49 protein-coding genes, 2 tRNA genes and 1 riboswitch (1 of these 52 running past the window's edge) are annotated in these 57,671 nt (G+C 61.1%); of the genes, 35 read left to right on the top strand and 16 right to left on the bottom strand.

Translation table 11 applies throughout. From position 1 onward, the window contains the following. On the bottom strand, nt 1-215 hold the 5' end (the start) of the coding sequence (locus U1A24_RS12695) for a hypothetical protein (protein WP_322322336.1). 799 nt of this gene lie to the left of the window's left edge; only the first 215 of its 1,014 coding nucleotides appear in the window; it begins with the start codon at nt 213-215; its stop codon lies off the left edge, out of view. 124 nt (nt 216-339) lie between these two features. On the opposite strand from U1A24_RS12695, the gene U1A24_RS12690 reads away from it, so the two are divergent. After that, the gene (locus U1A24_RS12690) at nt 340-1,353 is read left to right on the top strand and encodes an AraC family transcriptional regulator (protein ID WP_322322335.1); all 1,014 of its coding nucleotides are present in this window, start codon (nt 340-342) and stop codon (nt 1,351-1,353) included. Here U1A24_RS12690 and mtaB read toward each other — a convergent pair. Beyond that, on the bottom strand, nt 1,350-2,618 hold the full coding sequence (gene mtaB / locus U1A24_RS12685; protein WP_322322334.1) for a tRNA (N(6)-L-threonylcarbamoyladenosine(37)-C(2))-methylthiotransferase MtaB: 1,269 nt from the start codon (nt 2,616-2,618) through the stop codon (nt 1,350-1,352). The two genes, U1A24_RS12690 and mtaB, sit on opposite strands and share 4 nt — an antisense overlap. Continuing rightward, a complete protein-coding gene (gene dapF / locus U1A24_RS12680; RefSeq protein ID WP_322322333.1) occupies nt 2,615-3,463 on the bottom strand; it encodes a diaminopimelate epimerase in 849 nt (282 codons plus the stop codon). Before dapF ends, mtaB begins: the two co-directional genes overlap by 4 nt. A gap of 96 nt (nt 3,464-3,559) precedes the next feature. Here dapF and U1A24_RS12675 point away from each other — a divergent pair. The 3 genes from U1A24_RS12675 (at nt 3,560) to U1A24_RS12665 (ending at nt 6,413) form a co-directional block, all read left to right on the top strand. Further along, nucleotides 3,560-3,635 (top strand) — tRNA-Lys (locus tag U1A24_RS12675). 174 nt (nt 3,636-3,809) lie between these two features. Further along, nucleotides 3,810-4,010, top strand: a riboswitch (cobalamin riboswitch). Between the two features lie 69 nt (nt 4,011-4,079). Beyond that, nucleotides 4,080-5,318: an aromatic ring-hydroxylating dioxygenase subunit alpha gene (locus tag U1A24_RS12670; protein WP_322322332.1), complete on the top strand. Its 1,239-nt coding sequence runs from the start codon at nt 4,080-4,082 to the stop codon at nt 5,316-5,318. 3 nt (nt 5,319-5,321) lie between these two features. Beyond that, nucleotides 5,322-6,413: a hybrid-cluster NAD(P)-dependent oxidoreductase gene (locus U1A24_RS12665; RefSeq protein ID WP_322322331.1), complete on the top strand. Its 1,092-nt coding sequence runs from the start codon at nt 5,322-5,324 to the stop codon at nt 6,411-6,413. Nucleotides 6,414-6,634: 221 nt separating this feature from the next. Here U1A24_RS12665 and U1A24_RS12660 read toward each other — a convergent pair whose 3' ends face one another. From U1A24_RS12660 to urtA, 8 genes are all read right to left on the bottom strand, one after another. After that, a complete protein-coding gene (locus U1A24_RS12660; RefSeq protein WP_322322330.1) occupies nt 6,635-7,030 on the bottom strand; it encodes a phage holin family protein in 396 nt (131 codons plus the stop codon). Then, entirely contained in the window at nt 7,031-7,345 is a 315-nt protein-coding gene (locus U1A24_RS12655; protein WP_322322329.1) for a glycine zipper domain-containing protein, read from the bottom strand. 10 nt (nt 7,346-7,355) lie between these two features. Beyond that, nucleotides 7,356-9,257, bottom strand: coding sequence for an AI-2E family transporter (locus U1A24_RS12650; RefSeq protein ID WP_322322328.1), 1,902 nt, complete (start codon nt 9,255-9,257; stop codon nt 7,356-7,358). 102 nt (nt 9,258-9,359) lie between these two features. Then, on the bottom strand, nt 9,360-10,058 hold the full coding sequence (urtE, locus tag U1A24_RS12645) for an urea ABC transporter ATP-binding subunit UrtE (protein WP_322322327.1): 699 nt from the start codon (nt 10,056-10,058) through the stop codon (nt 9,360-9,362). Then, nucleotides 10,055-10,798 carry an urea ABC transporter ATP-binding protein UrtD gene (gene urtD / locus U1A24_RS12640; protein ID WP_322322326.1) on the bottom strand — a complete coding sequence of 248 codons (744 nt, stop codon included), beginning with the start codon at nt 10,796-10,798 and terminating at the stop codon, nt 10,055-10,057. Before urtD ends, urtE begins: the two co-directional genes overlap by 4 nt. Then, nucleotides 10,795-12,018 carry an urea ABC transporter permease subunit UrtC gene (gene urtC, locus U1A24_RS12635; protein ID WP_322322325.1) on the bottom strand — a complete coding sequence of 408 codons (1,224 nt, stop codon included), beginning with the start codon at nt 12,016-12,018 and terminating at the stop codon, nt 10,795-10,797. Before urtC ends, urtD begins: the two co-directional genes overlap by 4 nt. 286 nt (nt 12,019-12,304) lie before the next feature. Continuing rightward, nucleotides 12,305-14,236 carry an urea ABC transporter permease subunit UrtB gene (gene urtB / locus U1A24_RS12630; RefSeq protein WP_322322324.1) on the bottom strand — a complete coding sequence of 644 codons (1,932 nt, stop codon included), beginning with the start codon at nt 14,234-14,236 and terminating at the stop codon, nt 12,305-12,307. Between the two features lie 53 nt (nt 14,237-14,289). Then, nucleotides 14,290-15,576 carry an urea ABC transporter substrate-binding protein gene (gene urtA, locus U1A24_RS12625; RefSeq protein WP_322322323.1) on the bottom strand — a complete coding sequence of 429 codons (1,287 nt, stop codon included), beginning with the start codon at nt 15,574-15,576 and terminating at the stop codon, nt 14,290-14,292. A 406-nt stretch (nt 15,577-15,982) separates the two neighbouring features. Between urtA and U1A24_RS12620 the strand changes: the two genes are divergently transcribed. From U1A24_RS12620 to U1A24_RS12550, 15 genes are all read left to right on the top strand, one after another. Next, the gene (locus U1A24_RS12620) at nt 15,983-17,098 is read left to right on the top strand and encodes a serine hydrolase domain-containing protein (RefSeq protein ID WP_322322322.1); all 1,116 of its coding nucleotides are present in this window, start codon (nt 15,983-15,985) and stop codon (nt 17,096-17,098) included. A gap of 10 nt (nt 17,099-17,108) precedes the next feature. Beyond that, nucleotides 17,109-18,182 (top strand): P1 family peptidase, encoded by a 1,074-nt coding sequence (locus U1A24_RS12615; protein WP_322322321.1) that lies wholly within the window; start codon nt 17,109-17,111, stop codon nt 18,180-18,182. Next, the gene (locus U1A24_RS12610; protein ID WP_322322320.1) at nt 18,182-18,850 is read left to right on the top strand and encodes an HAD family hydrolase; all 669 of its coding nucleotides are present in this window, start codon (nt 18,182-18,184) and stop codon (nt 18,848-18,850) included. Before U1A24_RS12615 ends, U1A24_RS12610 begins: the two co-directional genes overlap by 1 nt. Next, entirely contained in the window at nt 18,847-19,803 is a 957-nt protein-coding gene (locus U1A24_RS12605; RefSeq protein WP_322322319.1) for a sugar-binding transcriptional regulator, read from the top strand. The genes U1A24_RS12610 and U1A24_RS12605 overlap by 4 nt, the downstream gene beginning before the upstream one ends. A 105-nt stretch (nt 19,804-19,908) precedes the next feature. Next, entirely contained in the window at nt 19,909-21,219 is a 1,311-nt protein-coding gene (locus U1A24_RS12600) for a sugar ABC transporter substrate-binding protein (RefSeq protein ID WP_322322318.1), read from the top strand. A gap of 81 nt (nt 21,220-21,300) precedes the next feature. After that, nucleotides 21,301-22,170 (top strand): sugar ABC transporter permease, encoded by an 870-nt coding sequence (locus U1A24_RS12595; RefSeq protein ID WP_322322317.1) that lies wholly within the window; start codon nt 21,301-21,303, stop codon nt 22,168-22,170. 1 nt (nt 22,171) lies between these two features. Then, nucleotides 22,172-23,002 carry a carbohydrate ABC transporter permease gene (locus tag U1A24_RS12590; protein WP_322322316.1) on the top strand — a complete coding sequence of 277 codons (831 nt, stop codon included), beginning with the start codon at nt 22,172-22,174 and terminating at the stop codon, nt 23,000-23,002. A gap of 7 nt (nt 23,003-23,009) precedes the next feature. After that, on the top strand, nt 23,010-24,008 hold the full coding sequence (locus U1A24_RS12585) for an ABC transporter ATP-binding protein (protein WP_322322315.1): 999 nt from the start codon (nt 23,010-23,012) through the stop codon (nt 24,006-24,008). Further along, nucleotides 24,005-24,775: an L-iditol 2-dehydrogenase gene (locus U1A24_RS12580; protein WP_322322314.1), complete on the top strand. Its 771-nt coding sequence runs from the start codon at nt 24,005-24,007 to the stop codon at nt 24,773-24,775. Before U1A24_RS12585 ends, U1A24_RS12580 begins: the two co-directional genes overlap by 4 nt. Before the next feature lie 2 nt (nt 24,776-24,777). Then, nucleotides 24,778-26,217 (top strand): mannitol dehydrogenase family protein, encoded by a 1,440-nt coding sequence (locus U1A24_RS12575; protein ID WP_322322313.1) that lies wholly within the window; start codon nt 24,778-24,780, stop codon nt 26,215-26,217. 118 nt (nt 26,218-26,335) lie between these two features. Continuing rightward, a complete protein-coding gene (locus U1A24_RS12570; RefSeq protein WP_322322312.1) occupies nt 26,336-27,364 on the top strand; it encodes an LLM class flavin-dependent oxidoreductase in 1,029 nt (342 codons plus the stop codon). Between the two features lie 166 nt (nt 27,365-27,530). Continuing rightward, entirely contained in the window at nt 27,531-28,838 is a 1,308-nt protein-coding gene (locus tag U1A24_RS12565; protein ID WP_322322311.1) for an AMP-binding protein, read from the top strand. 193 nt (nt 28,839-29,031) lie between these two features. Continuing rightward, nucleotides 29,032-29,643 carry an NYN domain-containing protein gene (locus tag U1A24_RS12560; protein ID WP_322322310.1) on the top strand — a complete coding sequence of 204 codons (612 nt, stop codon included), beginning with the start codon at nt 29,032-29,034 and terminating at the stop codon, nt 29,641-29,643. 246 nt (nt 29,644-29,889) lie between these two features. Next, entirely contained in the window at nt 29,890-30,804 is a 915-nt protein-coding gene (accD, locus tag U1A24_RS12555) for an acetyl-CoA carboxylase, carboxyltransferase subunit beta (RefSeq protein ID WP_322322309.1), read from the top strand. A 23-nt stretch (nt 30,805-30,827) separates the two neighbouring features. Further along, nucleotides 30,828-32,066 (top strand): folylpolyglutamate synthase/dihydrofolate synthase family protein, encoded by a 1,239-nt coding sequence (locus tag U1A24_RS12550; protein WP_322322353.1) that lies wholly within the window; start codon nt 30,828-30,830, stop codon nt 32,064-32,066. On the opposite strand, the gene U1A24_RS12545 is transcribed toward U1A24_RS12550, so the two are convergent. Both U1A24_RS12545 and U1A24_RS12540 read right to left on the bottom strand, forming a co-directional pair. Then, nucleotides 32,063-32,686: a TetR/AcrR family transcriptional regulator gene (locus tag U1A24_RS12545; protein WP_322322308.1), complete on the bottom strand. Its 624-nt coding sequence runs from the start codon at nt 32,684-32,686 to the stop codon at nt 32,063-32,065. The two genes, U1A24_RS12550 and U1A24_RS12545, sit on opposite strands and share 4 nt — an antisense overlap. Before the next feature lie 55 nt (nt 32,687-32,741). Beyond that, nucleotides 32,742-32,891 (bottom strand): hypothetical protein, encoded by a 150-nt coding sequence (locus U1A24_RS12540; protein ID WP_322322307.1) that lies wholly within the window; start codon nt 32,889-32,891, stop codon nt 32,742-32,744. Nucleotides 32,892-33,061: 170 nt separating this feature from the next. Between U1A24_RS12540 and mbfA the strand changes: the two genes are divergently transcribed. From mbfA to U1A24_RS12490, 10 genes are all read left to right on the top strand, one after another. Then, the gene (gene mbfA, locus U1A24_RS12535) at nt 33,062-34,039 is read left to right on the top strand and encodes an iron exporter MbfA (RefSeq protein WP_322322306.1); all 978 of its coding nucleotides are present in this window, start codon (nt 33,062-33,064) and stop codon (nt 34,037-34,039) included. 129 nt (nt 34,040-34,168) lie between these two features. After that, entirely contained in the window at nt 34,169-35,095 is a 927-nt protein-coding gene (locus U1A24_RS12530; RefSeq protein ID WP_322322305.1) for an AEC family transporter, read from the top strand. 39 nt (nt 35,096-35,134) lie between these two features. Beyond that, a complete protein-coding gene (gene fghA / locus U1A24_RS12525) occupies nt 35,135-35,965 on the top strand; it encodes an S-formylglutathione hydrolase (RefSeq protein ID WP_322322304.1) in 831 nt (276 codons plus the stop codon). Next, nucleotides 35,958-36,437, top strand: a complete 480-nt coding sequence (locus U1A24_RS12520) for a CAP domain-containing protein (RefSeq protein ID WP_322322303.1) — start codon at nt 35,958-35,960, stop codon at nt 36,435-36,437. Before fghA ends, U1A24_RS12520 begins: the two co-directional genes overlap by 8 nt. Continuing rightward, nucleotides 36,434-36,892: a YaiI/YqxD family protein gene (locus tag U1A24_RS12515; protein ID WP_322322302.1), complete on the top strand. Its 459-nt coding sequence runs from the start codon at nt 36,434-36,436 to the stop codon at nt 36,890-36,892. Before U1A24_RS12520 ends, U1A24_RS12515 begins: the two co-directional genes overlap by 4 nt. A 48-nt stretch (nt 36,893-36,940) precedes the next feature. Further along, complete coding sequence (locus U1A24_RS12510) at nt 36,941-37,906, top strand: DMT family transporter (protein ID WP_322322301.1); 966 nt, start codon at nt 36,941-36,943, stop codon at nt 37,904-37,906. Then, nucleotides 37,878-38,504 carry an HAD family hydrolase gene (locus U1A24_RS12505; protein WP_416173490.1) on the top strand — a complete coding sequence of 209 codons (627 nt, stop codon included), beginning with the start codon at nt 37,878-37,880 and terminating at the stop codon, nt 38,502-38,504. Before U1A24_RS12510 ends, U1A24_RS12505 begins: the two co-directional genes overlap by 29 nt. Then, a complete protein-coding gene (locus U1A24_RS12500) occupies nt 38,501-39,418 on the top strand; it encodes an ornithine cyclodeaminase (protein ID WP_322322300.1) in 918 nt (305 codons plus the stop codon). The genes U1A24_RS12505 and U1A24_RS12500 overlap by 4 nt, the downstream gene beginning before the upstream one ends. A gap of 203 nt (nt 39,419-39,621) precedes the next feature. Beyond that, nucleotides 39,622-40,290: a DUF6538 domain-containing protein gene (locus U1A24_RS12495; protein WP_322322299.1), complete on the top strand. Its 669-nt coding sequence runs from the start codon at nt 39,622-39,624 to the stop codon at nt 40,288-40,290. Beyond that, complete coding sequence (locus U1A24_RS12490; protein ID WP_322322298.1) at nt 40,281-41,444, top strand: site-specific integrase; 1,164 nt, start codon at nt 40,281-40,283, stop codon at nt 41,442-41,444. Before U1A24_RS12495 ends, U1A24_RS12490 begins: the two co-directional genes overlap by 10 nt. Before the next feature lie 82 nt (nt 41,445-41,526). On the opposite strand, the gene U1A24_RS12485 is transcribed toward U1A24_RS12490, so the two are convergent. Then, a complete protein-coding gene (locus U1A24_RS12485) occupies nt 41,527-42,630 on the bottom strand; it encodes a Fic family protein (RefSeq protein WP_322322297.1) in 1,104 nt (367 codons plus the stop codon). A gap of 81 nt (nt 42,631-42,711) precedes the next feature. Here U1A24_RS12485 and U1A24_RS12480 point away from each other — a divergent pair, with 81 nt between their 5' ends. The 6 genes from U1A24_RS12480 (at nt 42,712) to U1A24_RS12455 (ending at nt 56,053) form a co-directional block, all read left to right on the top strand. Next, the gene (locus tag U1A24_RS12480) at nt 42,712-43,356 is read left to right on the top strand and encodes a hypothetical protein (RefSeq protein ID WP_322322296.1); all 645 of its coding nucleotides are present in this window, start codon (nt 42,712-42,714) and stop codon (nt 43,354-43,356) included. A gap of 479 nt (nt 43,357-43,835) precedes the next feature. Beyond that, on the top strand, nt 43,836-44,291 hold the full coding sequence (locus tag U1A24_RS12475) for a hypothetical protein (protein ID WP_322322295.1): 456 nt from the start codon (nt 43,836-43,838) through the stop codon (nt 44,289-44,291). 104 nt (nt 44,292-44,395) lie between these two features. Then, nucleotides 44,396-45,268: a DUF3102 domain-containing protein gene (locus U1A24_RS12470; protein ID WP_322322294.1), complete on the top strand. Its 873-nt coding sequence runs from the start codon at nt 44,396-44,398 to the stop codon at nt 45,266-45,268. 201 nt (nt 45,269-45,469) lie between these two features. After that, entirely contained in the window at nt 45,470-46,741 is a 1,272-nt protein-coding gene (locus tag U1A24_RS12465; protein ID WP_322322293.1) for a DNA repair exonuclease, read from the top strand. Further along, the gene (locus U1A24_RS12460; protein ID WP_322322292.1) at nt 46,741-50,130 is read left to right on the top strand and encodes an AAA family ATPase; all 3,390 of its coding nucleotides are present in this window, start codon (nt 46,741-46,743) and stop codon (nt 50,128-50,130) included. The genes U1A24_RS12465 and U1A24_RS12460 overlap by 1 nt, the downstream gene beginning before the upstream one ends. Nucleotides 50,131-50,152: 22 nt before the next feature. Then, nucleotides 50,153-56,053: a DUF3320 domain-containing protein gene (locus U1A24_RS12455; RefSeq protein WP_322322291.1), complete on the top strand. Its 5,901-nt coding sequence runs from the start codon at nt 50,153-50,155 to the stop codon at nt 56,051-56,053. A 329-nt stretch (nt 56,054-56,382) separates the two neighbouring features. Here U1A24_RS12455 and U1A24_RS12450 read toward each other — a convergent pair. Together U1A24_RS12450 and U1A24_RS12445 are read right to left on the bottom strand one after the other, a co-directional pair. After that, nucleotides 56,383-56,459: transfer RNA gene (locus U1A24_RS12450), tRNA-Pro, on the bottom strand. A 69-nt stretch (nt 56,460-56,528) separates the two neighbouring features. Continuing rightward, nucleotides 56,529-57,536 carry a DMT family transporter gene (locus tag U1A24_RS12445; RefSeq protein ID WP_322322290.1) on the bottom strand — a complete coding sequence of 336 codons (1,008 nt, stop codon included), beginning with the start codon at nt 57,534-57,536 and terminating at the stop codon, nt 56,529-56,531. Nucleotides 57,537-57,671: the final 135 nt, after the last annotated feature.

The following is a 57,671-nucleotide window of genomic DNA, read 5'->3' as shown; positions in this document are numbered from 1 at the left end:
GGGGCCATGAAGGCGGCGGTGGGATCGAAAAGCGGGCCATCGCCGATTTTGGTGCGATAGGTCGGACCTGCGGCGGGATACCAGATAAAGCCTGCAACCGGACGGGCGCGGTGTGCGGCGGTCAGATCAAAGCGATCATAGCCGGGAAGGGTTTCGGCCTGTGCGGTGCTGACAAGGCAAAGCAGCAGGGCGGTCAGGGTGGCGAGACGTTTCATGTGAACCTCTTGAGGATGAATGTCAGAGGAATTTGCGGCCTTGTGCAGCGGCTGGCGTCCTGTTTTCCGAAAACAGGTCGCCTTGATCCGAATTCTGTCCCAAAAGCAGGGCGGAGGTTTTGCCATGCTGATGTTGCCTGTTCCGGCCTTTGTCGCCTTGATTCTGTCCTACCTTGCGCTGCGCACATGGCTGTTGGGCGGACGGCGGTTGTTGGCGGCGTTTCTGGCCGCCTGCGCGGTGCAGTCTTTGGGCGTGGCGCTGGCGCAGTGCTATGGCATCACCGCGTTACAAACGGTGCTGCCGATCACGGCGGCCTGTCTGCCCCCGCTGGCATGGATCAGTTTTCGCGCATCGCTGTTTCGCGCGGTGGTCTGGCGTGAGGCTTTGCCGCATCTGGCAGCACCGCTGTTCTGCTTGTTTTGCCGGATCTTCGCGCCGCAGACTTTGGATATCGTCGTCGCAGCGATGTTTGCGGGCTATGGTGCTGCGATTCTGGCAAGTCTGCGGCAGGCGAAAGATCTGCCCTTGGCGCGGATAGCGGCGGGCGGCGTGCCTGCCACGATCTGGCGGGCGCTGGGGTGGTTGCTGATCGTATCAGCCTGTGCCGATGTGTTGATTGCGCTGGCCTTTGCGGCGGGCCAGCCGCTGTGGGCGCATCGCGTGATCAGCCTGTTCGCGTCCGGTTCCATCCTGTGTCTGGGGGTGTTGGGCAGTTTGCCGGATGCGGCGGGTGCGGCAGAGCCAGCTTTGCCTGCGGCGCCTGATGCGGATGCGCTTGTCGAGGATCAGGACATTGTGCTGAGGCTTGATGGGCTGTTGCAACGCGACAAGGCCTATCTTGATCCCGATCTGAGCATTCTGCGGCTGGCCCGGCGCTTGCATCTGCCGGAAAAGCGCATCTCGGCTGCGGTCAATCGGGCGACGGGGGGCAATGTGTCGCGCTACATCAACGCGTGGCGTATCGAACATGCGTGTCGTTTGCTGCGCGAGGGACAAAGCGTGACAGAGGCCATGCTGGGCAGCGGCTTTAACACCAAGTCGAATTTCAACCGCGAGTTTGCGCGGGTGACGCAGCTTAGCCCCAGCCTATGGCTGAAACAGAACGGGTCTGTGGCTGGCGCTTCGGCGCAGATTTAGGCCAGCAGGCGCGCGCCTTGGATGCCGCGAATGGTGGCGGTGAGGATCTGGCCTTCGGGGTGGTCGGCGCTGAAGCTGACTTCGGTGAATTGTTCGGTGCGGCCCATGCGGGGGGATTCGGTCAGGATGCGGTGGGATTGGCCAATTTGTGCGGTCAGGTGGTGGGTTAATGCGGCGTCTCCGGCGGCGCGGAGGCGGGCGGCGCGGGATTTGATCTCGGGGCCTTGCAGTTGCGGCATCCGCGCCGCCGGAGTGCCTTTGCGCGGGCTGAAGGGGAAGACGTGCAGGAAGGTCAGGTTGCAGTCTGTCACCAGTTTCAGGCTGTTTTCGAACATGGCTTCGGTTTCCGTGGGGAAGCCTGCGATGATGTCGGCACCGAAGATCATGTCGGGACGAAGTTTTTTGGCGTCTTCGCAGAAGCGGATCGCGTCGTCGCGCAGGTGGCGGCGTTTCATGCGTTTCAGGATCATGTCGTCACCTGCTTGAAGTGAAAGGTGCAGGTGGGGCATCAGGCGCGGCTCGGTGGCGATGGCGCCCATCAAGGCGTCGTCGGCTTCGATGCTGTCGATGGAACTGATCCGCAGGCGGGGCAGGTCTGGCACAAGGCGCAGGATGCGCATCACCAGATCGCCCAAGCGCGGGGTGGCGGGGAGGTCTGCGCCCCATGAGGTGAGATCGACCCCGGTGAGGACGACTTCGTTGAAGCCCTTGTCCACAAGGCGTTTGATCTGTTCGACGACCACGCCAGCGGGGACAGAGCGGGAATTGCCGCGGCCGTACGGGATGATGCAGAAGGTGCAGCGGTGATCGCAGCCGTTTTGCACTTGGACATAGGCGCGGTGGCGGCCAAAGCCGTCGATCAGGTGGCCTGCGGTTTCGCGGACCGACATGATGTCATCGACCTGCACCTTTTCGGTGATGCCGATCAGGTCGGGGGCTTTGAGGCTTTGCCACGTTGACGCCTGCATTTTCTCGGTATTGCCGATCACCTTGGTGACTTCGGCCATCGCGGCGAAGGTTTCGGGCTCGGTTTGCGCGGCGCATCCGGTGACGATGATCTGTGCGCCGGGGTTTTCACGGGCAAGTTTGCGGATTTCCTGTTTGGCTTTGCGCACGGCCTCGGCTGTGACGGCGCAGGTGTTGACCACGACTGCGCCTTGGATGCCTGCGGCGGCGGCGAGTTCTTTCATCGCCTCGGTTTCATAGGCATTCAGGCGACAGCCTAATGTGGCGAAGATGGGGGGTGTCGAAATCGGGGCGTTCATAGTGCGGCCAAAAAGGCGGGGGTGAGCGTGCCGTTGAAGATATGCGCGGTGGGGCCGGTGAGCCAAACGCCATCGTCGCGCCAATCGACGTGCAGGGTGCCGCCGTCGGCCTCTACCGTCACAGAGCGCCCGGTCAGGCCGCGCAAATGAGCGGCGACCACGACCGCACAGGTGCCGGACCCGCAGGCGAGGGTGACGCCTGCGCCACGCTCCCACACCCGCATCCGCAGATGGTCGGGGGCGAGGAGGTGGGCGAATTCGACATTGGTGCGCTGGGGGAACAGCGGGTGGTGTTCGGTGCCGGGGCCTTCAACGGTCAGGTTGACCGCTTCGGCATTGGGGACAAAAAACACGCAATGCGGGTTGCCCATGCCCACGGCGGCGGGGTTGCCGGGCAGGGGGAGGTTTAGGGTGTCGACTGCGTGGGAGAGCGGGATTTCGGACCAGTCCAGTTGTGGCGCGCCCATGTTGACCGAGATGCGGCCATTGGGGAGGCGCAGGGCGTGGAGTTGGCCGCGCTCGGTGATCAGGGTCAGCGCGTCACGGTCCAGTGCGTTCATCATGTATTCAGAGACGCAGCGGGTGGCGTTGCCGCAGGCGCCCGCACGGCTGCCGTCGCTGTTCCAGAAATCCAGTGCGAAATCGGCGGTTTGCGAATCGCGAATCTCTGCCAGTTGATCAAAGCCGGTGCCGCGATGGCGGTCGCCCAAAGCCTGCGCCAGTTTGGCCGTGACAACAGCCTCGCGGCCCCGCGAGTCGATGATGACAAAGTCGTTTCCAGCGCCATGCATCTTCATGAACGCAATGGCGGTTGGGTTTTTCGGGCTGTTCGCGGCGTTTTCCATCGCCTGCATATACGCCGCAGCGCAGCTTTTTGCCAGAGCCTGACGTTTTGTCTCTTGACCCCATCCGGCCCGCACCCTAATCAGCGCGGCAGTTGTGGGCCGGTAGCTCAGTTGGTAGAGCAGCTGACTTTTAATCAGCGGGTCACAGGTTCGAGTCCCGTCCGGCTCACCACCACAACTTAAGGCCCGACCGGAAACGGTTGGGCCTTTGTCATTTCCGGGTTTTGATCCTCTGCGGGGTGCCTGCGAATCGGGCGCTTGGGCTTGCGATCTGCGGTGAAAACATGCGGCGTCTTTGGCGTATCGGCAGGGGTCGCAAATAAGCTATCGCGACACGCGGGGCCGTGATTTATGAGCCTTGTAAGGTGCCACTCGCAAGGGTGGAGAATTGGGAAGCCGGTGCGATACCGGCGCTGCCCCCGCAACGGTGAAGAAACCTAAGGTGTGACAGGAGGCCACTGGAGCGCATGCTTTGGGAAGGTGTCACGCGGGGGGCGCAGGCCTCGGTTTCGCAGCCCGGAAACCAGCCTTGCACGGAATATGAAGCCCGGCCGGAGTACCTCCGGTCCGCCAATGCAACTGTCCGCGCGGGAGGCGTGGACCTACGAGGTGCCAGATGTTGAATCCCGCTGAAATCCACGCTGAATTGGCCGCACGCCGCAAGGATTACGCGCTGAGCCATGCGCTTTACTGCGATGAGGGCGTGTATAACGCCGATCTCGCGCAGATCTTTTACCGCGAGTGGCTGTTTGCCACCCCTGCCGCTGGCTTGCCGAAGGCCGGGGCGTTTGTGACGTTGCAGGTGGGTGCCTATCCGGTGGTGATCACGCGGGGCAATGACGGGATGATCCGGGCGTTCCACAACGTCTGTCGCCATCGTGGCCAGCGCTTGTGCGCTAAGGAAAGCGGGTCGGGGCCGAAGCTGGTCTGCCCATATCACCAGTGGACCTATGATCTGGACGGCAAGCTGCAATATGCCCGCGACATGCAGGAGGGGTTTGACCCTGCGGCGCATGGCTTGAAGAAGGTGCATTGCGTCGACTTGGGCGGGATGGTGTTTATCTGTTTGGCCCAAGTGCCGCCGCCGATTGCAGAATTGGCAAAGACGGCGATGACTTATCTCGCGCCTTCGGGGTTGAAGGATACCAAGGTGGCGTTTTCCTCGACCATCGTCGAGAACGGCAACTGGAAGCTGGTGATCGAGAACAACCGCGAGTGCTATCACTGTGGCGGCTCGCATCCGTCGTTGTGCCGGACGTTCTCGGACAATCCGAAGATCGGCGCGATGAATGGGCCGAATGAGGCCAGTGATGAGATTCTGGCGCATTGGACGCGGTGTGAGGCGGCGGGGCTGCCGTCGCGCTTTACCCATGACAAGGCGATGCAGTGGCGGTTGGCACGGGTGCCGTTGTTGAACAACGCCGAGAGCTACACGATGGACACCAAGGCGGCGGTGGCGAAGCGGATCGGCACGATGCCGTTCAACGATGCGGGTAGCTTGCTGTTTTACCACTATCCGAACACCTGGAACCACTTCCTTGGCGATCATGCGATCACGTTCCGGGTGCTGCCGATCTCTGCCACCGAGACTCAGGTGACGACGACCTGGCTGGTGCATAAGGATGCGGTTGAGGGGGTGGATTATGACCTGCAAAACCTGACCGATGTTTGGATGCATACCAATGATGAGGATCGTCAGGTGGTGGAGGAGAACCAGAAGGGCATTCTGTCGCCTGCGTATGAGCCGGGTCCGTATTCGACGATTCAGGAAGAAGGCGTGATCCAGTTTGTCGATTGGTATTGCAAAACCATGACCGAACGCACGGCCCCGAAGCCCGCGATGGCGGCGGAGTAGAACATGGCGAAGAAAAGCCTGAACTGGGATGCAGCCCCCTGGAATGACAGCCAGATGCTGGAATGCGCGATGGTGGTGCCGGAGAATGACGACACCGCCAGTTTCACCTTTCGCGCGCCGAATGGCGCTTGGTTTGACTACCAGCCGGGGCAGTTCATCACGTTGGACCTGCCGGTAGACCCGAAAAAGGGCGCGAAGGGCAATGTGCAGCGCACCTATACGATTTCGTCTTCGCCCTCACGGCCTCTGTCGATTTCGATCACGGTGAAGGCGCAGAGCACCTCGATTGGCACGCGCTGGATGCTGGATCATCTGAAGCCGGGGATGCAGATCAAGGCGTTCGGGCCGGCGGGGATTTTCAGCTTTCACCGCCATCCGGCGCAGAAATATCTGTTCATCTCGGCCGGGTCGGGGATCACGCCGATGATGTCGATGACGACCTGGGCGTGGGATTCCGGGCAGATGCCGGACATCGTGTTCGTGCATGCCGCCAAGCGCCCGTCTGAGATCATCTTCCGCGAGCGGTTGGAGCAGTTTGCCAACCGGGTGCCGGGGTTGCAGTTGCGCTTTACCGTTGAGGAGTCTGACCCGTTCCGGGCTTGGCCGGGGTTCCGCGGGCGGCTTTCGCAGATCATGCTGGGGTTGATGGCCCCGGATTATCTGGACCGTGAGGTGTTCTGCTGCGGGCCAGAGCCGTTCATGCAGGCGGTGCGCGAGATGTTGCAAAGCATCGGCTATGACATGGCGCATTATCATCAGGAGAGCTTTGGGCTGGCGGTGTCTACCGAGGCGGAGGCCCCGGTGCTGGATGATGTGTCGCCGGTGGATGGCGCAGTGGCGGAGATCACCTTTGCCGATAGCGGTGTGGTGGCGGCATGTGGCGAGACCGATACGGTTTTGGCGGTGGCGAAGCGGTCGGGGCTGAACATCCCGTCGGGCTGCACCTTTGGACTGTGCGGCACCTGCAAGGTCAAGAAGCTGTCGGGTGAAGTGCATATGGTGCACAACGGCGGGATCTCGGATGAGGACATTGCCGACGGGTATATTCTGGCCTGCTGTTCCAACCCGATGGGGAAGATTTCGGTGGCGGTTTAAGATTGGGTTCTGCCCGATTTGTTCGAAAACAAATCGGGCCGCGCCTGCCTGCCCCCGGCAGGCGCGTTTCCGCGCCAGCCCAGTCAGGCGCGCCCCGATTTCCCTAAGTCAGTTTGTTGCACGACACCCCTTGCTCAACGGCGTTCCGCCTTGTGAGCAACGAACCGGAAAACTCTGCCCCGCAGAGTTTTCTTTCGGTTCGGGTTCCTATGCCAGACGCGCTATTCCTTCGGCTTGCCGCCCAAAAACATCCCCAGCAGCGCCGCACCCAAAGCGGGCCCCAGCAGCGTGAACAGGCTGGCCTCGGCGTTATGGGTTTTCAACTCGGTCAGCAGAGCTTGGGCTGCCGGTGATTGCAGCGGGCTGGCGGTACGGAGTTTGGCACGGGCCAGCAGGGCGAAGATCAGCGCCAGCACAAGACCTGCACCACCGATCAGCAGGGCAGCACCAATTGGGCCAAGCAGATGCGCCAGCCAGATCCACAGCGCGGCGGCAAAGCCGATCAGCGCGATGATGGCAAATACCACGGCGGCGGCGAACAGCGCCGAGGCCTGCGCCAGACGCCGCACCGCATGGGCCAGCGCAAGGCGCGCGGCAAGGCTGAGCAGGGCCAGCATCTAGCGCCGCCCCCACAGCAGGCCCAGCAACAGGCCGATGCCGCCCGCCAGCGCCAGCGCCTGCCAGGGATTGCGGCGGGCATGTTCGGTCAGTTCCGCCAGCTTTGCCTCGGCGGTTTCGCCGACATCGGCCAGCCGTGCGGCTCCGTCTTGGCGTAGCGCCTCGGCCTTTTGCGCCAGACCGGCGCGCAGGGTTTCGGCGCTGGTTTGGCTGAGATCGCTGAGCGTGGAGGCGAAATGGGCGATATCGGCGCGCAGGGCGGCGATCTGCGCCTCTAGCCGTGCAAGATCTTGATCAGTATCAGCTTTTGACATGGCATCCTCTTCAGGCTGTGGCCTTGGTGCGTCTGCGGGCGACCACGCGGGCGGCAGGTTTGGTGGTTTCGGCTAAGGGTTTAGCGGGGCTGCGCTGCCAGACGGCATCCATCGCGGCCTCGAGACTGGTGACGGCGAAATCGGCACCGATCTCTTCCGCCTCGGCTAGTTTTGCTGGGGATACCGCATGCAGGTGGCGCAGACCTGCAGCGCTGTCGGCCAGATCGCCGGGCATCTGCAGGATTACCACGCCGACGCGCAGATGCGGTGCCGCACGTTTGATCCGGCGCACATGCAGCAGTGAGGCGCGGGCAGGGCGGGGATCAAGATAGCACAGCAGCAGGCAATCGGTGTCGGCGGTCTCCAGCGCGGCAAGCCGCGAGGGGGCCAGATCAAGATGCGGCGAGAACCGCGCCGCAGCGCCTTCGGTTTGCAGCACCTGCGCCAGAACGGCGGCGGCAACATCATCCAGCGACGAGCGCCCGCCGACCACGCCCACACGCAGGCCGAGACCGGGGAGAGCGTCTTCGGTGGGGGCATCACGTTCGGCCTGCATCTCGGCCTCAAGGTCTTTGACAACGGCATGGGCGACGGTGGCGAGACGGTTCTGCTGGTCAGGCGTCAGCACGCCACGCTCGCTGTCATCTTGCGCCAGCAGCAGCGCGGGGATCATCGTGGTTTGGTGGTAGTCGACAACGTCTACCTCCTCCAGCGCCTCGGTTGCGCCGAAGGTCGCCTCTATCGCATCGCCCGCCAGCATCCGCTGGTAGAGTTTGGAATGGGCGGCCAGCACGGGTTCATCTCCAAACAGGATGTCGAACAACGCGAATTGCGGGATATGGCGGCCGAGGACCACAAGGCAGACGGTGAGCGGGGTAGAGAGGATCAGACCGAGAGGCCCCCAGAGGAAGGTCCAGAAGATCGCCGCGACGATGATGGCCAGCGGGCTGACGCCGGTGCGCGAGCCGTAGAGCCAAGGCTCGATGATGTTAGAGGTGATCAGCTCTATCGTGATGAACAGCGCCCCGGTCCACAGCACGGCGGACCAATCGGGTGCCACGGCGAAGGCCAGAAACAGCGGGAAGGCGGCGGCAAGGGCCGAGCCGATATAGGGCACGAAGCGCAACACGAGGGTCAACAAGCCCCACAGCACGGGGTTTGGCACGCCGATGAAATACAGCCCGACGCCGATCGGGACAGCGTAGATCGTGTTGACCAGCAACTGCACCAGAAGGTAGTTGGCGACGCGACCGCCGGCCTCCTCCAGCACTTGGGTGGTGCGATACAGGTCATTGGTGCCCACAAGGCGAATGAAGCGGTCGCGCAGGTCTTCGCGCTCCAGCAGCATGAAGATCACCACGACGATGACAAGGCCGATTGTGGCGATTGGGCTGACCAGCGGCAACACCAGATTTTCAAGGAAGGCCAAGGCATTGGAGGATTGCACCACCTCTACCGGCATTGGTTTGTCTGCGCCGGATGGCAGCGCCGCGCCAATTTCCGTGCTGATGGCGGTGATCATATCGAACAGGCGCGAGGCAAGGCCATTCTCGCCGCCCGTGTCTTTCAAGCCCTCGACTTTATGGATGATGTTGGACTGAAAGATCGGCAGATTTTGCGCGAGTTGCGCCAGTTGGCTGGCGACGACGAAAGAGAATACGGCGATCAGGCTGAAGGCCAAGGCGACAACGATCAGCACAGACCAGAGCAGAGGCAGGCCACGGCGGCGCAGTGCGGTGACGAGGGGTGACAGCGCGAAGGTGATCAGCATGGCGATGGCCAGCGGCACAAACACGTCTTGGGCGACGAACAGCACTGCGGCGACACCGACAACGGCGGTCAGCTGGCCAACAGTGATGCGTGTGGCACCGCCGATATGGGTAGGAAGTGGCGTCAGATCAGCCCCAGACATAAGTGCCCCTTTGGAACAGAATTGGCCAAGCCCAAAGGGGAGGCTGGCGGGCATGATGTCAAGCCTGTTGGCAAAACGCTGGGGGTTGAGATTGGTTCCCGGTCAGACCGAGACTTCGGCGCGCAGATCTTCGCGACTGAAATCGGCACGGGCACCGGATTTGGCAACGGCGCCGCGACGCAGGACATAGAAGTGGTCGGCGAGGTTGTAGGCGAAGTCGAAGTACTGCTCGACAAGGATGATCGCCATGTCGCCTTTGCCTTTCAGGTATTCGATGACGCGGCCGATTTGCTGGATGATGTTGGGCTGGATGCCCTCGGTCGGCTCGTCCAGCAGCAGCACTTTCGGGCGCATGATCATGGCGCGGGCGATGGCGAGTTGTTGTTGCTGGCCGCCGGAGAGGTCGCCGCCTCTGCGGGCGGTCATATCGCGGAGGACGGGGAACAGGTCGTAGATTTCCTGCGGGATTTTGTGGTCGGGTTTGGGGAGGAGAGCGAAGGCGGTTTCCAGGTTTTCTTTGACGGTGAGCAGCGGGAAGATCATCCGGCCTTGCGGCACAACGGCGAGGCCACGTTGGGCCATTTCTTGTGGGCGGAGTTTGCCTAAGGTTTCGCCGTCGAGTTCGACCGTTCCGGCAGAACGCATATGGGTGCCTGCGAGGGCTTTGAGGAATGAGGTTTTGCCGACGCCATTGGTGCCCATAATGCAGGTGACTTCACCGGCTTTGGCTGTGAAATCAATACCGTGCAGGATTTTTGATCCACCGTAATGCAGGGTCAGGCCTTGGGTTTTGATCATCATCCGCGCCCTAAATAAACGTCAATCACGTCTTTGTTTTTCGTCACATGGTCCAAGCTGCCTTCGGCCAGAACCGCGCCTTCGTGCAGCACTGTCACCCGGCAGTTCAGCCGACGCACGAATTCCATATCGTGTTCGACCACGACGACGGCGCGGGTTTTGGCGATGTCGATCAGCAGTTCGGTGGTCTTTTCACGCTCTGCCAGCGTCATGCCAGCGGCGGGTTCGTCGACCAGCAACAGGCGGGGCTCTTGCGCCAGCAGCATGGCGATTTCCAGCCATTGCTTTTGACCGTGGCTGAGTTCGCCTGCTTTGCGGGGTAGGTGATCGGCGAGACCGACTTGCTGCGCGAGAGCCTCGATGCGGGCATGGTCGGTGGGTTTGCTGCGCCAGCCCAACACCCGCCACGGGCTGCGGGCGGCTTTCAGGGCGAGGGTGAGGTTTTCGGTGACGGTTTGGTCTTCGAACACCGTCGGGCGCTGGAATTTGCGGCCCACGCCTGCGCGGGCGATTTTGGCTTCGGACAGTTTCAGCAGCGAGGCGGATTTCTCGCCAAAGGTGACGGTGCCAGAATCGGGTTTGGTTTTGCCGGTGACGATATCCATGAAGGTGGATTTGCCCGCACCATTGGGGCCGATGATGGCGCGGAGCTCGGCGGGGCCAATCGAGAATGTCAGGTTGTTGATGGCGCGGAAGCCATCGAAGCTGACGGTGACGCCGGAGACTTCGAGAAGTTGGCTCATTCCAGCGCCTCTTTCTCTTGCAGCGAGCCGTCATCGGGGCCAAGCGGCGCGCCTTTGCGGTCGGGTGCGTGCAGGCCTGTGAAGTAGTCGAACAAGCCGCCGATGCCTTTGGGGGCGAACAAGGTGACGCAGACGAAGGCGGCGCCGAGCAGGACTTGCCACCAATCGACCCAGTTGATTGTGGCGAAGCCAAGCGGGATTGAGGGCGCGCGGCCTCCGGTGAACCAGCTGGACAGCAGCGAGACCACGGCGGCACCGATGACCGCGCCGTAAAGACGGCCACGGCCCCCGATGGCGACCCAGACCGCGAGGTAGATCGAAGCGATGGGGGCGAGTTCGGCGGGGTTGATGATGCCAGCTTGCGGGTAATAGAGCGCACCTGCGAGGGCGACGATGACGGCGGTGAGGGTGAAGACGAACAGCTTGTAGCCTTCAACTGAATAGCCGAGGAAGCGCACGCGGGCCTCGTCATCGCGGATGGCGCGGATGACGGAGCCGAATTTGCCGGAGACGATCCAGCTTAGGGTGAAGTAGGCGAGGCCTAGGGCGGCGGCGGAGGCCCAGAAGAACCACAGGCTGATGCTGTCTTGGCTGACCGCGTCAAGGCCGGGGAGGTTTTGCAGGCCGGAAAGGCCGTTGTTGCCGCGTAGGCCGCTGTCGTTCTGAAACAGGTAAAGCGCGAGGGCGAGGGTCATCGCTTGGGTCAGGATCGAGAGGTAAACTCCGGTGACGCGGCTGCGGAAGGCGAGCCAGCCGAAGATCAGCGCCAAGAGGCCGGGCAGGGCTACGACGAGGATCAGTTGCAGCGGCAGGCTGTGGGCGAAGCTCCAGATCGTGGGCAGATCGGAGGCTCCGACGACGCCGAAGATTTGGCTGGCGATGCCTTGCTGGATTTCCTCGGGCGTGGCGGGCAGGCCGGAGTTCATCAGCGAGGCTATGACGATTTCCTCGGTGCGGGCATACATCAGCCACATGCCGATCATGTAGCCGCCGAGGGCGAAAAACGCCATGTGGCCGAGGGACAGGATGCCCGCGTAGCCCCAGATCAGATCCATCGCGAGGGCGGCGAGGCAGAGGCAGAGGGTTTTGCCGAGGGTTTTCACGAAGGAGGTCGACATCAGGCCGTAGTGGGCGGCGAGGGTGACGCAGATGGTGAATAGGGCCAGGCAGGTGATGAAGATCAAGAGCGACGGGGTGCGGGTGAGGAAAGAGCGGGTCATTGTTGCGCCCCTTCGTAGGCGATGTGCGGGATGGCAACAGGTTGGCGGGTGCCATTGCACCTGCCACGCGGTGAGGTTTGTGCGGGAACCCCGGTGGCCAAAGCCACCGGACAGCGCCTGACCTGCCCATGGCAGGCGCTTCTCGCCCGCCAGGTCAGGCGCTGTCCTCTGGCGGCTATTGCGGAAATGGTTTGCACCAAGGTTTCTGCGTGGTCGGGGCGAACTCTCCACCGGAGAGTTCGCTTTTCCCGGCCAGTCGCATCGAGGAAGATGTTGAATGGCATGATCAATCTCCTGCCGCGCGGCCTTTGAGGGCGATGATGCCTCTGGGGCGGAATTGGATGAACAGGATGATGAACAGGATCATGTAGGTTTGGGCGGCGAGGGTGTTCGACGGGTTGAGGAACTCGATCATTTTCTGGATGCCGCCGATCATGGTGGCCCCGGCCAGCGCCCCCCAGATGTTGCCGACGCCGCCGACAACCACGGTCATGAAGCTCTGCACGATATAGTCGGTGCCGAGTTCGGAGGTGACTTTGGCGAACAGGCCGATGGCGACGCCTGCGATGCCTGCGATGCCGGAACCGAGGCCGAAGGTCAGCATGTTGATGCGGTCGGGGTTGATGCCCATGCTTGCCGCCATAGTGGGGTTTTGGGTGACAGCGCGGACTTCGAGGCCCAGGCGGGTGCGTTTCATCAGCCAGAGGAAGAAGGTGAGAAACAGCAGGGCAAGGACGAAGATGGCGATGCGGATGTAGCTGATCGAGACCACGTCATTGAAGCTGAGCGCGCCGTCGAGCCATGCCGGGGAGGTCAGCGGGCGGGCTTGGGTGCCGAAGACGTTTTTCAGGATTTGTTGCAGGGCGATCGAGATGCCGAAAGTTGCCAGAAGCGTTTCGAGCGGGCGTTTGTAGAGGTGGCGGATGATCAGGCGCTCCATCGCGACGCCTGCGGCGAAGGTGACGGCGAAGGCCAGCGGCAGGGCGATCAGGATCGAGGCGGTGTAGTTGGGGACATAAAGCTGCACGACATAGCCAGTGTAGGCGCCCATGGTGATGAACTCGCCGTGGGCCATGTTGATCACGCCCATGACGCCGAAGGTGATGGCGAGGCCGATGGCGGCGAGGAAGTAGATTGACGCCAGCGAGAGGCCGTCAAGGGCAAGGTCGGCGGCCTGCATGGCGGCGACTTTGTGGCCGATGGATTTGAGGGCGGCGGCGGCTGCTGTTGTGACGGCGGGGTCTGCTTCCGTGTAGATATCGTAGAAATGATGGGCTTTGAGGGCGGCGGTCGCCTCGTCATCGGTGGCGGCTTGTGGGACGGTGCCTGCAGATTCGAGCGCTGTGTAGGCGCGGTCGCGGGCGGCTTGGGTGTTGAGGTCGGCGAGGGGGACGCCGCCGACTTCGCCGTTGACGAGGTTGGCGATCAGGGCGGTGCGGGCGGCTTCTATGGTGAGGCGGGCGGAGGCGAGGTTGGCGGCGACAAGCAGGTCGTAAGCTTCGGTCTCGGTGATGTCGCGGCCGGGTTTTAACTCGCGGGCGATGTTGCTGGTGGGCGGTTCGGCTGCGGCGAGTTTGGTGGTGGCGAGAAGGGGGTTCAAAGCGCCGCGCAGATCAAGGCCGAGGTCTGCGCCGAAGCTGTCGATGGCTTTGATGCGGGCGTTCGAGTCCGGGTCAAAGCGCAGGGTGAGCAGGCGTTCGAGGCGCTGTTTCTGGGCTTTCAGCGTGGTGTCTGGTTCATTGGTGATGGCGGCGCGCAGTGGGGCGAGGGCCTCGGGCTTTGGATCTTTGGCGATGGAATCCAAGGCTGCGGCGCGTTTGACCGCATCAGGGTCAGACAGGGTGAATTGCACCAAGGCGGTGGCGATCATGCCGCGTACGCCTGCGTTGGGTTTCAGCTCGGTGATGTCGGATTTGGCGGCTTGGCCTGCGGCGGCGCCGGTCAGGTCGCGCAGGGCGTAGCCGTCGGCATTTGGGGTGATCAGGAAGAAGACGCCGTCGGATTTGCGGATGCCGAGGCCTTTTTCAGCCCATGCCGCAAGGATCGCGCTGGCTGCCGGGTCACCGCTGGCCCCCAAAGCGTCAATCACCGGGGCGATGGTCTGGCGCGAGGCTTTCTCGACCAAAGCCGTGTTGGCGGTAAGGATTTCAGCGGCGGTTTCGGCGCGCAAGGGGGCGGCGCAAATCAGCGCCAGAACGCAGGCCAGCAGGTAGCGCATGGGGAATTTCCGGTGGGGAGGGGGGGGAGGGGCCAGTGGCCCCTCCGCATTCGTCAGTAGTTCGACTTCAACTGCACGCAGGTTTTGGTTTCTTTGTTATACATGCCGCATTTCAGGTCTTTCCAATCGGCTTCCAGCACTGCGGATTCCGGCAGGAAATCGGTCCAGGCGTCGCCCGGAACCGGTTCGGTCTGAGAGATGATGTCGAATTGACCGTCGGCGCGAATCTCGCCGATCAGCACGGGTTTGGTCAGGTGGTGGTTCGGCAGCATCTCGGCCACGGTCCCGGTCAGGTTTGGGAATTTCTGGCCGATCATCGCATCCGACACCGCGTCAACGGCGGTGGTGCCTGCGGCGGTGACCGCATTCACCCACATGTTGAAGCCGATGTAATGCGCTTCCATCGGGTCGTTGGTCGGGCGTTTTTCGTCTTTGATATAGGCGTGCCACTGCTCGATAAAGGCTTTGTTTTCTGGGGTATCGGCGGACATGAAGTAGTTCCATGCGGCCAAGTGACCGACGAGGTTCGAGGTATCGAGGCCCGCGAGTTCTTCTTCACCCACCGAGAAGGCGCAGACGGGGAGTTTGTCAGCCGTCACGCCAGCGGCGGCGAGTTCTTTGTAAAAGCCGATGTTGGCATCGCCGTTGATGGTGGAAATCACCCCGACTTTTTTGCCATCAGCGCCCAAAGCCACCACGTCGCCGACGATCTTCGACCAATCAGAATGGCCGAACGGGGTGTAGTTGACGAAGATATCCTCTTTGGCGATGCCTTTCGAGATCAGGTAAGCCTCAAGAATATTGTTGGTGGTGCGCGGGTAAACGTAGTCGGTGCCGAGCAGGGCGAATTTTTTGACGCCGAGTTCTTCAAGATAGTAATCCACCGCCGGGATCGCCTGTTGGTTTGGCGCAGCCCCGGTGTAGAACACGTTTTTCGAGGATTCCTCGCCTTCATATTGCACCGGGTAGAACAGCAGGCCGTTCAACTCTTCGATCACTGGCAGCACGGATTTGCGCGACACCGAGGTCCAGCAGCCGAACATCACGTCAACCTTGGACACCGTCAGCAGTTCGCGGGCTTTTTCGGCGAACAGCGGCCAATCCGAGGCCGGGTCGACCACGACGGCCTCCAACTGTTTGCCCAGCAGGCCGCCCTTAGCGTTTTGCGCCTCGATCAGCATCAGCATGGTGTCTTTCAGCGTGGTTTCCGAAATTGCCATCGTGCCCGACAGCGAGTGCAGCACGCCGATCTTGATGGTTTCTCCGGCAGCGAAGGCAATGCGCGGCAGGGCAAGCGAGGCGATGCCGGAAGCCAGTAGCGCGCGTCTGGTGAGTTTCATGTTACGTCCCCTGTTGGGCCCGCTCTGGCGCTTCCATTCAAGGGAAGAACGTCCATGATGAGAGGGCAGCTTTTGTTGCAAACGCGCGGTGGCGAGGCCGTCCAAAACCAATCGCTGCCGCACACCCTTTGCTTGAGCAGACCCAAGCTTTTGCAGAAAAGGCCGGGGGGGACGATGCGGCAACGGTCTTGCGCGGGAAGCCGCCGACAAAAGCGGATTGACTGGGCAGATGCCTGTTTTGCGGGCGTCGCGCGATGCTGCAGCGCAGAAAATGAGCAAGGTTATGTGGAATCGGCAGCAATCGCCGACGCAAAGCCGAAGGAAACCGACATTTGAGGTCGCGGGGCGGAATGGACGGCGGCTGCGGGCCGCCTATGCTGCGAGAAAATGGGCAGAGGGGACGGCGATGACGGTTCACGGGTTTACCACGGCAGAATTTGCGCCGTTGCGGGCAGCGTTCGAGGATTGCTTTGCGCTGGGGCAGCATGGTGGCTCGGTCGCGGTGGTGCATCGGGGGGCTTTGGTCGTCGAATTGTGGGGCGGGTCTGCGGATGCCGCGGCTACGCGGGCTTGGCAGCAGGATACGTTGGTGAATGTGTGGTCCTGCACCAAGGGCATTGCTGCAGTGGCGATGGCGATGTTGGTGGATCGGGGCCTTGTCGATTACGATCAGCCGATGGCGCGGTATTGGCCGGAGTTTGCGGCGGGCGGCAAGGGCGACATTACCCTGGGCGAGGCTTTGTCGCATCAGGGCGGCTTGGATGGTCTGTCGGTGCCGATGGATCTGGCGGGGCTGTATGCGGGGGCGCCCTATGCGCAGGCTCTGGCCGCGATGGCGCCGTTGTGGCCGCCGCGCAGTCGGTCGGTCTATCATGCAATTTCGCTGGGCGCTCTGGTGGCGGAGCCGTTGCGGCGGGTTTCGGGGCAGGGGTTTGGCAGATTTTTAGCGACGGAGATTGCAGCGCCGTTGGGGGCGGATATGTTTGTCGGTTTGCCTGAAGCCGAGGAGGCGCGGGTGGCTGAGGTGATCGAGGGGCGCGGGGTGATGGACGGCATTCGCGAGGTGCTGGGCTCTGCGCATCCAAACGCTTGGGAAAACCCGACGATCCGGCCAGTGGAGCCCAATACGCGGGCTTGGCGGGCGGCAGAGATTCCCGGGGCGAATGGGCAGGCGACGGCGAAGGCTTTGGCGCTGATCTATGGCGATTTGGTCTCGGGAGCATCGCGGCTGTTGTCGCCCGCTGCGTTGGCCGAGGCAACCAAGGTGCGCTTTCAGGGCGTCGATGCGGCGCATGGTGGCGAGGCGGCCTATGGCGCGGGCTTTGGGCTGATGCAGCAGGGCGCGCGGGCGGGGAGTTTTGGCCATTCGGGCTGGGGCGGCTGCTTTGGCTTTGCCGATCCGGGGGCGGGGTTTGGCATGGGCTACACCACCAACCACATGCTGGGCTTTGACGATGATATCGACCCGCGCCGCAAGCTGCTTGTCGAATGCGTTTACAGCGTGCTTGATGGGCTGAAGTAAGAGGTTCCTGATGAGCAAACCCCGCGCCCGCGCCCTTGGCCTGCCGTTTCCCGGAACCACTGGTCCGCTGAATGCCATCACCGATGTGGCAGGGGTCACAGTGGGCTTTACCACGTTGACCGATCCGGCGCGCCATGTGCGCACCGGGGTGACGGCGATCCGCCCCAGGGCTGACAAGGGCATTCCGGTGCCGGTTTGGGCCGGGCACTACGCGTTGAACGGCAATGGCGAGATGACGGGCACGCATTGGATCGACGATGCGGGCTATATGATTGGCCCGGTCTGTATCACCAACACGCATGGGGTGGGGGCGGTGCATCACGGGGTGACGCGCTGGATGATCGAGCATTACGCCGAGTTCTTTCAGGCCGATCATGGCTGGGCGATGCCGGTGGTGGCCGAGACCTATGACGGGGTGCTCAACGATATCAACGCGTTGCATGTCACCGCCGATGATGCCGTGGCGGCTTTGCTTGCAGCGCGCGGCGGTCCTGTCGGGGAGGGCTCGTGCGGCGGCGGCAATGGCATGATCGCCTATCAATTCAAGGCGGGGACGGGGACGTCGTCGCGGGTGTTTGAGATCGGCGGGCAGAGCTACACGATGGGGTGTCTGGTGCAGGCCAATCACGGGCGCAGGCTGGATTTTCAGGTGTTGGGAAAGCCTGTCGGCCAGTTGATGCCGGAGGGGGTGTTTGACCGGGGCTTGCCGCAAAAAGAGCTGGGGTCGATCATCGTGGTGCTGATCACCGACGCGCCTTTGTCGGGGTTGTCGCTGCGGCAGGTGGCGAAGCGCGCGGCGTTGGGGATTGGCCGGGGGGGCACGCCGGGGGGCAATTCGTCGGGCGATATTTTTCTGGCCTTGTCGGTGGCCAATCCGGGGCCGATGCCGCAGCGGGCGGGGGCGGTGCTGACGAAAACCGAGATCAATGGCGAGGCGATTGATCCTCTGTATCTGGCGGCGGTGCAATCGGTCGAAGAGGCGGTGGTGAATGCCATTGTGGCGGGCGAGGATGTGGCGACGTTCAAGCCCGCAGGCCATGTTGTGCCGGGCATCGACACCCGGCGGCTGGCCGCGTTGTTCTGATGTTTGATCTGGTGATCTTTGATTGCGACGGGGTGCTGATCGACAGCGAGATCATCTCGGCGCAGATGCTGATTGATGCACTGGCCGAACGTGGAGTGCAGATTGATCTGGCCTATGTCGCGCGGCATTTCCTTGGGCGGTCGTATCCCACGGTGATGAACACGATCCGTGAGGAATTCAATCTGACGCTGCCGCCGGATTTTGAGGAACAGTATCGCGCCCGCCTGTTGCAGCGGTTTGAACAGGAGCTGAAAATCATGCCGGGGGTGGCAGAGGTGATCGCGCAGATGGGCGTGCCCTATTGCATCGCCACCTCATCCAGCCCGATGCGGGCGGCAAAATCGCTGGACATGGTGGGGCTGGGGCATCTGGCGGGCGAACGGCTGTTCACCTCGACCCTAGTGGCGCGGGGCAAGCCTGCGCCGGATCTGTTCCTGTATGCGGCGCAGAAAATGGCGGTGGAGCCGGGGCGCTGTCTGGTGATCGAAGACAGTCTGACGGGCATTCGCGCCGGGTTGGCGGCAGGGATGCAGGTGTGGCGGTTTACGGGGGGCAGTCATCTAAAAGACCGGGCTTTGGATGAGCCCGAGGATGCCCGGCCGCACAACAGGTTTGCATCCTTCGCCGCGTTCTACGACATTGCCCCGGAGTTGAAGGGGCAAACATGAGCCGGACCGATCCAGAACCGACACTGAACGATGACGCCGCCCGTGCGGGCTGGCTGTATTATGTTGGTGGTTTGACGCAAGACCAGATCGCGACCGAATTGGGCGTCAGCCGTCAACGTGCGCAGCGGCTGGTCAGCCGGGCAATGGCGGATGGCTTGATTCATGTGCGGCTGAACCATCCGATTGGCGCCTGTCTGGATCTGGAGGCCGAACTGACCCGCCGCTTTGGCCTGTTGCGCTGTCGGGTGGCTCCAAGCCTTGGGCCGGGAACCGATGGGGTGCGGGCGATTGGGCCCGCGGCGGCGGCAGAGTTGGAGCGTTTCCTGCGGATGCCCGCACCTTTGGTGATCGGTTTGGGCACCGGGCGGGCGATGCGCGGCATGGTGGATGCAATCACCCCGATGGATGCCGACCAGCACCGTCTGGTGTCGCTGATCGGCAATATTGCCCCGGATGGCTCGGCCTCGTTCTTCGACGTGGTGATGCGGATTGCCGACAAGGTGCGCGCCCCGCATTATCCGATGCCGGTGCCGGTGATCAGCCCGACCCCGCAGGAAAACGCGGCGTTTCATGCGCTGGGTCCGGTGAAAAAGGTGGTCGATCTGGCGCGGGCGGCGGATGTGGTCTTTGTCGGCGTCGGCCAGATGAGCAATGACGCGCCCTTGCTGAAGGACGGATTCGTATCGCGCAGCGAGTTGGATGAGATGCAGGCGGCGGGTGCGGTGGGCGAAGTCGCGGGCTGGGTGTTCGACTCAAAGGGTGTTTACCTTGATGTTGGCACCAATACCCGCACCGGTGGTGTGCGGGTCGCGCCTGAGTTGGACCGGCCCTCGATCGGGATTGCTGCGGGTGCATCGAAGGTTCCGGCGATTGCAGGCGCGCTGAAGTCTAGAATTATCAACGGCTTGGTAACGGATGAGCCGACCGCGCTGGCATTGTTAAAGCGCCCATAATCTTTGCAGATGCGGCGGAAAAAGGGGCTTGACGGATCATGCCCTCATGTGAGCATTTACTCACTAAGCGATGAAATGCTCAATCGCTGATCTGGGAGGATACCAATGAACATGACGCTTCGCGCGCTGCTTGGCGCGACGGCTCTGCTTACCCTTGCGGGTCTTGCATCGGCCGAAACCACGATCACTGTCGCCACCGTGAACAACGGCGACATGATCCGTATGCAAGGGCTGATGGACGATTTCTACGCCAAGAACCCCGACATCAAAGTCGAGTGGGTCACGCTGGAAGAAAACGTGCTGCGCCAGAAAGTCACCACTGACATCGCCACCAAAGGCGGTCAGTTCGACGTGTTGACCATCGGCACCTATGAAGTTCCGATCTGGGGCAAATCGGGCTGGCTGGTCAGCCTGAACGATCTGCCGGAAGCCTGGGACAAAGCCGACCTGCTGCCTGCCATCGCGGGTGGTCTGACGGTGGACGGCGAGCTTTATGCCGCACCGTTCTACGGCGAATCCTCGATGGTGATGTACCGTAAGGATCTGATGGAAGCCGCTGGCCTGACCATGCCGGACGCGCCGACCTGGGCGGATATCAAAACCGCTGCCGAAAAGATGACCGACAAGTCGAAAGAGCAGTATGGCATCTGCCTGCGCGGCAAAGCCGGCTGGGGCGAGAACATGGCGTTCCTGAGCGCGATGTCGAACTCGTTCGGCGCCAAATGGTTTGATGAGGCCTGGAACCCGCAGTTCGATCAGCAGCCGTGGAAAGACACGCTGAACTTCTACCTTGATCTGATGAACAACTACGGCCCGCCCGGTGCGTCGAACAACGGCTTCAACGAAAACCTCGCTTTGTTCCAGCAGGGCCATTGCGGGATGTGGATCGACGCCACTGTTGCGGCGTCGTTTGTGACGGGTAAAGATTCGACGGTAGCGGACAAGGTTGGTTTCGCTCTGGCCCCCGACAATGGTCTGGGCAAGCGCGGCAACTGGCTTTGGGCTTGGTCGCTGGGGATCCCGGCTGGTTCGGCCAAGATTGATGCCGCCAAGGCTTTCGTAGCTTGGGCGACCTCGAAAGAATACACCGAGCTGGTGGCTTCGAAAGAAGGCTGGGCCAACGTGCCTCCGGGAACCCGGTCGTCGCTGTATGCGAACCCGGAATACCAGAAGGTGCCGTTCGCCCAGATGACTTTGGAGAGCATCAACTCGGCTGACCCGAACCAGCCGACAGTGGACCCGGTTCCCTACACCGGTGTGCAGTTTGTCGCGATCCCGGAGTTCCAGGGCTTTGCGACCGCTGTGGGCCAGCAGTTCTCGGCAGCTTTGGCTGGCACCAGCACGGCGGATGAAGCCTTGGCTGCGGCGCAAGAGCTGGTGAAGACTGAAATGACCAAGGCTGGTTACATCAAGTAACCTGCCCTCGCGGGGCCGATCCTCCCAAGGCGGCCCCGCACCCTTTCCCTTCCATCGTCACGCCCGCTGAAGGAGCCTCACATGGCCACCGCGCATTCCCGCACAGCCGCCCGACTGATGGTCTCCCCCGCCGTTATCCTGTTGTTTTTGTGGATGATCGTGCCGTTGGGGATGACGATCTACTTTTCGTTCCTGCGCTACAACCTGTTGACGCCGGGCACGTCTTTCGCGGGCTTTGATAACTATTACTACTTTGTCACCAATGCCGCTTTCTGGGATGCCCTGTTCAACACCATCACGCTGGTCGTGGGCGTGCTGATCATCACGGTGTTTGGCGGCATTGCGCTGGCCTTGCTGCTGGATCAGCCGATGTGGGGGCAAGGTATTGTCCGCGTGCTGGTGATCGCACCGTTCTTCGTGATGCCCACGGTCTCGGCGCTGGTCTGGAAGAACATGTTCATGAATCCGGTGAACGGCATGTTCGCGCATATCGCCAAGGCTTTCGGCTTGCAGCCCTATGATTTCCTGTCGCATGCGCCGCTGGCGTCGATCATCCTGATCGTGGCCTGGGCCTGGCTGCCATTCTCAACCCTGATCCTGCTGACCGCGCTGCAATCGTTGGACCGTGAGCAACAAGAAGCCGCCGAGATGGATGGCGCGTCGTGGCTGTCGCGGTTCTGGTATCTGACCGTGCCGCATCTGACGCGCTCGATCACCGTGGTCATTCTGATCCAGACCATCTTCTTGCTGTCGGTCTTTGCCGAAATTCTGGTCACCACCAACGGCGGCCCCGGCACAGCCAGCACCAACTTGCCCTACCTCGTCTATGCCCAGTCTTTGCTGAGCTTTGATGTGGGTGGCGGTTCCGCCGGGGGCATCATTGCCGTCATCCTCGCCAACATCGTTGCCTTCTTCCTGATGCGGATGATTGGCAAGAATCTGGACGCATGAAATGGCACGCAAAACCACAAACACCCGCAAAGCGCTTGTCACCTTTCTGGCCTGGACCATCGGCTTTCTGATCTTCTTCCCGATCCTGTGGACGATCCTGATGAGCTTCAAATCCGAAGGCGATGCGATCAAGGCCCCCTTTGCGATGCTGTCCTCGCATTGGACGCTGGAAAGCTATGCCGAGGTGCAAACCCGATCTAACTATGGCCTGCACTTCTGGAACTCGGTGATCTTGTCGGTGGGCTCGACCTTGCTGGCGCTGTTGATCGCCATTCCGGCGGCTTGGGCGATGGCTTTCGTGCCCGGCAAGCGCACCAAAGACCTGTTGATGTGGATGCTGTCGACCAAGATGATGCCCGCCGTGGGGGTCCTGGTGCCGATGTATCTGATGTTCCGCGACCTTGGGCTGCTGGATAGCCGGATCGGTCTGGTCATCGTGCTGACCCTGATCAACCTGCCGATCGTGGTCTGGATGCTGTATACCTACTTCAAGGAAATCCCCGGTGAAATCCTTGAAGCTGCCCGGATGGATGGCGCAAGTCTGCGCTCGGAAATCCTGTATGTGCTGACACCGATGGCGGTTCCCGGCATTGCCTCGACCATGCTGTTGAACATCATCCTGGCGTGGAATGAGGCGTTCTGGACCCTGCAACTGACCACCTCGTCGGCGGCACCGCTGACCCAGTTCATCGCCAGCTATTCTTCGCCCGAGGGGCTGTTCTACGCAAAACTTTCGGCGGCCAGCACGATGGCCATCGCGCCAATCCTAATCCTTGGCTGGTTCAGCCAGAAACAACTCGTCCGGGGTCTGACCTTCGGCGCGGTCAAGTGAGGTTCACATGGGCAAGATAACTCTGAAATCCGTTCGCAAATCCTTCGGCGAAGTCGATGTGATCCCCTCGATCGACCTGTCTATCGAGGACGGTGAATTCGTCGTCTTTGTTGGGCCCTCGGGCTGCGGCAAGTCGACCTTGTTGCGGTTGATCGCGGGGCTGGAGGATACCACCTCGGGCACGATTGCGATTGACGGGCAGGACGCAACTGATCTGCCGCCGTCAAAGCGGGGTCTGGCGATGGTGTTCCAATCCTATGCTTTGTATCCGCATATGTCGGTGAAGAAGAACATCATGTTCCCGCTGAAAATGGCGGGGATGGACCCCGCCGCCGCCGAGGCGCGGGTCGCCAATGCCGCGAAAATCCTGAACCTGACGAACTATCTGGAGCGCAAGCCGGGCCAGCTTTCGGGCGGGCAGCGGCAGCGGGTGGCAATTGGCCGTGCGATTGTGCGCGAACCATCGGCGTTTCTGTTCGACGAGCCGTTGTCGAACCTTGACGCGGCGTTGCGGGTGAACATGCGGCAGGAAATCAGCGAACTGCACCAGTCGCTGAAAACCACGATGATCTATGTGACGCATGATCAGGTGGAAGCGATGACGATGGCGGACAAGATCGTCGTGCTGAATGCGGGGCGGATCGAGCAAGTGGGCTCGCCTTTGGAGTTGTATAAAGCACCCGCGAATACCTTTGTCGCGGGCTTCATCGGCTCTCCCAAGATGAACCTGATCACCGGGGCCGAGGCCGCCAAGCACAATGCCACCACTATCGGCATCCGCCCGGAACATCTTGATATTGTGGCCGATGGCCCGTGGCAGGGTGTGGTTGGTCTGTCCGAGCATCTGGGCTCTGACACCTTCCTGAAGATCACGGTGCCGGGGCTGGACCCGATCACCGTGCGTGCCGGAGGGGAGTTGACGTTGCGCCCCGGTGACAAGATCGGACTGGCGCCGCAGGCCGGCAAGCTGCACCGCTTTGGCGCAGACGGAAAGGCAATCGCATGAGGCTGGCTGGTAAAACCGCGCTGATCACCGGGTCGGCCCGTGGCATCGGGCTGGAGTTTGCCCGCGCCTATATCGCCGAGGGGGCGACGGTTGCCTTGGCCGATATCAACGCCGAGGCGGTCGCGAAAGCGGCGGCTGCCTTGGGGCCGAAGGCGATTGGCGTGCAGATGGATGTCACCTCGCAAGCCTCGATTGACGCGGGATTTGCGGCGGCGATTGCGCAGATGGGGGCGTTGGACATTCTGGTCAACAACGCGGCCTTGTTCACCGCAGCGCCGATTGCCGAGATCAGTCGCGTTGATTTCGACCGTTTGTTTGCGGTGAATGTGTCGGGCACGTTGTTTTGTATGCAGGCTGCCGCCAAGCATATGATTGCGCGCGGAAAAGGCGGCAAGATCATCAACATGGCGTCGCAGGCGGGGCGTCGGGGTGAGGGGCTGGTGGCGGTCTATTGTGCCACCAAAGCCGCCGTGATCAGCCTGACCCAAAGCGCTGGCTTGGGGTTGATCGAACATAACATCAACGTCAATGCGATTGCCCCCGGTGTGGTAGACGGCGAGCATTGGGACGGCGTCGATGCCTTCTTCGCCAAATATGAGAACAAACAACCGGGCCAGAAAAAGCGCGAAGTGGGTGCCGCTGTGCCGTTTGGGCGGATGGGCACCGCTGCCGATCTGATCGGAATGGCGATTTTTCTCGCCACGTCCGAGGCCGAATACATCGTCGCGCAATGCTTCGGTGTTGACGGCGGCAACTGGATGGCATGACCATGAATGACAGTTCACAAACTGCGACGATGCCTGCCTATGACCGCAGCAAGCTGACCCCCGGCATTGTCCATATCGGTTTGGGCAATTTCCACCGCGCGCATATGGCGGTCTATCTGGACGATCTGTTCGCGATGGGTCTGGCACATGATTGGGCGATCCTTGGCGCGGGCGTGCGCGAAGGCGATGCCCGGATGCGCGCGGCGATGCTGGCGCAGGATTGTCTGTCGTCAATCATCGAGCTGGACCCGAAGGGCAAATCTGCCCGCCGTATCGGCGCGATGATCGGTTTTATCGAGGTGCAGCCCGACAACGCCGCGCTGATCGCCGCGATGGCCCGCCCCGAAATCCGCATCGTCAGTCTGACCGTCACCGAAGGCGGCTATTTCATTGACCCCGCTACGGGCGAATTTGACCCAACCGCGCCGGAGATCGCCGCCGATGCCGCCAATCCGCACCGCACAGCCTTTGGGGCGATCATCGCGGCGCTGAAAGCCCGCCGCGCCGCTGGGATTGCACCGTTTACCGTGATGTCCTGCGATAACCTGCCCGGCAACGGCCATGTCACCGAAGCCGCCGTGGTGGGCCTTGCCCGCCTGTCCGACCCCGCGCTTGCCGATTGGATCAAGGCCAATGTCGCCTTTCCGAACGGCATGGTGGACCGCATCACCCCCGCCACCGGCCCGCGCGAGCGTGCAATGGTGGCCGCTTTCGGCCTTGGCGATGATCCGGTGCCTGTGACCTGCGAGCCGTTCCGGCAATGGGTGCTGGAGGATAATTTCCCCGCTGGCCGCCCGCCGTTGGAGAAGGTTGGCGTCACTTTCTCAAACGATGTCCACGCCTATGAGGCGATGAAAATCCGCATCCTGAACGGCGGCCACGCCACCATTGCCTATCCGGGTGGGCTTTTGGACATCGAGTATGTCCACGAAGCGATGGCGCATCCGCTGATCCTCGGCTTCCTGAATAAACTGGAAACCACCGAGATCATCCCCACGGTTGCCCCGGTGCCCGACACCAATCTGGTCGATTACTACGCCAAGATCGTCGAGCGGTTCTCGAACCCCGAGGTGGCCGATACCGAGCGTCGGCTGTGCCTTGACGGGTCCAATCGGCAACCGAAATTCATCGTGCCCCCCCTGCGCGACCGTCTGGCTGCGGGGCAATCCTGTGACGGGCTGGCCCTCGTCAGCGCACTCTGGTGTCGCTATTGCACCGGAACTTCGGACAAAGGCAGCTATATCCCGCCAAATGATCCGAATTGGGAAGCGTTGCAGGCCACAGCCATCGCCGCGCAATCCAATCCGCAGGCTTGGCTTGATCAACGCACCATTTACGGCGACCTTGCCGATAACCCCAGCTTCCAGACCGCCTTCGCCACCCAACTCGCCCGCGTCCGCGATGAAGGGTGCGAAGCGGCACTGCGCGCCTATATCGGCTGATCCTTCTTGAACAGCCGATGTGCAGCCGCGCAGACTTCCCCACAAGCGCGGCTGCACTTATCTCTGTCTCAACAGCATGGGCGCGCAGGATCATCCCGCAGCGCTCTGGGAGACAGATATGAATATCGAACTTGGCCTTGATACCTTTGGCGATGTGACCATCGACGCCAATGGCGCGCAGAAACCGATGGATCAGGTGATCCGCGATGTGGTCGACGAAGCCGTGGTGGCGGATCAGGCTGGTGTGCATTTCATCGGCTTGGGCGAACACCACCGCCCGGATTTCGCAATCTCCTCGCCCGAGGTGATTTTGGCGGCGATTGCCGGACGCACCAGCAAAATCCACTTGGGCACCGCCGTGACGGTGCTGTCGTCAGATGATCCGATCCGGGTGTTTCAGCGGTTTTCCACCCTGAACGCGATCTCGAACGGGCGGGCAGAGGTGATCCTGGGGCGCGGCAGCTTTACCGAAAGCTATCCACTGTTCGGCTATGCGATGGATGATTACGAGCTGCTGTTCGAGGAAAAGCTGGATATTTTCGCCAAACTGGTGCGTGAACCCAAACTGACTTGGGCAGGGGAAACCCGCACGCCGTTGACCAACCAGATCGTCTATCCGCCGGTTGGCCCGAAACAACTGACGACTTGGGTTGGTGTGGGCGGTTCCCCGGAATCGGTGGTGCGGGTGGTGCGGCAGGATCTGCAACTGATGCTGGCGATCATCGGCGGCGATCCACGGCGGTTCCTGCCCTATATCGACCTTTATCACCGCGCTGTGGACCAACTGGGTAAAACTGTGCGCCCGATTGGCATCCATTCGCCGGGGTTTGTGGCCGCAACGGATACCGAGGCGCAGGAACTGCTGTGGCCGCATTATCAGACCATGTTCGGTCGCTTGGGCCGTGAACGTGGCTGGCCGCCGACAACCAAAGAGCGGTTTCTGGAAGAGGTGCACCACGGCTCGCTTTATGTCGGGTCGCCGGAAACCGTGGCAAAGAAGATCGCAGCGACAATCCGCGATCTGAAAATCCAGCGGTTTGATATGAAATACGCCACCGGGCCACAGCCGCATGATCAGTTGCTCAACTGTATCCAGCTTTACGGCGAAAAGGTGATTCCGATGGTGCATGACCTGCTGGCGGTCTGAAGCCACGAAGTGATGAAAACTTGAGCATAAGGCTGCGGCAGGGCGCTCCTGTCGCGGCTTTTGTCTGTCTGGGGCGGCAACTTCCGGTCTCGTCATGACAATGCCCAGATTTGCGCGCAAGACATCCCAACTCTAAACGCAATCGCCCTTCCGGCGAGGAGACCGCATGCTTGACATATCGCCGGATCGGCTGACCCTTGAACCCATCGAAATCGCCTCACGCGATGAGATCGAAGCACTACAGCTGACCCGGCTGAAATGGTCGCTGGCGCATGCCTATCACAATGTGCCGCATATCAACGCTGCCTTCAAAGCCGCGGGCGTGCATCCCGATGATCTGGGCCAGCTAAGCGATATTTCGCGGTTTCCGTTCACCACCAAGGCCGATTTGCGCGCCAATTATCCGTTTGGCCTGTTCGCCGTGCCGCGTGAAAAGGTGGTGCGGCTGCACGCGTCATCCGGCACCACAGGCAAGCCTACCGTGGTGGGCTACACCGCGAAAGACATTGACACCTGGGCGCATCTGATGGCGCGGACGATGCGGGCTTGCGGCACGCGGCCCGGCGATGTGGTGCATCTGTCCTACGGATACGGGTTGTTCACCGGTGGGCTTGGCTTTCACTATGGCGCCGAGAAACTGGGCTGCACCGTGGTGCCGGTTTCCAGCGGCATGACGCATCGGCAGGTCAATCTGATCGAAGATTTCAGGGCCACCACCATTGGCTCCACCCCGTCCTACATGCTGTCGATTCTGGATGAATACCGCGCGCAGGGCCGTGATCCGCGTAAAAGCCCGCTGCGGGTGGGGATTTTCGGTGGCGAGCCGTGGACCAATGCGATGCGGGCCGAGATTGAGTCCGCCTTCGATATGCACGCGCTGGATTGCTATGGGCTGTCCGAGGTGATCGGGCCGGGGGTGGCGATTGAATGCGTGGAAAGCAAGGATGGGCTGACGCTTTGGGAAGATCACTTTCTGGCCGAGATCATTGATCCGGTCACCGGGGCGGTGTTGCCGGAGGGGGCGTTTGGCGAGCTGGTGCTGACCTCGCTGAGCAAAGAGGCGCTGCCGATTGTGCGGTATCGGACGCGGGATCTGACCCGGCTGTTGCCCGGCACGGCGCGGTCGATGCGGCGGTTGGAGCGGCTGCGCGGGCGCAGCGATGACATGATGATCCTGCGTGGGGTGAATGTGTTCCCGTCGCAGATCGAAGAGCAGGTGCTGGCGCATCCGGGGCTTGCGCCGCATTTCCAGATCGAGCTGCGCCGTGCGGGGCGATTGGATTCGATGACGGTGGGGGTTGAGGCGGTGGCTGCCATCGATGCGGACGAGCTGGCGCGGCTGGGCACGGGCTTGCAAAAGCGGATCCGGCAGATGTGGGGGATCAATGTTGAGGTTGCCGCAGGGCCGCCGGGCAGCGTGCCGCGCAGTCAGGGCAAGGCGGTACGGGTCGTCGATCATCGGCCCAAGGCGTGAGGGTGGGGATGGTCCCAACTCGGGACCATTTTTAGATGATTGAAATCAATGCGGTAGCAGGCTGGATTTAAGGTTTTCTTAAGGGTTTGACGCTTTAGTGAGGAGTGTCGGGGCGATTCCCGGCCCATTCCTTGGGTCGAACGCTCGGCGGGAGTATGGGATGATTGCGCCGCTTTTCTTGTGTCTTGCTTCGATGATCGGGCTTGCCCTGGCCGTCGTGCTGCCGGGGCTGCAGGATTTTGTGATGCTGGCGGGGCCGATGCTGGCGGCCAGTGTCTGGCTTTTGCTGCGGGCAAGATTTGCGCAGGGCGCTGCGGCGCGGGGCAAAGCAATTTCACCCGCCACGCAGCACGCCATGCCGACGGGCCCACCCCGGCGCGGGGTGTTTGCGCGCAGACAAGCCCCGCCGAAATATGTCGTGGTTGATGGCTCTAACGTGATGCATTGGAAGGACAATGTGCCGCAAATCGAGTCGGTGCGGGCGGTGGTTGAGAAGCTGACAGCGGCGGGCTATGCGCCGGGTGTCGTTTTTGACGCCAATGCAGGCCACAAGCTGATGGGCAAGTACAAGCACGATCGTGCCTTTGGCAAGCTGTTGGGATTGCCGCATGAGCGGGTGATGGTTGTGGCCAAGGGCACGCCTGCCGATCCGGTGATTTTGGCCTCAGCCCGCGATCTGGGCGCACGGATTGTCAGCAATGATCGGTTCCGCGATTGGGCTGAGACGCATCCAGAGGTGACCACACCCGGACATGTGATCGCGGGCGGCTATCGTGACGGACAGGTTTGGCTGGATATGGCGTGAAATGCCGGATCGGGGCGGTGGGTTGCACCCACCCTACGATGCTGCACCGGAGCAGAGGGTTGCATGGTCTGCGCGCGTTGAGACAGCGGGAGCCTCAGACGGGCGTATTTCGGCCAAGATGAAACTGTAGGTCGGCTTGGAGGCTGGGGACAGCGGCGGGCCGATGCCAGCGGGGCGTGGCAGCGATTGCATTTCCGCCCCCCTCGGACTATCTGACAGGAGACCGATGTTACCGCAGGACAGGCGATGAACTGGATTTCAAACTACGTCCGCCCGAAGATCAACTCGCTGTTTTCGCGCCGCGAGGTGCCCGAGAATCTTTGGACGAAATGCCCGGAATGCGGGACGATGCTGTTTCACCGCGAACTTGCGGCGAATCTGAACGTCTGCACCTCGTGCGATCACCATATGGCGATCAGCCCGCGGGATCGGTTTGTCGGGCTGTTCGATGTCGGCGTGTTCGTCGAGGTGAAGGTGCCGGAGCCGGTGGTCGACCCACTGCATTTCCGCGATCAGAAAAAATACCCCGAGCGTCTGAAGGCGGCGCAAAAGGTGACGGGCGAGCGCGAAGCGATGCTGGTGGCCGAAGGCGAAGTTGGCCGCACGCCGATCATCGCGGTGGCGCAGGATTTCAGCTTCATGGCGGGATCCATGGGGATGTATGTCGGCAACGCCATCATTGCGGCGGCGCAGCGGGCGGTGGCGACCAAGCGGCCGCTGGTGCTGTTTTCGGCGGCGGGCGGCGCGCGGATGCAAGAGGGGATTCTCAGCCTGATGCAGATGCCGCGCACCACGGTGGCGGTGCAGATGCTGAAGGAAGCCGGGTTGCCTTATGTGGTGGTGCTGACGCATCCGACCACCGGCGGCGTGACCGCGTCTTATGCCATGCTGGGGGATGTGCAGATTGCCGAACCGAACGCGCTGATCTGTTTCGCCGGGCCGCGGGTGATTGAACAAACCATTCGCGAAAAGCTGCCCGAAGGTTTCCAGCGCGCGGAATATCTGTTGGATCACGGTATGTTGGACCGGGTGACGCACCGCAAAGCCATGCGTGAGGAATTGGTGACGATCCTGCGCATGCTGATGAACCAATCGCCTGCGGTGAAGGGTGATCTGCCACCGCCGGGAAGCATTCTCGAGGCGGCCGAGGTCAAAGCGTGAGCTCTGACGCCGTTCTGGAACGGATGATGACGCTGCATCCCAAGGTGATTGATCTTGTGATGGATCGGGTGGAGCGGTTGCTCAGCGCGCTGGGCAACCCCGAACGCTCGGTTCCGCCGGTGATCCATATCGCGGGCACCAATGGCAAGGGCAGCACGCAAGCGATGATCCGGGCCGGGCTGGAAGCGGGCGGATCCTTGGTGCATGCCTATACCTCGCCGCATTTGGCGCGGTTTCACGAACGGATTCGTTTGGCCGGCGAGCTGATTTCCGAGGATGCTTTGACGGCGTTGCTGGACGAGTGCGTGGTGGCGAACGGCCCGGATGAGATCACGTTTTTTGAGATCACCACCTGTGCGGCGTTTCTGGCGTTCAGCCGGGTGCGTGCAGACTATACGCTGCTAGAGGTCGGCTTGGGCGGCCGTCTGGACGCGACCAATGTGGTGGCAAAGCCGGTTTTGACGGTGATCACCCCGGTGTCGATCGACCATCAGCAATATCTGGGTGAGACTTTGGCCGAGATCGCTGGCGAAAAAGCCGGGATTTTGAAGCGCGGCGTGCCGTGTGTGATTGGCCCGCAGGAAGATGAAGGCATGGCGGTGATCGAGGCGCGCGCGGCGCGGCTCGGTTGCCCGGTGCTGGCGTTTGGCCAACAGTGGAGCGCTTGGGAAGAGCGTGGGCGGTTGATTTATCAGGATGAGAACGGGCTGTTGGATCTGCCCTTGCCGAACCTGCCGGGGCCGTTTCAGGTGCAGAACGCCGGGGCGGCAATTGCGGCCTTGCGGGCGCTGGGGAAAGATGCGGCGGCCTGTGAGGCGGCGGTGACCAAGGCCTATTGGCCCGCAAGGATGCAGCGTTTGCGAGTGGGGCCATTGGTGGACAGTGCGCCGGGTGTCGAGTTGTGGCTGGACGGTGGGCATAATCCGGCGGGGGGTGCTGCTGTGGCGGCGACTTTGGCGCGGATGCCTGCGCGCGAGACACATCTGATCTGCGGCATGCTGAACACCAAGGATGTGCGCGGCTATATGGAACCGCTGGCAGCTTGCGTGACCCGGCTGCATGCGGTGTCGATCCCCGGTGAGAAAAATACGCTGCCCGCTGAAGTGACGCGGGATGCGGCTTTGAGTGTGGGGATGCAGGCTGAGGTGGCTGGTTCGGTGGCCGAGGCTTTGGCCGCGATTGCCGCAGGATCACCCGGCGCGCGGGTGCTGATCTGCGGGTCTTTGTATCTGGCGGGCGGAGTTCTGCGCGACAACGGCTAGGGTTTTGCGCCGTAGCGCGCCATGAACATTGCGACGGCACCCTCGATGACGCGGGTGGCGTCGGCGGTGGTGCAGCACGGGCTGGGCGTGAAGATCATGCGGTCTTGAATGTCGACCTTGCACAGCTGCGCGAATTGCGCGGCGGCAAAGGGGATGTCGTCGATGATCAACTCACCGCGTTCGGTGGCGCAGCGCAGCATTTCGGCGATACGATCTTGCACCAGTTTCGGGCCGGAGTGGTAGAATTGATGCGCGACGGCGGGGAAATTTTCCGATTCTGCCACAGCGATACGGTAGATCCGCTGGCCAAAATCCGACAGCATGAATGCGGTGATCTTTTGCGCGGCCAGTCGCAGAACATCGGCGATGGGCGCGTTGGGGTCGATGTGGGCTTCGGCATCATCGGCCTGACGGCGGCATTCGGCGCTGGCAATTTCAAGGAAAAGCAGGCGTTTGTCGGGAAAATAGGCATAGAGCGTGGCTTTCGACACCCCGGCCTCGCGCGCGATGTCATCGACCGATGCGCGTTCAAAGCCGTCGCGCATGAATACCGTGCGCGCGCCTTCCAGCACCTGATCGAACTTGCGACCCTTAACAATTAGTTGCGGCTTGGCACCCATGCTGTCCCCCTTACCACAGTCTATAGCGGCAGCGGGGGGACGGGCAAGCGGTTGGTCACTTGCCGGGCTGGGCAGCATTTTGCGCCGAAATGGAGGTGGTGGTCGGCGGGAAGGTCAGGTCGGGCAGATTGACGCTCATCGAGAAGGCCGAAGCTTGGGTGGCGGCGGCGAGGGTCAGCAGCAGGGCGGTAGCGAAGGGTTTCATGGCGGGCTCCTATATCTGAACTCATCGGTTCAAATGTGAAAATGAACTGATTCGTTCAGTTTGGCAAGTGAAATCTGAACTTGACGGTTCAGATTGCGATTTGGGCTTGGTGTTTGCGGTGTGATCGGTCTACTTAGAATCATTCCAAACTAAACCGAGATGAGTCTGACATGGGTTTCAACATTTCCAACCTCAGGCGTTTTGCCGATCTGACCGAGCAAGAGGTGTTGGCGCTGGCGATTTCGTCTGAAGAGGACGACGCGCGGATCTACCGGACCTATGCCCAAGGGCTGCGGGCGGAATATCCGGCTTCGGCGGCGGTGTTTGATGAAATGGCGATCGAGGAAGACGGGCATCGGCAGATGCTGATTGATCTGCATGTCAGCCGGTTCGGCACCGTTATTCCGCTGCTGCGGCGCGAGCATGTGGCGGGTTTTTATGCGCGCCGACCCGTGTGGTTGACCGAAAATTTGGGGCTGGAACGCATCCGCGATGAGGCCCGTGCGATGGAGCATGGCGCTGCGGAGTTTTACGCCCGTGCGGCGGCGCGGACCAAGGATGCAGCGACGCGGAAGCTGCTGGGCGATCTGGCGGCGGCAGAGGCGGGGCATGAGCTTCATGCCGAGGGGTTGGAGGCCGATCTGCTGGGGCCAGAGGTGCGCGACGGTGAGGATAAGGTGGCGCGGCGGCAGTTTATTCTGACTTGGGTGCAGCCGGGGTTGGCGGGGCTGATGGATGGCTCGGTCTCCACCCTTGCGCCGATCTTTGCCACGGCTTTTGCCACTCAGGATACCTGGACGACGTTTCTGGTCGGGACGGCGGCGAGTGTGGGGGCGGGGATCTCGATGGGGTTCACCGAGGCCGCGCATGATGATGGGGTGCTGTCGGGGCGGGGCAGTCCGTTCAAGCGCGGGCTGGCGTCGGGGGTGATGACGACGTTGGGCGGGATGGGGCATGCGCTGCCCTATCTGATCCCGGATTTCTGGACCGCGACCACCATCGCGATGGTGGTGGTGTTTGTGGAATTGTGGGCGATTGCCTGGATTCAGAACAAATTCATGGAGACGCCGTTCTTAAGGGCGGCGATGCAGGTGGTGCTGGGCGGGGCATTGGTGTTCGCGGCGGGGGTGTTGATTGGTGGCGGTTGAGGGCTGGTCCGCCTGCGGGACCGAAAGAGAACGGTTATGAATCAAGGTCTTAGGTTTTCGCGTTAAGAGTTTGTTCACAGATGCCCGCGAAGGCTTGTGTCTGCCGGGGCGGCGTGAAACTCTGGCCCCATGCTGGCGATTTTGCTGAAAACTCTGCCGTTCTTTGCGGTGATTGGCCTTGGCTATGGCGCGGGGCGGCTGCGGTTTTTCAGCCCCGAGGCCACGGCGTATCTGACGAAATTCGTGTTCTACTTCGCGCTGTCGGCGATGCTGTTTGGCTTTGCGGCCAATCTGGACCTTGGCGATGTGTTCTCTTGGGCGTTTGTCTGGGCGTATTTTCTGGCCTCGGCTTTGGTCTGGGCCATCGTCGCCGGGGTGGCGCTGCTGCGCGGGGCCAAGCCCGAAGTTGCGGTGTTTGAGGCGCATACCGGGATTATCGGCAATGTGGGTTTTCTAGGCATTCCGATGCTGACGCTGCTGCTGGGTCCGGCGGCGGTGGGGCCGGTCTTGCTGGTGCTGGCGGTTGATCTGGTGGTGTTTTCCAGCTTGTTGACGCTGCTGGTGGTGGGCTTACGCGAAGGCCGGATGTCTTGGGGCATCTTTCAGGTGCTCGGGCTGGGCCTGCTGAAAAATCCGATGATCGTTTCGGTGGTGCTGGGCATGGCTTGGGGCGCGACCGGTTGGGCGCTGCCTGTGCCGGTGAATGAGTTCATGACCATGCTGGGGGCTGCGGCCACACCCTGCGCTCTCTTTGCGATTGGCGCGAGCCTTGCTGGCCGCAGTGCGGAACGGCTGGAGGTGGCGGCCTGGCTGAGTTTTGCCAAGCTGGCGCTGCATCCGGCGGCGGTGGCGCTGGCGGCACTGGTGATTTTCCCGGTGGAGCGCTATGCGGCGGGGGTGATGATTGCGGCGGCATCTTTGCCTGTGGCCGGAAATGTCTTTATTCTGGCGCAGCATTACGGGGTGGCCCCGCAGCGGGTTTCCACCGCGATCCTGATCTCGACCGCCGCGTCGGTGCTGAGCGTGACGGCGGTGATTGCGTTTGTGACGGGCTGAACTGTGAAGACTAAAACCAACTAAGCGTGTGAGGGCATTATGAAAACCATTTCTGAAAACCGGGCTTATGGCGGCGTGCAGGGGGTTTACAGCCATGCGTCTGCGGTGACGGGCGGCGAGATGACCTTCGGGCTGTTCCTGCCTGCCGAGGCCGAAGAAGGGCTGGTGCCGGTGCTGTGGTATCTGTCGGGGCTGACCTGCACGCATGAGAATGCGATGGTGAAGGCGGGCGCACAGCGTTGGGCGGCGGAGGTCGGCATTGCTTTGGTGTTCCCAGATACCTCGCCGCGCGGCGAAGACGTGCCGAATGATGCGGCCTATGATCTGGGGCAGGGCGCGGGGTTTTATGTGAACGCGACGCAAAGCCCGTGGGACAAGAATTTCCGCATGTGGGATTATGTGACGGAAGAACTGCCGCGCGAGTTGTTCAAGGCGTTTCCGATTGCTGAGGCTGCGCAGTCGATCACCGGGCATTCGATGGGCGGGCATGGCGCGCTGACGATTGCGATGAGCTTTCCGGGGCGGTTCCGCTCGGTCTCGGCCTTTGCGCCGATCTGCAATCCGACGGCGAGCGATTGGGGCCGCAAGCAGTTTGGCGCGTATCTGGGGCCGGATGAGGCGACTTGGGCGCCGCATGACGCCACACTTTTGATGAAGAAGCGCGGCTTTGATGGGCCGATTTTGATTGACCAAGGCACCAGTGATCAGTTTGTTGATTTGTTGAAGCCCGAGGCTTTGGCAGGTGCGATGGCCGAGCGGCGGCAGGGCGGCAGTTTTCGGATGCAGAAGGGCTATGACCACAGCTATTTCTTCGTGAGCACCTTCATGGAGGAACATGTGGCGTTTCATGCGGGGGCACTGAATGCGTAAACTCGGATTGCTGAAAGCGGCGGTTTTGTTGGCTTTGCTGGCGCAGCCTGTATGGGCGGGCGCTTCGGAGGATCAGGTCTTGGCGGCGGTGAACAAGGCGCGGGCGGGGGTCGGATGTGGGGCGTTGACGGCGAATGCCAAGCTGGAAGCTGCGGCGCGGGGCCACGCCAAGGCGATGGCCGAGCAGAATTTCTTCAGCCACTCCAGCAAGAATGGCGGCAAATTTTCTAACCGGATCAAGGCGCAGGGCTATCGCTATAGCAAAGTGGCCGAGAACATCGGCGCGGGTCATGCCTCGGCTGCGAAGATGATGGCGACTTGGATGGGCAGTTCGGGACACCGCAAGAATATCCTCAATTGTGGTCTGACCGAAACCGGGATCGCGGTGGTGTATCAGCCGGATGACAAGCCGCTGAAGGGGCAAAGCTTTGCGATGAAATACTATTGGGTGCAGGTGTTTGCGCGCCCATGACTGCTACGGGTCGTATTTTCATTGATGCCGATGCCTGCCCGGTGAAGGCGGAAGCCGAGCGGGTGGCGACGCGGCACGGGATGCGGATGATTCTGGTCTCAAATGGGGGCATCCGGCCAAGTGCGAACCCGTTGGTCGAAAGCGTGTTTGTGGAGGCGGGCCCGGATGAGGCCGACAAGTGGATCGCCGAGGCCTGCGGGCCGGGCGATGTGGTGGTGACCGGGGATATTCCGCTGGCCGCGAAATGCGTGGCGGCGGGGGCCAAGGTGGTCAAGCACAATGGCGAGGAATTGAACGGGGCCAATATCGGCAATGTGCTGGCGACGCGGGATCTGATGCAGGATCTGCGCAGCGCTGACCCGTTTCGGCAGGGTGGCGGGCGGCCCTTTTCCAAGGCAGATCGCTCACGGTTTCTGGAAGTTTTAGAGCGGGTTGTGCGGCAAGCGAAGCTTTGATGTCGCCTCTGGGCTAGATTTGGGCAAGCGGCTGCGGTCAGTTGAGGTATGTCAGACAATTCCAAAAAACCCGCCACCGGTATCCTGTTTGCACTTGGCGGCGGGGTGGTGCTTTCGGTCAATGACCTTGCGATCAAGGCTCTGTCGGGCACCTATGCATTGCATCAGGTGATCTTGCTGCGGGCGTTTGTCGGCATGGCGATCGTGCTGGCGGTGATCTGGATTTCCGGCGGCGGGTTTCGGCAGTTGCTGACGAAAAGGCCATTGGATCACCTGTTCCGGGTCAGCATCGTGATGGTGTCGAACGTGACCTATTTCGTCGGGCTGTCGCTGATGCCGCTCGCGGATGCGGTGGCGACGGCGTTTGTGGCGCCGTTGTTCGTGACCCTGATGTCGGCGGTGATCTTGCGCGAACAGGTGGGACCGCGGCGCTGGGCGGCGGTTGGTGTCGGCATGCTGGGCGTGGTGGTGATGACAAGGCCGGGGGCGGGGGTTATTCAACCGGCGGCGATTCTGGTGCTGATTTCGGCGTTCTGCTATGCCTCCAGTCACATGATGACGCGGCGGATGCGGCTGACCGAAAGCGCTATGACGTTGAATTTCTTCGTGCAATGCGGGTTTATCGTGATCAGCTTGGGCTTTGGGTTTGTGGCGGGCGATGGCGGTCTGGCGCAGGCTCCGGGCAGCACATGGGAGTTTTTGTTCCGGCCTTGGCACACGCCGCCGATTGGCGATTGGTGGGCGTTTATCGCGACCGGGGTGGCGGTGGGTGTGGGCGGTTTGATGATGTCGCAGGCGTATCGCACAACCGAGGCCGCGTTGATCGCGCCGTTTGAATATATCGGCATGCCGATGGCGATTTTCTGGGGGGCGCTGGTGTTTGGCACCTTGCCGGATAGCACGGCCTGGGTGGGGATTGCGTTGATCTGCGGCGCCGGGCTTTATACCCTGTGGCGCGAGACGGTGCGCAAGAAGAAGGATCTGGATGTTGCAGCCCCAAGCGGTGATCTTTGATATTGGCAATGTGCTGACGCGTTGGCAGCCAGAGGCGTTTTACGACCGGGTGATTGGCGAGGAACGGCGTCGGGCTTTGTTCGAGGCGGTCGATCTGCACGGCATGAATGACCAGGTGGACGCGGGCGCTTTGTTTCGCGAGACGATCTACGATTGGGCCGCGCAGCACCCGGACTGGGCCGCAGAAGTGCGGATGTGGTATGACCACTGGATTGAACTGGCCAGCCCCCGGATTGAGGGCAGCATCGCGTTGCAGCGGGCGCTGAGGGCCAAGGGTATCCCGGTGTTCGCGCTGACCAATTTCGGGCGCTATTCGTTTGAAGAAGCCCTGCCGAAGATGGATTTTTTGCAGGATTTCGACCGGCTGTATGTCTCGGGCGTGATGGGGGTGATCAAGCCTGATCCGCTGATTTATCAGATGGTTGAAGAGGATTGCGGCATCGCCCCTGACAGGCTGTTATTCACCGATGACAAGGCCGAGAATATCACGGCGGCGGCCCGCAGGGGCTGGCGCACGCATCAGTTTGAAAGCTGGCAGGGCTGGGCGCAACGCTTGGTTGCCGAGGGGCTGCTGAGCAAGGAAGAGGCAGGGTTATGAGCATTGAAGTGGTTGGGCCGGAGGCCGAGGCGCTGCTGTCGTGGCAGGGGCTGTGCGAGGCGTTTGAGGCTGGGCATCGGTTGCCACGCGCCGAAATCAACGACCTGTTCTTGTATCGCGGCGCGGATACGCTGCTGGATCGGGCGGCGTGGATTGATGGCTTGGGCAGTCTGGTGAAGGTCGCCACGGTGGTTCCGGGCAATGCGGCGCGCGGTTTGCCCAGCATTCACGGTGCGGTCAATCTGTTCAACGATCAGACCGGCGTGCTTGAGGCCTTGGTTGATTTTCATCTGGTGACCAAATGGAAAACCGCTGGCGATAGCCTGCTTTCGGCCAGCAAACTGGCGCGCAAAGACAGCCGGAATATCCTGCTGGTGGGGGCGGGGACGGTAGCACGCTCGATGATCTCGGCCTATTCCGCGCTGTTTCCGGATGCCAAGTTCAGCATCTGGAATCGCTCGCCTGCTGGGGCCGAAGCGATGGCGGCTGCGGATGGGCGGGTGACGGCGGTGACAGATTTGGCGGCTGCGGTGCGCGCGGCCGATGTGATCTGCACGGCGACGATGAGCCGCGAGCCGTTGTTGAAGGGCGAATGGCTGCAACCGGGGCAACATATCGACCTGATCGGTGCCTATACCCCGGCGATGCGCGAGGCGGATGACGAGGTGATGCGGCGGGCGTCAGTGTTCGTCGACAGCCGCGCCACCACGGTGCATCACATTGGCGAGTTGAAAGACCCGATTGCGCGCGGGGTGATCAGCGAAGCGGATATCAAGGCCGATTTCTATGACATGGCGCGGGGGGCTTACCTGCGCAGTTCCGACGATGAAATCACCGTCGCCAAGAACGGCGGCGGCGCGCATCTGGATCTGATGACCTCGGCCTATATTCTGGCGATGTGGCGGCAGCGCTGAGCGATTTGCAAAGAAAAAGCGCCCTTCAGGGGGCGCTTGGCGTCGCTAGAAATCTCGGGATTTTTTGAATTGGTCGGAGCGAGAGGAACATAACCCGGTTTCACTCAACCTTTTGATCTAACTCAACCTATTGACTACAAGCACTTTATAGTAAAATCACTGTTCCGGGCATGTGTCTCGGAGGGCGACCTTTGGGGAGTAATATGGGGCACATTTCTCATCTGAGCAAGCGCGGTTCCGTCTACTATGCGCGCATTGATGTGCCAGAAGACCTCGTGACGGTCCTCAAAACACAGACGAGGAAGCTGTCGCTCAAAACTAAGGATCTGGCGCAGGCAAAGCTCAGACTATGGCCTGTGATTGCCGAGTGGCAACGCGAGTTCGACGATTTGCGCACCCGTCGGGCCTTGCTCGACGCGGACCGCGAACACGCCGTTTGGGATCATCACAAAGCAGTTTTGGAGCGTGATGAAGTTGAGCGGTCGCAGATGCCAGGAGAAGCAGGAATCGAAGCCATGAGAGCTGATTTGCTCGGGCGCGTGGAAAGGGGCGAGTTCAAGGGGATCGACCTACTGTCCATCTTGGATGCGACAATCGAATTACAGGTTGCTCAGAGGGCCGGGGAGCTATCTACTACGGCTCGCACCGTCAAATTGGCTGAAATGCGAAAGCACCTTGCGAAGGGCGAAACTGCGCTGATCGCACATGAAGTCGATGAATATCTGCGCGTGAATCGCTTGTTTGTGGAGCCTTCAACTCCTGACTGGATCAGCCTAGCTCGGCGTCTGATGCGTGCGGAGATCGACGCCTTGGAGCGCACGCTGGAGCGCGCCAAGGCGACTTCTCAGGGCTCCCCCGTGATGTGCTTGTGAAGCCACCAACTCTTGAACGACGAGCTGCGACTGAAATTGCTGCCGTTGGAGAAAGCATTGCTGAGGCAGTGGAAGCGTTTAAGAAGGAAAATCCGAGGAACGTCTCTAAAAGCCGAATGAACGAGTCATGTCGCGACATTGGCATCTTTATTGAGACGGTGGGCCTCGGGTTTCCTGTGGCAAAAATCAATAAGAAGCATGTCCGCGAGTGGAAGGCGCTTTTGATGAAGTATCCAGTGCGTGCTACAGAGGTTGTAGCGTTTCGCGGGATGAGCATTGGTCAGATCGTTGTGGCGAACGATGAGCTAAAGCGGCAGGTGCTGTCCGACAGGACAGTCAATCGTTACCTGTCGAGCCTCTCTGCATTCTGTTCATGGGCCGAGGTAAACGGCTACATTCCGGCGAACCCCTGTTCGGGTATGGCCTTGCCCAAGGAACGTCGGGCCAAGACGTTGCCCTTCACCAGCGAACAGATGAACATCCTGTTCACATCGCCGTTGTTCGCGGGAGCTCAGAGCGAAACCGAGTGGCGATTAATCTCACGGCCTGGAGATGTGTTGATCCGCGACCACCGCTTTTGGGTGCCGCTTATAATGCTTTTCTCCGGTGCGAGGCCTGGAGAGATTGGTCAGTTAGCTGTCAGTGACTTGCGCCAACAGCAGGGGCAGTGGTTTATGCACATCACCATTGAGGGCGAAACCCACAGCGAGGGGAAGTCGGTCAAAACGCTAGGCTCAATGCGCGTAATCCCCATACATCCTGAACTAGTGCGCCTCGGGCTGCTCGAATACCACGCCCAGCGTGTCGAAGGCGCGGAAAAACAACTTTTCCCTGGTGCAAAAAGGAACGAGCGCGGTCAGATGATGGCAGATTTTTCTCGTGAGTTTGGCAAGTATCTCGCGCGCATTGGCCTGAAGGAAGCACCTGGCCTTAAGCTTTACTCCTTTCGGCATGGTGCCGCAGACGCTTTGCGCAGGGCGGGCTATTTGGACAATCAGTTCGGCTTCATTCTGGGTCACACAGAACAATCCATGACTGGCCTCTACGGCATCATGCCACAGGGTATGCTGGAGCAGCGCGTAGAACTGGTAAATGCGATTACCTATCCAGGGCTCTCACTCGATCATCTGGTGTTGTCTTCAGATGGAGGGTGAGCTGTCCAGAAGTCACTGGGATTCTTGGGTGGGCGACAGTGTTTGATGTGATGTTAGGCAGTGATCTCCTGCCCGCTAAAGCTTAGAGGGTCAAATCGTCATTTGACACCGTCATCAGCAGCCGCACCAAGTTCGTGTTGACGTAGTAATTGTTTTTGCCCGCGCGGTGCTTTTCCACGAAACCGTGCTCGGCGAGCGTGTCGAGATAGCGCGCTGCGGTTTGGCGGGTGACTGTCAGATCGTTCAGGACGTAGTCTATCCGCGTGTAGGGGTGGCGAAAGAGGTTGTTCAGCAGCTCCTGGCTGTAGAGCTTTGGCAGCTCAGTGCGCATCCGGTGCTTGGCGGCGCGCATCTGATCGCCGATGCCCTCTACCAGCCGTAAGGTCGTAGCCGCTGTCTCGGCCACGCCATCGAGCATGAAGATAACCCAGTCTTCCCACGCACCATTGTCACGGACCGTCTGGAGGAGCCGGTAGTAGTCGCTTTTATGCCGCGTGATGTGGCGGGACAGGTAGAGCACCGGAATGTCTAGCAGGCCCGTCCGGGTCAGGTAAAGCACGTTGAGGATGCGACCGATTCGGCCGTTGCCGTCTGGAAATGGGTGAATGCTTTCGAACTGATGGTGGATCAGCGCCATCTTGATCAGCGGGTCCAGGCTGGACATCTCGTCGTCATTGATGAACCGCTCAAGCGCCGTCATCAACGCGACGATTTCGTTCGCATCCTGTGGTGGCACGAAGACGACCTCTCCGCTGCGTTCGTTCTTCAATGCGGTGCCGGGGGTTGCTCGGAAACCGTCGCTGCGGTCCTTCAGCAGTCGGAACATGTCGATCAAGGTCGAGTTTGGGATCAGACCACCAGTTTCCTGCAACCTAATGTGACCGAGGCGCAACGCGTCACGATACCGTGCCACTTCTTTAGCAGCCGGGGACGGAGGCTCGTCGGGGAAAACATCGGCTTGAAACAGCTCATCCTGGGTGGTGACGATATTCTCGACCTCTGACGATGCCTTCGCTTCCTGAAGCGCCAGCGTGTCGATCAGGATGCCTTGGTTCGGGATTGTCTTGGCGTGGCCCTTCAGGTCTGCCAGTGCGCGGGACGCCCGGTTGAGCGCCTTCAGCACGGCCACCGTTTCCAGCGTCACATCGGGCGGCAGGGTTGGCAGCTTGTATGTCTGTTTTAACATGTTGCACTCGACGTGTTCGAAAATATGGTTTTTTTTAACATGACACAGTGATCATGTTCGCGAAAGGGCTGTTTGGGTAACATGAAGGTCTGGCCCGGCGGCTTCGATACTCGCCATCACTCTGCATCAGGTCAGTCCTGGAGGCAGGAATCCGGCCTGCTCGGCCAGCTAGTTGAACAAGTGCTTTCGGAAGGAGTAGCCATCGTGCTCTCGCCGGAGCGGACGCCCCCCGGAGGTTGGCTAGCATTCAAGGCCGCGCTCGGCGTCGATGCTAATTTGCAGGCGTTTCTGTCCGACCTTGCGAGTGGCGGCGGCGCCGTCCTGTTTGTGGACAGTCTCGATTTCTTCGACGACCCCGGCAAGCGCGCGACCGTTATTGACCTAGTCCGCTCCGCCGCCTACGTGCCAAGCTTCCAAGTCATAGTTACAGTGCGTGCCGGCTTTGACAAAGATGAGCCCAACTGGCTTCCGGCGAACGTGCTGGACATACTTGGTCGAGCGCAACCGATTATAGTCGAGGAGCTTGGTGCGGAGGAGATTGATGAACTCAAGGTGGCCGCGCCTGCGCTGCGCGCGCTACTCGCTGACGACCATCCCGCCCGCGACATAGCTCGGAATCTCTTCCGGTTGTCGAGGCTGCTCGAGGTGCAGGGCTCGGCGCACGAGCTGCGTTCGGAAGTCGACCTGCTTGAACGGTGGTGGTCAACCGCTGACGGCGTGTCGTAGGGACGCCGCGATCGGGCAAGGCTCTTGTGCGACCTTTCTGATGCAGTGCTCGCAGGCCATGACCATATCGAAACCCGCGCCTCGCCGATCGCGATCGAAACGCTAATCGCAAGCGAGAGCTTACGAGAGCTCAGTGTCGACCGGATCGCATTTCGCCGCGACATTCTGCGCGAATGGGGGGGCGCTGCGCGGCTTCACGATGACCCTGCGCTCCTAGATCGACTGCCGCTCGTCCGGCCGGCGCCGCCGTCGTTGGCGCGGGGTGTAGAGCTTGGAGCCCGGTTCGTCCTTGAGCGTGATACCGACGAACTACGGTGGGTCGCTTTCCTCGAAAGGGTCAGCCCAGTCGGCGCTCACGCATCTTGGCGCCGCTTCGCGCTCTTGGCGATCCTCCGTTCGGAACTGGCGTTCAAGCTTCTACAGCGCGCCGCGCCGTCGCTCTTTGACGGCGATGGCGCGCTGTTGCGCGAGCTGACCGTTTGGCACAAGCAAAGTTCGACACATTGTTCCCGGCAACCTTTCACGAGTTCTTCAACGATCACGGCGACAACACGACCTTCCACATGGCGTTCGACGCAATGGGGATGGATGCACCAAAGTTCATCGACAACTCCCATACTAAATCGCTGTCCGGTGAAATCGAAAATATCGAGCATGTCGACAACCCCTACCGAGGCTACACGGGCTCTTTGGGGCGCGCAGAGAACATGATTGAACAACTGATCGATGCGGCGGTCAGCCTGTCTGGCATAGTGAATGGCTTTAAGCGCGAACAGCTCACTGCGCGTTTGAACGACATAGAGCAGGCAGACCTCGCAGACCCCGCTGCCCGCAAGGCCGCGATGGGTGAGGCTGTGCGGCTAAACAAGCTGTTGGAACAGCTTTCGAAGCCGGTCCGATGGAACTTTCCACAGTGGAAGCTGAAGGGCGAATAGCCCGATATAAACGCCTGCCGAGTGGCTGAAACACCCGGCAGGCAAGAGTGAACGCAGACTTTCAAATCAACATTCAGGCCCTTGGGCCATCAAAGGAGACTACCATGACGAACAGCGAAACGACAATCTCGGTAACTCAGGTGCCCGTGGACGAAAATGACCTTGGGATGATTGCTTCTACTCGGCAGCTTTGTGACGAGGTGCGCGAACGTATTCACGAATTTGAGGGTCGAGCACGGAAAGAGATAGTGGAAATCGGTGCGCTGCTTCTTCGGGTCAAAAATAAACTTGAACATGGTGCATTTAAGAAGTGGCTCGATGCCGAGGTTCGGTGGAATATTAGGACCGCACAGAACTACATGAACTTCGCGAAAAACATCGGCGACAAATACGAAACAGTTTCGCATTTGCCTCTAACGACCATTTACGAGCTCGCTGGTCCGTCTGTGCCCGATCTAGTGCGGCAAGAATTGATTGCGTCTATAACTGACCCGAAAAACCCACCGATTGCCAAGATTAAAAAACGGCTCGGTGATGTGCGAGAACAGGCAAAACTCGCAACGGAGCCTAGAGACTTAGATCCTGCGATGTTAATGGGCGAGGGCGCGCCAGCACAGAAAGTCGAACCGGCAAAGCGCGGGGTCGAAGAGGACAAGCCTGGAGATCGACTTCAGAAGGAACGTCTTGTTTTGTTGGCTAAGAGCTGGCTTTTTCGAATGGTCGAGCTTGCCCCCGAAATTCTTGCCGCTGTTAAATCGTGCGGCGCCTATGACGTAGGTGTCGCTTTGGGCGCAGCCGCAGAGGCGATCATCGCCACAAAGCAGACACCAAAGAATCTGGCCTCCAAGCCTAAACCGGTGACGCCAAAACCCACGAAACCGGAAGAGATCACACTGCCCACATCTGAATATATGGACATGAACAGTCATGCGGTTGCGGGCGATGAAGTTGAGGACCTCGACCTGAAAGCTGCCTAAACTCGATCATCCTAGCATCACGATCGCTCGCCGGATCAGAACCGGCGAGCGATCAATTTCAATAAGTTGAGCAATTCCGTTTGCGATCGGCTGAAAGCGAAAAGACAGATCATGCACCGATAGCGCTTGATTTTGGGCAGCGCGCTGCGAATAGTCAATCAGAGCGGCACGCTTGGCGTAGTGACTCGCCCGATTTCATAAATGGTGTTTCACAGTTTGGCTTTCCGCTTCATTCATACCGCTGATTTGCATCTAGACTCGCCCTTGGTGTCGCTCGCGATGCGCAATGCTGATCTTGCTGATCAGGTGGGTGTGGCAAGCCGTTCTGCATTGACCAGGATTGTCGACCTGTGTCTGACCGAGGCAGTTGATGCGCTGCTGATTGCGGGTGATCTTTGGGATGGCGGGCTGAGTTCGGCCAAAACTCCACGGTTTCTGAAGCAGGAATTGCTGCGGTTGGACGAGGCGGGCATTCGCTGTTTTATCATCCGGGGCAATCACGATGCGATCTCAAAGGTCACGCGCGAGCTTGATCCGCCTGGGGGGACGCGGGTGTTTGGGCCGAAGGCCAAGACCGAAACGTTCGAAGCAGGCGGCCATCTGATCGCGGTGCATGGCGTCAGCTTTGCCGAGCCTCTGGCCCCGGGCAGCCTGTTGCCGCTGTATCCGGTGGCGATGACGGGTGCGTTCAACATCGGCATGATGCATAGCAGTCTGAACGGCAGCGTCGGGCATGATGTCTATGCGCCGTGCAGTGTCGCTGATCTGGACGCGCATGGGTATGATTATTGGGCTCTTGGCCATATTCATCGCAGATCAGAGCATTGTGGCCGTGCAACTGTGGTGATGCCCGGTATCCCGCAGGGCCGTGATATTGGTGAGGCTGGGGCTTGTTCGGTGGCGCTGGTGACGGTGGATGACGTCGGCGCTGTGGCTACTGAACAGCGCAGCGTTGCGGCGCTGCGGTTTGATCGGCTGCGCATTGATCTGACAGATATATCTGACTGGGCCGAGGTGATTGAGGCATTGGATGCCGCATTGCGCGACATCGCGCATGTGCCACGCCCTGAGGCGTATCTGGTGCTGCGCCCGATGCTGATGGGGGCGACGCCGCTTGCGTGGCGGATTGCCCGTGATCTGGACCGCTTGACCGAGGAAGCCCATACCATTGCAGCATCCGTTGGGGGGATCTGGATCGACAAGTTGGAGAATGGCACCACCGCGCGGGGGGCCGGGATCACCAGCCAGCTGCCCACCGATCTCGTCGGTATTGTTATGGCAGAGTTGCCAAGTGATCCGGCGCTGCTGGCGGCCTTGGCCGAGGCTGCGCGCGTGTTGATGCACGATTTGCCGCCCGAATTGCGCGATCTCTTGGGGGATGATGCCGCCGCTGTAGCCGCCGCAAGTGGCTTGCTGCTGTCAGAGGGCAGCGTGCAGATGGTCGCCCGGCTTGGCGCGGGTGAGGCCGTCTGATGCGTTTGGAAGGTTTGGATCTGACCCGCTATGGCCGCTTTACCGAGGCAAGGCTGGCGTTTCCCGCGCCGGCACCCGGTGGGGCTGATCTGCATGTGATCTTCGGGCCCAACGAGGCTGGCAAATCGACGCTGTTCTCGGCTTGGCTGGATTTTCTTTATGGTATCCCGTCGCGCAGCCGCTACGATTTCAAACATGCCGGGCCCACGATGCGGATCGGGGCTCAGATCAGCCATGCCGGTGGTGTGCTGGATCTGGCACGGCAAAAGCGCCTCGGTTCCAGTTTGCTTGATGCGCATGGCGCTGCGGTGCCGGATACTTTGCTGCAATCGGCGCTGGGGGGGCTTTCGCGCGAAGGCTATATGGCGATGTTTTCGCTGGATGATGACACGCTGGAAAAGGGTGGTGAGGGTATTCTCGCCAGCCGGGGCGATCTGGGCGAGATGCTGTTTTCGGCCAGTGCTGGGCTTGCCGGGCTTGGCCCGCAGCTGGCCGCGATCCGCGCCGAGTTGGACGGCTTCCACCGCGCCGGTGGCCGCAAGGGCGTGGTTTATGAGGCAAAGGCCCGGTTGGCCGAGCTGGATCGCCAGCGGCGCGCGCTTGACACCTCGGCTGCGACCTATCAGCGCTTGGGGCGCGATGTGGTGGTGGCCGAGCGTGACTGGAACACTGCGCGCGACGCGGAAGCCGCCATCACCCAGACCCTGCGCGATCTGCAAGCTGCGCTGGCAGTATTGCCTTTGCGGGATCGTCTGGCGCGGCTAGAGGCCGATCATGCCCCGCTTGCGCATTTGCCGGACGCCGATGATGCGGTGGTGCAGAACCATCAGGCGCTGGAGGCGGCCCGCAGTGCTTTGGCCAGCCGGATCGCTGACCGCGCCGAGCGGATCGAAATGCTGGAAGATCGCAGTGCCAAGATGACGCCAGACTCCGCGATCTTGGGCGTGCGGGATGCCATCTTGTCGGCCGATGCGCTGCGTTCGGCGCATGACACCGCCGTGCAGGATTTGCCGCGCCGTCGCGATGAGGCCGCAAGCGTCGAGACGGCGTTGCGCGAAACGCTTGTGCGTTTGGGTCGGCCCGGTGCTGCGGTTGAGCCGCTGTTGCTTGATCCGGCGCGGCTGAGCGCGTTGCGCGGCTTGCTGGCCGAACGCTCGGGTGTTTTCACCGCCGTTGCGCGTGCGACGGAGGAGGCCACGAAGGCCAAAGCCAAGTTGGTAGCCGCGCAAAATCGGCTTGGTGATCCTGGCACGCCCGAGGATCTTGCCGGTTTGCAGGCGCTGCTGACGCGGTTTCGCACGGCAGATCCAAGTGGGGCACTGCGAGTGGCGCTGCGCGACCGAGACGCATACGCGGCGCAGATGCAATCCGCGCTGCAAACGCTTCTGCCTTGGCAAGGTGATGCCGATGCGCTGGCAGCGCTTGCGGTTCCAGCCAGTTGGCAGGTTGAGACTTGGGTTGGCGATGCGGAACGCACGCGCCTAGCCGTGACGGATACCGAGCGCGCGTTGCAACAGGCGCAGTCCGCCCATGACAGTGCCGAGGCGTTGGCAGGGCAGGCGGCAGAGGTGTCAGAGGGTGTCACATTGGCTGATGCGGCTTTGGCGCGCAGCCAGCGCGAAGCCCGTTGGGCCGCCCACCGCGCTGATTTGAAACCTGCAAGTGCCGATGCCTTTGAAGCGGCACTGCGGCAGGATGATCAGATTGCTGGACTTTTGGCCGACACGATGGCGCGGGCGCGGTTGGATGCGGCAGATGCCAGTCGCCGCGCCGGGCTGGCGGCGGAAGTGTCTGCGGCGCAAGACAAGTGGACGCAGGCCTGCGCCGCACGCGATGTGCATGCGGCCACGCTTGATGCCACTTGTGCCGCGCTTGGTTTGCCGGGGGCCGCGTTGGCAGACCTGCGCCGCTGGCTTGATCAGCGAATTGCAGCGCTGGGTGTGCGCGCGGCGCTGCGGCAGGCCGAGGATACGCTGGCCCGCGCTGAGGCCGATTTGCGGGCTGGCACAGCGGCGTTGCAAGGGACGCTTGGGCTTGGCCCAGATCACGGTGGTTTTGATGCGCTTTGGGCCATAGCGACTGCACGGCTGGAAGCTTCGGAAAAGCACCGCGATGCGCGCCGACAACTGGCCGAGTTGCAGGCTGATCTGCACGATCGCATCAAAGATCACACCGTGGCTGAGGCCAATGTGGCGGCATGGCTGACCGCGTGGCAAACGGCCAGCGCCAGCACCGCGCTTTCAGGATTACCTGCTGACAGCCTAGGTATGGGCGATATGCTTGACCTTCTGGATGCGTTGGGGCGCGATGCAGCGCTGCTTGCCGGATTGTCGGACCGCATTGCCAAGATGGAGCAGAATCGCGCAGGCTTTCGCGATGCGGTGGCACTGATCCTGTTGGCGATCCAGCTGCCGCTTGAAACACCTTGGGCGGAACTGCCTGCGCGGTTGCGTCAGGCCGAAGATGCCAGCACCAAGATGGCCGAGCTGTCGCGCAATCTGACAGATGATCGTGACGCGCAGTTGCAGGATCGGCGGCAGGCTGAAGCCAATGCCGGGGCGTTAAACGCGTTGGGCGCGGCGCTTGGCTGGGCAGAAGGCGGTGCCAGCCTTGGCAGCCATATCGCGGATTGCCAGCGTGCCGCACAGTTGCGACGTGATATGATCGGCCTGCGCGCCGATCTTGCCAACCGCCCACAGCCAGCCGATGTCTTGGATTTTTACGCTTTGACAGCACAAGAGGCTGAGACACAGGCCGGGTTTGAGTTGCGGCACAGCGAAACGCAGGCGGCTTTCGCCCTTCTGCTTGAAGCAAAGCGTCAACTTAGCGCCGTGGGCGGCGATGATGCCGTAGCGCGCCTTGAAGCGGAACGTGCCAATCTGTTGAACGCACTGCGCGACGGCGCGCAGGCGCATCTGGCCCGTCGCTTTGGTCTGATCGCGGTGGAGCAGGGCCTGCGCCGCTACCGCGACAGCCACCGCAGCGCCATGCTTGATCGCGCCTCAGCGGCGTTTCACAGCTTAAGCCGGGGGGCTTATACTGGCCTTGCGGCCCAACCCGATGGCGCAACCGAGGTGCTGGTGGCTTTGTCTGCGGCGGGTGGAGCGAAGCTGGCTGCCGATCTGTCAAAGGGCACGCGGTTTCAGCTTTACCTGGCGCTGCGGATCGCAGGCTATCACGAGTTGGCGCAAAGCCGCCCCACCGTGCCGTTCATCGCCGATGACATCATGGAAACTTTTGATGACGACCGGGCCGCTGCGGCCTTCACTTTGCTGGCCGAGATGTCGCGCTCGGGTCAGGTGATTTACCTCACCCACCACCGCCACCTCTGCGATATCGCCCGTGCCGCTTGTCCCGACGTGCGAGTGACTGATTTGCAAGCCCTTTGATTTGCGCTGAACTGGAGCCGAAATGTCCACAGATGTGATCGATGCCACCCAAGCCGAACAACAGCTTGCGGAGCCCAAGCCGCTGGTCGTCCTAAACGCGGTCTTGGCGGGCAAGGTGAACTTTGCATCCGCGCAAAACGGCGTTTCGGTGCTGCGCAGTTTGCGGCTGGTGAATGAGGGGACGGCGGCGGCGGTCAATGTGACGCTCAGTCTAAGTGCCGCTCCTGCGATCCTGCGCGATAAATCCTGGCGGATCGACCGGATCGCGGCGGGGGCTGGGATTGACCTAGGCGATTTGGAAACGCCACTTGATACCGCAATTTTGGGTGGGCTGGATGAGGCCGAAATCGGCCAGATCAGTTTTGAAATCAGTATTGATGGTCAGGTGACGAATCAAACCCAGCATCGCATTGAACTGCTTGCCCGCGATGAATGGGGCGGCTTGGCTGAGATGGACAACATCCTTGCGGCCTTCGTGTCACCCAACCAGTCGGCGGTGGCGCGGCTGTTGAAAGAGGCATCGCGGCTGCTAGAAGCGGCAGGGCATTCCGGGTCGCTGGAAGGCTATCAGTTGGGTGATCCAATGCGGGTCTGGATGATTGCGGGCGCGATCTGGTCGGCGGCGACTGGGCTGGGGCTGACCTATGCAGTGCCGCCTGCTTCGTTTGAACGGATGGGCCAAAAGGTGCGCGACCCCGAGCGAATCGTGGGTGAAGGTCTTGCCACATGTCTGGACAGCACCTTGCTGCTGGCCGCGGCGTTCGAGGCTGCGGGGCTGAACACCGCGATCTTGTTTTCGCATGGCCACGCTTGGGTGGGTGTCTGGCTGGTCGCGCGCGATTTTGGACGACTGGTGGAGCCAGACGTCGTTGCGGTGCGCAAGGCGGCGGCTGCGCGTGATTTCGTGCCGCTGGAAACCACTCTACTCACCAAACGCCCCAGCATGGGGTTTGAGGCTGCGGTGGATGCGGGCCGGGACCGGCTGTCTGAAGCTCGTGAGACGGAGTTCATTCAGGTCGTCGATATCAACCGCGCGCGGGCGGCGCGTATTCGCCCGCTGGCAAGCCATCGGATGGCGCAAGAGGTCAGCAATGACGATGAAACTGTCGCCGCTGCCGCCCTGCCGCGCCCGCTTGATTTGGGCCGTCTGCCCGGTGAGTTGATCGAAACCGCGCCTACCACCGCTTTGGGTCGGATTGAGCGCTGGCAGCGCAAGTTGCTGGATCTGTCCTTGGCCAACCGCTTGCTGAACTTCAAGGATACAAAGCTGGCGATCCCGATGATTTGCCCAGATGTTTCCGGGCTAGAAGACCAGCTTGCAGATGGTGCGGTGTTTAGGTTGCTGGCGCTGAAGGATGAACATGCGGTTTCTGGCCGCGATTTGGCCGCCGAGGAAGCCCGTCAGATTGAAACCGGGTTGGCGCTTGATGCGATGGCGCGCGGGCAGGTTGCCGTGCCGCTGACCAGCCGAGACATGGCCAACCGCCTGACAGAGCTCTACCGCAAGGCCCGCAGCGATACCGCCGAGGGTGGCACCAATACCCTGTTCCTGGCGGTGGGTTTTCTACGCTGGAAACGCACTGACAGCGATCCGCGCCATTACCGCGCGCCGTTGCTGTTGCTGCCTGTCAAGCTGGAGCGTCGCTCGGCGCAATCCGAGTTTCGGTTATCGCAGCTTGAAGACGAGGTGCGCATCAACGCTACACTGCTTGAATTTCTGAAACGCGACTTTGAGTTGCGGATGCCAGAGTTGGAAGGTGAATTGCCGCGCGATGCCAGTGGTTTGGATATTCCACGCATTTTGCAGATTTTGCGCCATAAGGTCCGCGATGTGGCTGGGTTCGAGGTGCTGGAGGATTGCGCGCTTTCGACGTTTTCCTTCGCGAAATATCTGATGTGGAAAGATTTGGTCGACCGCACCGACAACCTGCGTGAAAGCCGCTTGGTGCGGCATTTGGTGGACAGCCCGACCGAAAGTTTTACAGGCAGCAGCGGGGCGATGCCACTACCTGCCGACATTGACCGCAAACATGCACCCGCTGATCTGCTTGCACCGCTGCCCGCCGACAGCTCGCAACTGGCGGCGGTGATGGCGGCGGCGCAGCAGCGCGATTATGTGCTGATCGGGCCACCCGGCACCGGCAAAAGCCAGACGATCACCAACATTATCGCCGATCAGCTGGGCCGGGGCCGCACCGTGCTGTTCGTGGCCGAGAAGGCCGCCGCCTTGGATGTGGTGCATCGGCGGCTAGAGCGGCATGGTTTGGGCACGGCGGTGTTGGAGCTGCATTCGAACAAGGCTGATCGCAAGGCGGTTTTGACCCAACTTGGCCGTTCGTGGGATCGCGCCAGCACGCAAGGGGCTGCGGATTGGGTGCGCGTTACCGATGATCTGCGGGTGACGCGCGATCAGTTGAACGGCTATGTCGCGGCGTTGCATGTGCCCGGAACGCAGGGCTTTAGCGTTTATCAGGCGATTGGGCGGGTGGCGAAGCGGCCTGCGGTCGTGGCATTGGCGTTCCCGAATAAGGATTGCCACGATCAGGATACTTGGTTGCGTCTGCGTGCACTGGCGGCGGAACTGGGCCAGCGGCACCGGATTGTGGCCGACTTGGGCACGGGTGGCCCGCTGGCGCTGGTGGCTCCGGGGGAGTGGTCCTTTGGCTGGCAGGATGCGTTCCTTGCGGCGGCGGCACGTCTGCGCACCACATTGCACGAGGCGCAAGCGGCACGGCTCGGGTTGGCGCTGCAGTTGGGGTACCCTGCCGCAGTTGTAGAATTGGCTGATGTTGTAGCGGCATTGGGCAAAGTGCCTACCGCCCGTCTGGGCCGCCCTGCGGTATCCGAGGTTGCTTTGAACGCAGCCCCGGCTTTGCGCGCAGAGCTGGCACCATTTGCCGAAGCATTGCAGACCTGCCGCGATCAACGGCAGGCTCTGGCTGCCAGTTATGCGGATGATGTGATCGCCGATATGCCTTTGGAAGCGCTGGATATTCAATGGCGCGAGGCGCAGACCAAGATGTGGCCGCTGGCCGGCATGGCGAAGACCAAGCTGCAAAAACTGCTGCAATCCTACGCGCAAGGCGGCACCGCCGATCCTGCTACGGATATTGCAGCGCTCAAACGGCTGTTGCGGGCGCAAGCGCTGATCACCAAGTCTGCGCTGTCTGCATTGCCTGGTTTTGCGGGCGAACGCTCGGATGTAGGTGCCATATCTGCTGTGCTGGACGAGGCGGACGGCTTTGCTAGGCTTGAAGCAACGCTGACAGACGCAAGTCTGCCGCGAGCCAGATTGATGGAGCAGCGCCCAAATCTGGTGCAGCGTGATGGTGGCGCACTTGAGCCGCTGTTGCGGCGTCTGGCCACCGCAGAAACCACGCTCGCCGCCGATATTTCGGCGTTCAAGGCGGCAGGGGGTGATGCAAACGTCAATGCTGAACAGTTGATGTCGCACCTTGAGGCCATCGACGCTGTGCAGGCGCGGCTGCCCGATTGGATGAAATGGCTGGCAACGCGAGGGCAGGCGGCGGCACTGGGATTGCAGCCGATCATCGACGTGCTGCAAGCAGGCGAGGATATCGGCGCGGCAGAGGTCGCGTTTGAAAGCGCCTATATGGCGTGGTGGTTGCGCCTTGCAATGGATGCCGCACCGATGTTGCGCAGTTTTGCGCACTGGGAACATGACGCGCTGATCCTGCGGTTCCGCGCGTTGGACGATGCGATGACCGGGATGGCTTCGGCGGAAGTGATGCGGCGGCTTGGCAATGATCTGCCAACCCGCGACTCCGTGCCGCGCAATTCTGAACTTGGCATCCTGCGGCATCAGCTTGGCCTGCAACGCCCCACTGCGGCGATCCGGGGTCTGATCGGCCAGATGCCGACAACCTTTGGCAAACTCGCCCCCTGCGTGCTGATGTCGCCGTTGTCTGTCGCGCAATATCTGCCTGCGGGCCAAGCGCAGTTTGATCTGGTAATCTTCGACGAAGCTTCACAGATTTCCACATGGGATGCGATTGGCGCGATTGCGCGCGGCAAGCAGGCGATCATTGTCGGTGATCCGCGTCAGTTGCCGCCGACGAATTTCTTTGGCCGCAGTGATGATGGCGCAGACGGCGATGACCTTGCCGAATATGAAAAGGACATGCCCTCGATCCTGGATGAAGTCTCGGCCTCGGGCGTGCCTACGCAACTGCTGAACTGGCACTACCGGAGCCGGGATGAGGCCTTGATCGCGTTTTCCAACCATTTTTATTATGGCGGCAGCCTTGTCACCTTCCCGTCGCCGGATGCCTCGGGCAATGCGGTCAAGCTGCACAAGATAGCGGGCACCTATATGCGCGGCACCGGGCGCACCAACCCGGATGAGGCTCGTGCCATCGTGCAGATGGTCCGCAAGCGGCTGACTGATTGGCTGAAAATGCCGGAAAAAGATCGCCCGACGCTGGGGGTGATCACCTTTAACGCGCAGCAGCAAAGTCTGATCCTTGATCTTCTTGATGCCGAACGCCAAGCTAACCCGGCGCTGGAATGGTTCTTCTCGGATGACCGTGAGGAGCCGTTGATCGTGAAGAACCTTGAGAATATCCAAGGCGACGAGCGCGATGTGATGCTGTTTTCGATCACCTTCGGGCCGGATGGAGCGGGTAAGCTGGCGATGAATTTCGGCGCGTTGAATGGGGATGGTGGTGAGAAACGCTTGAATGTTGCGGTGACGCGGGCACGGGCAGAACTGCATGTGTTCGCCTCGATCACCGCAGATCAGATTGATCTGGCAAGAACAGGCGCGCGCGGGGTCAAAGACCTGAAAGCCTTCCTCGATTTCGCGGCACGGGGTGCGATTGCGCTATCGGCGCAAGACAAAGGCTCTGAGGGCCCGGTTGAATCGCCATTTGAGGAGGCGGTGCTGGCAGCTCTTACCGCGAAGGGATGGGAGTTGCACAGCCAGATCGGCGTTTCCGGTTTCCGCATTGACCTTGGCGTGCGGCATCCCGACCATGCTGGAACTTGGCTGGTGGGTGTCGAATGCGATGGCGCACGCTATCACAGCTCTGCCACCGCGCGTGACCGTGATCGGATCAGGCAAGCCGTTCTGGAAGGTCTTGGTTGGTCGATCCTGCGCATCTGGTCCACCGAATGGTTCCGCAACCCGGGGACGACGGCTGATCGGGTGGATGCGCAGTTGCGTGAGGTGTTGGAGAAGGATCGCCAGCGCAGACTGGCTTTGATCGAAGTCGAATTGAGCGAAGTTGACAGCTCTGGCAACGCTGCGCTGCCCACGTCTGATCTGCTGCCCGAGGACATCGGCATTGACATGCCGACCGCATCTTTGGAGTTCAAACCGGTTCTGTCGTCTGTGCCTATGCACACCCAAACGCCTGAAATGGCTGCTGTAGCTCAGTTTGCGTCGGTCGATCTAACGGCGCCAAAGCCGGAAGCAGAGGCGCTGAGCCAGCATAAGCTACAGGCAGACCGCTTTTTCGACGAGGACTATTCCGTGACGCTTGCGGAGCTCGTGCTCAAACTTGTCCAAACGCAAGGTGCCATGACAGAGGCGGCGTTGGCACGCAGCGTCGCCCAGTTGCATGGCTGGCAGCGCACGGGGGGCAGGATTCAGGCAAGAGTAGCGACGTTCCACAGTTTACTCGATCAGCAGGTTGAAAACGGCACAGTGTTCTTCTGGCCGAAGGACGGTATCGTGCAGCGCGTTCCCTTCGCCGGGCTTGGTGGGCGAAGCCTCAGAGAGGTATCCCGGACCGAAATCGCTTGGATGGAAGACCAGCACACGGCGCGTATTTCGGCGTCAGTTGACCCAGTTTTGGAACTATCAAGGCTGCTGGGAATCGCGCGGCTGAGCCAAGACGCGCGCAGCTATCTTGATGACTGTAGATATTGGAGGACCGAAGGTTGCGCCACCCTGCCATGAAGGCGGCGTTGCTTTTTGTGGTATCTACCACCGATCTCCTCAGCATCTTCCCTTTGCGCGCATGGGGAGGTCGGTTGTGACAACCAAAAGCCCTGAATCTTGATCATCGGTCGTTCGAAAACAATGGCCAGCAGATGGTCGATGTGAGCTCACTGAAGGCGAGATAGAGAGAATCCAGAGCGAAAGTATCTTTGACCGGAATATCGATTCCAAAAAGGTGCTTCGTCATTCACAGGCATAGCACTGGTCCGGGCCTATGGTAAGAAAAAGTGTTCCGGGGGCAATCCGGCTTCATTTTCAAGTCATTGATATATCGGGATTTTTTGAATTGGTCGGAGCGAGAGGATTCGAACCTCCGACCCCCTGCTCCCGAAGCAGGTGCGCTACCAGACTGCGCTACGCTCCGACCGTGGCGCGGGGTTAAACCGTTGCGCGCGGGTTTGCAAGAGGGGCGCGCAGGATTTATGCGCGCCGCTTATGCGTCGCCATCGGTGCCGGTCAGGCCCTCGGTTTTGTTGCGCAAACGGCGGCGATCAAACAGCCGCAGCCAGAGGCCGATGCGGGGATAGGTGCCGAAATCAAAGCGCGAGCGATGCTCCAGCACCGGGCGGTTTATCGACACCGAGGGCTTGTCTTCGCGCAGCACGATATAGACCCCGGCGGCGATGATCACGCCGGTGCCAACGGCTGTCCAGAAATCGACTTCTTCGTTGAAGATGAAAAAGCCAAACAGGATCGCCCAGATGATCTGGCTGTATTGCATCGGCGCGACGATGATCGCGGGCGCACGGCGGTAGGCCGCGATGGTCAGCATGCCTGCCAAGAGGCTAAGCAGGGCCATCGAGAACATCAGGCCCAAATGATTAATCGGAACAGGTACATAGACGAAGGGCAGCGCCAGTGCCATCACCACGAAGTTCGCCACCATCGGATAGAGCATCAGCACGACCGAGCGTTCGTCATGACCGATCTTGCGCACGATCACCGAGGTCATCGCGCCCAGCAGGGCCGCAGCCAGGGCTGAAAGGTGGCCGAGGCTGAGCGGATCTTGCCCCGGACGTAGCACGATCATCACGCCTGCGAGGCCAACGATAATCGCCAGACCGCGATGCAGGCCGACCTTTTCGCCGAGGATCGGGATGGCCAGCAGGGTGATCAGGATCGGCATGGCGAAGAAGATCGCGTAACATTGCGCCAGCGGCAGCACCGAAAACGCATAAAATCCGGTGATGCCGTTGAGCACGGCAGACGCCGTGCGCAGGGCGGTCCAGTAGGGGTGTTTCGGGATCAGGTTGCCGTCGGTGCGGTCGCTCATCAACAGGATGGTGATCAGCGGAAAGCTGAGCAGACCTGCGAAAAAGATCAACTGGAATGCGCTGTAATGCGCGCCGAGAAATTTCACCAGAACGTCGTGGGTGGCGTAAATCGCGAAGGCAGCCAGCGCCAGAAGCGCCCCGCGCAGGTTTGATTGAGCAACGGGCATGGCGGGTATCCGGGGCGAAAGAGTACAGCTTTGGCGATGCGCCTAGCTGTCGGGCCTTCGCGGTTGAACTTCAAGAGGGAAGCTGCACGGCGCGGCGTTTCTTGCCGATTTTTCGTCAGCAGTCGTTGGCCGTTT

This window comes from Cypionkella sp. (assembly GCF_034376685.1).
Lineage (GTDB): Bacteria > Pseudomonadota > Alphaproteobacteria > Rhodobacterales > Rhodobacteraceae > Cypionkella.
The sequence above is the reverse complement of the archived record's forward strand: the minus strand, read 5'-3'. Positions and strand labels throughout refer to the sequence as shown.

Coding starts and splice junctions, on each gene's coding strand:
- U1A24_RS12585 (WP_322322315.1), top strand. CDS start 23,010: ATGGGCAAGATAACTCTGAAATCCGTTCGCAAATCCTTCGGCGAAGTC.
- U1A24_RS12655 (WP_322322329.1), bottom strand. CDS start 7,345: ATGTCAAAAGCTGATACTGATCAAGATCTTGCACGGCTAGAGGCGCAG.
- urtE (WP_322322327.1), bottom strand. CDS start 10,058: ATGATGATCAAAACCCAAGGCCTGACCCTGCATTACGGTGGATCAAAA.
- U1A24_RS12495 (WP_322322299.1), top strand. CDS start 39,622: ATGGGGCACATTTCTCATCTGAGCAAGCGCGGTTCCGTCTACTATGCG.
- U1A24_RS12595 (WP_322322317.1), top strand. CDS start 21,301: ATGGCCACCGCGCATTCCCGCACAGCCGCCCGACTGATGGTCTCCCCC.
- U1A24_RS12505 (WP_416173490.1), top strand. CDS start 37,878: ATGTTGCAGCCCCAAGCGGTGATCTTTGATATTGGCAATGTGCTGACG.
- U1A24_RS12530 (WP_322322305.1), top strand. CDS start 34,169: ATGCTGGCGATTTTGCTGAAAACTCTGCCGTTCTTTGCGGTGATTGGC.
- urtC (WP_322322325.1), bottom strand. CDS start 12,018: ATGACCCGCTCTTTCCTCACCCGCACCCCGTCGCTCTTGATCTTCATC.
- U1A24_RS12570 (WP_322322312.1), top strand. CDS start 26,336: ATGAATATCGAACTTGGCCTTGATACCTTTGGCGATGTGACCATCGAC.
- U1A24_RS12605 (WP_322322319.1), top strand. CDS start 18,847: ATGAGCCGGACCGATCCAGAACCGACACTGAACGATGACGCCGCCCGT.
- U1A24_RS12590 (WP_322322316.1), top strand. CDS start 22,172: ATGGCACGCAAAACCACAAACACCCGCAAAGCGCTTGTCACCTTTCTG.
- U1A24_RS12445 (WP_322322290.1), bottom strand. CDS start 57,536: ATGCCCGTTGCTCAATCAAACCTGCGCGGGGCGCTTCTGGCGCTGGCT.
- U1A24_RS12650 (WP_322322328.1), bottom strand. CDS start 9,257: ATGTCTGGGGCTGATCTGACGCCACTTCCTACCCATATCGGCGGTGCC.
- dapF (WP_322322333.1), bottom strand. CDS start 3,463: ATGGAAAACGCCGCGAACAGCCCGAAAAACCCAACCGCCATTGCGTTC.
- U1A24_RS12460 (WP_322322292.1), top strand. CDS start 46,741: ATGCGTTTGGAAGGTTTGGATCTGACCCGCTATGGCCGCTTTACCGAG.
- urtD (WP_322322326.1), bottom strand. CDS start 10,798: ATGAGCCAACTTCTCGAAGTCTCCGGCGTCACCGTCAGCTTCGATGGC.
- U1A24_RS12550 (WP_322322353.1), top strand. CDS start 30,828: ATGATGACGCTGCATCCCAAGGTGATTGATCTTGTGATGGATCGGGTG.
- U1A24_RS12670 (WP_322322332.1), top strand. CDS start 4,080: ATGTTGAATCCCGCTGAAATCCACGCTGAATTGGCCGCACGCCGCAAG.
- mbfA (WP_322322306.1), top strand. CDS start 33,062: ATGGGTTTCAACATTTCCAACCTCAGGCGTTTTGCCGATCTGACCGAG.
- U1A24_RS12600 (WP_322322318.1), top strand. CDS start 19,909: ATGAACATGACGCTTCGCGCGCTGCTTGGCGCGACGGCTCTGCTTACC.
- U1A24_RS12515 (WP_322322302.1), top strand. CDS start 36,434: ATGACTGCTACGGGTCGTATTTTCATTGATGCCGATGCCTGCCCGGTG.
- accD (WP_322322309.1), top strand. CDS start 29,890: ATGAACTGGATTTCAAACTACGTCCGCCCGAAGATCAACTCGCTGTTT.
- urtB (WP_322322324.1), bottom strand. CDS start 14,236: ATGCGCTACCTGCTGGCCTGCGTTCTGGCGCTGATTTGCGCCGCCCCC.
- U1A24_RS12510 (WP_322322301.1), top strand. CDS start 36,941: ATGTCAGACAATTCCAAAAAACCCGCCACCGGTATCCTGTTTGCACTT.
- U1A24_RS12565 (WP_322322311.1), top strand. CDS start 27,531: ATGCTTGACATATCGCCGGATCGGCTGACCCTTGAACCCATCGAAATC.
- U1A24_RS12665 (WP_322322331.1), top strand. CDS start 5,322: ATGGCGAAGAAAAGCCTGAACTGGGATGCAGCCCCCTGGAATGACAGC.
- fghA (WP_322322304.1), top strand. CDS start 35,135: ATGAAAACCATTTCTGAAAACCGGGCTTATGGCGGCGTGCAGGGGGTT.
- mtaB (WP_322322334.1), bottom strand. CDS start 2,618: ATGAACGCCCCGATTTCGACACCCCCCATCTTCGCCACATTAGGCTGT.
- U1A24_RS12465 (WP_322322293.1), top strand. CDS start 45,470: ATGGTGTTTCACAGTTTGGCTTTCCGCTTCATTCATACCGCTGATTTG.
- U1A24_RS12470 (WP_322322294.1), top strand. CDS start 44,396: ATGACGAACAGCGAAACGACAATCTCGGTAACTCAGGTGCCCGTGGAC.
- U1A24_RS12545 (WP_322322308.1), bottom strand. CDS start 32,686: ATGGGTGCCAAGCCGCAACTAATTGTTAAGGGTCGCAAGTTCGATCAG.
- U1A24_RS12520 (WP_322322303.1), top strand. CDS start 35,958: ATGCGTAAACTCGGATTGCTGAAAGCGGCGGTTTTGTTGGCTTTGCTG.
- U1A24_RS12575 (WP_322322313.1), top strand. CDS start 24,778: ATGAATGACAGTTCACAAACTGCGACGATGCCTGCCTATGACCGCAGC.
- U1A24_RS12560 (WP_322322310.1), top strand. CDS start 29,032: ATGATCGGGCTTGCCCTGGCCGTCGTGCTGCCGGGGCTGCAGGATTTT.
- U1A24_RS12620 (WP_322322322.1), top strand. CDS start 15,983: ATGACGGTTCACGGGTTTACCACGGCAGAATTTGCGCCGTTGCGGGCA.
- U1A24_RS12485 (WP_322322297.1), bottom strand. CDS start 42,630: ATGTTAAAACAGACATACAAGCTGCCAACCCTGCCGCCCGATGTGACG.
- urtA (WP_322322323.1), bottom strand. CDS start 15,576: ATGAAACTCACCAGACGCGCGCTACTGGCTTCCGGCATCGCCTCGCTT.
- U1A24_RS12455 (WP_322322291.1), top strand. CDS start 50,153: ATGTCCACAGATGTGATCGATGCCACCCAAGCCGAACAACAGCTTGCG.
- U1A24_RS12615 (WP_322322321.1), top strand. CDS start 17,109: ATGAGCAAACCCCGCGCCCGCGCCCTTGGCCTGCCGTTTCCCGGAACC.
- U1A24_RS12480 (WP_322322296.1), top strand. CDS start 42,712: ATGAAGGTCTGGCCCGGCGGCTTCGATACTCGCCATCACTCTGCATCA.
- U1A24_RS12580 (WP_322322314.1), top strand. CDS start 24,005: ATGAGGCTGGCTGGTAAAACCGCGCTGATCACCGGGTCGGCCCGTGGC.
- U1A24_RS12660 (WP_322322330.1), bottom strand. CDS start 7,030: ATGCTGGCCCTGCTCAGCCTTGCCGCGCGCCTTGCGCTGGCCCATGCG.
- U1A24_RS12690 (WP_322322335.1), top strand. CDS start 340: ATGCTGATGTTGCCTGTTCCGGCCTTTGTCGCCTTGATTCTGTCCTAC.
- U1A24_RS12610 (WP_322322320.1), top strand. CDS start 18,182: ATGTTTGATCTGGTGATCTTTGATTGCGACGGGGTGCTGATCGACAGC.
- U1A24_RS12540 (WP_322322307.1), bottom strand. CDS start 32,891: ATGAAACCCTTCGCTACCGCCCTGCTGCTGACCCTCGCCGCCGCCACC.
- U1A24_RS12500 (WP_322322300.1), top strand. CDS start 38,501: ATGAGCATTGAAGTGGTTGGGCCGGAGGCCGAGGCGCTGCTGTCGTGG.